Source organism: Bradyrhizobium sp. JYMT SZCCT0180 (assembly GCF_018130165.1).
Taxonomy (GTDB): domain Bacteria; phylum Pseudomonadota; class Alphaproteobacteria; order Rhizobiales; family Xanthobacteraceae; genus Bradyrhizobium.
In genome coordinates this window covers 1-54,278 of the sequence record NZ_JAFCLZ010000015.1, presented here as the reverse complement: position 1 = coordinate 54,278, position 54,278 = coordinate 1, and the positions used below count along the sequence as shown (strand labels likewise).

Sequence of the window (54,278 nt, the reverse complement as noted above, 5' to 3'; positions counted from 1 at the left end):
GCCCTCGACGGCGAGGAAGCGCATGAGACGGTCGGTGGCGGTTTTGGCGTCGACGGGCATGGTGGGTTTCCTGATGAGGCGCTGCGGACTCTCGCGAGCATCGTTCGAGATGGCCGGCTGCACAAGGCTGCCCGGATCAGGACTGGCATGCGGACGCCATCGTACTCGTGGCGGCGATCGCTAGATCGAAGTGTCCTGCCGGGCCACCGCGGGACGCGAGACGACGTAGGCGGCGCAAGCCAAAAAACCCGCTGCCACGGCCAGGGCGAGCGGCACCGACGGCGCAAAAGTGTAGCAGAAGACAGCGAAACCGAACGTCATCCCCGCGCAAGCCATGATCTTGGCCGGGCGCGGGATGGCTCCGGCGGCGCGCCAGTCACGCAGCGGTTTGCCCAATGTCGGATGCCCGAGGAGCCAGGCCTCGAAACGGGGCGAGGAGCGCGCGAAGCACCACGCCGCCACGATCAGGAAAACCGCCCCCGGCATCAGCGGCATCACAAGGCCGATCACGCCGAGCGCGACCATCACCCAGCCCAGGCAAAAGTAGATGATGCGCATCAGACCTGCCGCCTGTTGCCTTTCTTCGAAGCCGGCTTTGCCGCGTGCACCGGATTGCCAAGCGTCTGGTTGAGCGCGACGGCCTCCCGAGCCAGGCGACGCGCCATCGATGGCTTGATGGACATTCCCTCCCGCAGTTCCAGCGTGGCCATCTCGTATTTGCCGGCCTTCTTGAGGCGAGGCTCGATGTCACTCAGTCGCTGGCCTCTCCAGAAGCCGAACAGCACCCGCTCCTCCTCGGCGCGGATCAGCAGAGCCGGTCCATTGGCCAGATAGACGAGGTGGCCCCATTTCACGACTTCTTCCAGCGCCGAAACAGCGCGAACCGCCGCCCGCAGGGATTCAACACACTCGCGGCGCCAGCCGGAGAGCGCGACGACATACGCCTCGGGGCTGGCGGCAGGTGTCATCTTCTTCATGCCTGATCCACGTTCATCCACCCGACCGCGGGATTCGATCGGCGCCACTACCTATGTTTCGGGCTGGACAGAATTTGAATGGAGCGGGTGAAGGGAATCGAACCCTCGTATTCAGCTTGGAAGGCTGCTGCTCTACCATTGAGCTACACCCGCGTCTGCGCGATCACCTAACACGCCATGCGGGCGGCCTCAACCACCCCGGGAACCGTCGATCAACTGCCGGGAAACCGGCAGGAAACCGCCAAACGCGACCCGGTTGCCTCACGAATCGGCCCGGTTCCGGCCGGAATCCGCGCCGCCCAGCCCCTTAACAGCGACAGATTCGCTGCCTATACTCTTATCTCCACAAACCAACGAAAGGAGGTGATCCAGTGTCTCTTACCAAGCGCTGTCACCTCGCTGGGATCGCCCGCTAGGCTCTCGCGCTTAGAGGCTTGGCACGGGGCGCTCTCAGCCCTGGACCAGCGAGTTCAATAGTTGGGGCGCGGCGGGAGCCATCCTGCCGCGCCTTTTTGTTGGGGGTGCGGGATTGCGGCAACTCGCGATGGGAGCAATTCACCTACACACGAGAAATTTTCGAAACACCCACCCCATCGGCCGGGAAGCGGCGTTCGAAATGTAGGCCCACTGCTTTCCGTCTTCGGTTGTCTGGTCGGAAATCCGGATGCGCTCGCCGTTGGCGATCTTGCCGACGATTTTTCCGTTCGGTGACGTCCGGATGTTGAGCGGCGTTCCGGTCGGATCGGCGACGACGCATGAATTGCGGTCCTGGTCCGGTGCCGCCGACTGCAATTGCTGTCTGGTGCCGGAGAGCGCCTTTTCATCATTGCCGATGGTGCCGCCGGCATTGCCGGATTGTGCAAAGGCCGCCGCAACACAGCAGGCGCTCACAAGCGTGCCAAGCAAGACGGTCTTCAGCACGGCACGTCTGGCGCTACGGCGAACGCTGCTCCCATCTCTTCCTCCATCGCTGGCGGCATTGTTCCGCAAGCCCGGGGCGAGAGCAATAGGGCCAAGACGTTCGATTCAGAAGTTCAGAAGCTTTCGAGCCGACCGCTCACGCCATCCGGCGCTGCCGGATTCTTTCCCACACCGAAATCAGGGCGATCGCCATGCCGGTGATCCAGGGAAGCACGGCGCCGTATTCCTTGACGCTGAGCAGCAGCGCCAGAATGCTCGTCACCAGCGTGAGCATCTTCGCCATTCCGCCCTGCCCGACGAGCGACAACAGAAACGGCAGGAACAGGATGAGGAGCGTGCCCAGGGTGACGTCGGCCATTGGGATGGTCTCGGGACTGAAGGCCGGTCAGAAGCCGCAGAGATTGACCGATCGCGGACGTGCCCCGCGGCGGCTTTCGACAATGTTCTCGCCGCCATTGGTGGCCGAGCTGCCGTAATAGCGGTGGTGGCCGGAGACATCGTGCCAATCGCCGGGCTGCGTCGATGCCGGCGACGCCGCGTGGGATCGGGTGGCGTCGCTGATGATCGAGGCTGGCTTGCGTTGCATGACCGTCTCCGTGGATGATGCGCAGTTGCTGCGTTCTGTTCATCAGTCGTTAACTTGCCACCGCGCGTTCAAGCACCGAACCCCTATATCGTGTTTCCGGAATGTTTCGTGACGTGCCTCACCCGGCGACCGTTTGACACTTTGTTGAAACGGTCCTGTCGGGATAGGCCTTTGCGAAACGTCCTCGGAGGGGTCCAATCCCGCCCTATTTTTGTTTTGACGCGTTTTCTTCACGCGAACCGGGTCCACTTCGCTCGAAAACGCTTTGTGCCAAGGAGATACCGATGCTTTACGCCATTCTGGCCTATCACGTGGAAGCCGAGGTGCAGTCCTGGACGCCGGCGGAGGACGCCGCCCTGATGACCGAGTTGCTTGGAGTTCATGACCGGCTCAACGAACAGAAATTGCTGGGGCCGTCGGCGCGGCTGGGGGCGACGGGCAAGGCCCGCACCTTGCGAGGACCGGGCGCAGGGGTCGTGATCGACGGGCCGTTTGCCGAAACCAAGGAGCAGTTGCTGGGACTCTATGTCGTGAACTGCGCCGATGAGGACGCCGTGATCGCGGTGGCCCGCGACCTGCGCAAGGTCAATCCGACGGCGGTCTACGAGATCCGCCCGATCGCCCTCTATCTTCCCGGCGAGCCGTTCCCGACCACGGAGACGCCGGGCGTTACCAGCTAGGGCTACGATAGCTGGCAAGCTTTACCACGCCGGAAATCACCGCCCCGATCAGCTCCAGAATGGCGCTCACGAGCTCGAGCAGACCGAGTAAATCAAGGAGCCAGAGCAGCGGCGAGAAGGGCTCAAGAGTTCTCTAGAAAATCGCGTAAATAAAAGGTGCGACCGCAGAGCCTTTCGACAAGACGAGCAGCGACCCGAATAGCAGCATCATGATGAAGATCGGCAGCAGCCAAAACTTCTTCCGCACCCGCAGAAACATCCAGAATTCGGCCAGAAACGAGAGCATATCCAGCCCCATAATTGATGATCCGCCAGGCTACGGTCCGGCAGGCTTCGCTACGATATGGCTTGCCGCGGAGAGCTGGAAGCGCCCGCCTTCGCCCTGCGGGCTTCGGCGAGGCAGCCTTCGCTACGATAGGGCTTGCCTAGCCGTAGCTGGCGGAGCCAGCGAAGGCTGGTGGGGGAAGAAGGACTCGAACCTTCGAAGTCATAAGACGGCTGATTTACAGTCAGCTCCCTTTGCCACTCGGGACACTCCCCCGTTTAACTGCATCGCAAACCCAACCGCTAGATGGCGGCGGACAGGCCATGGATGACGTTAATACCTGGAGCCGATGGCGCGCTCCCGGTCGGGCGCGTTTATGGGCGAAGGGGCATGGCAAAGTCAACCAAGGGAAGCCTCGAAAAACGAGCCTCGAGGGGCCAAATTGCCATAATCCGGAACCCGTGACACAAGCTGGCCCATGAGCGATCGCGACCGAAAACCGCCGTTCCGCCGTGGCGGCGGCAAACCCTTCGAAAAAGGCCGGAAACCGGGCGGTCGCCCGGCCTGGCGCGACCGGGACAGCAGCCCGGACGGGCCGGTGATTCTTTACGGGTGGCATACGGTTACGGCGGCTTTGGCCAATCCGGAGCGCCAGATCCGCAAACTGTTTCTGACCGAGAACGCCGCCCGGCGCCTGGCCGACGAGAATATCGACACCCGCGTACCCCCGGAACTCGTCCGGCCGAGCGCGATCGACCAGCGGCTGGGCCCGGATGCCGTGCATCAGGGCCTGCTCGCGGAGGCCGATCCCCTGCCCTCGCCGGATATCGATTCGCTTGATCAGGAGGGCATCGTGCTGGTGCTCGACCAGATCACCGACCCGCACAATGTCGGCGCCATCCTGCGTTCGGCCGCGGCCTTTGCGGTCAAGGCGATCGTCACGACGGCGCGTCACAGCCCCGAGGCGACGGGCGTGCTGGCGAAGTCGGCGTCCGGCGCGCTGGAAATGGTGCCATTGGTGACCGTGCAGAATCTCGCCCGCGCGCTGAACGAGTTGAACGACCGTGGCTTCATGACCGTTGGCCTCGACAGCGAAGGCAGCGAAGACCTCGGCGCCGTCGCATTACAGCAGCCGCTGGCGTTGGTACTGGGCGCCGAAGGCAAGGGCTTGCGGCAATTGACGCGCGAGACGTGCAGCGTGGTGGCGCGCCTCGACATGCCCGGCGAGATCAAGAGCCTGAACGTCTCGAACGCCGCGGTGCTGGCGCTCTATATCGGCGCTTCCAGGCTGGGATTGATGAAATAAAAACAACGCCCGCTCGCTTGATGCGAACGGACGCCGTCGTTTTGATTCGAAGTTTGGATCAGTAACGGCCGAAGCGCGCGCCGCGATAGCCGTAACGAGCGCCGTAGCCATAACGTCCGGCATAACCGTAACGGGCGCCGTAGCCATAGCGGAAGCCCGAACGGTACCCGTAGCGGTAGCCGTACGCGCGCGGCGCTACGACGCCACTGCGGAAGCCGTAGCCGTAATACGGACGATAGCCGACGACGGTGTCTTCCTCGTACACGCGGGCCGGAGCCCAGGCGCCGGGACCGGAATAGGTCGGGCCCTGGTTGACGTAGTAGTATTGCTGCACGGGATCGGCGAGCCGGGCATAACCCCAGCCCACGCCGCCGCAGGGATTGCAGCCCGCCGAGGTGTAGGTCGCAACAACCGGCGCCGCATAGACGACGGGCGCGGCGTAACCGCAGCTTGTGTAACCGCACGCCATCGCGGGCGCGGTGGCCATCACGGCGACGGCCGCGACCAGTCCTGAAATCAGATGACGCATTACTCTCTCCTGTAGGTGTTTGCCTGTTGGTGTTCTTGTTGGCGTGGTTTTATGGGCGTGGAAGCAGTCCCGTGGGATGCCGACGACGCCGGTCTTCCTGCGGTGCGTAGATGATCTCGGGTGGATTGACCGGCACGTTGGACTGCGCCGGCAGCGGCGCCGACTGTGCAGACCAGGATTGGTGATAGCTTTCGGCCGGCTGCGGCAACCTTCGGTTCGCCGGCGGCTCGATTTCCAGGCGGCCGTAACCGGGCAGATGACCCGCGCTCGGATAATAATGGCCGACACGCGGCACCGGATCGACATAGCGGCCACCATAGACGGTCGGCTGCACATGCGTGCCCCTGAGGAGGCCCCAGTCGCCCTCGACCACCGAATAGGATGCATCGACGCCGTTGATGATGACGGGAACACCGGGGCGACCCGGAATCACGATTTCAAAGCCGCCGCCGGCCAAGGCCGTCGACGTCGTCGCCATCAGAAGTGCCAGTGTCACGCCAATGCGCATCGCTTAGGACCCCGTTTTCCTCTGGCCGCAATTTAGTCGAACCGGCATCCCCAAGGGTTAAGGGGCCGGACCAAACTGCCGGTAAGGCTAACGCGTCAGCATCCCGCGCCGTTCAATTGCGAGCGAACCTGCTCAGCAATTGTTAACGGGCATTCTCTCTCGTCATTCCGGGGCGCGCGAAGCGCGAGCCCGGAATCCATCCAGCCGCGCGCCCAGCCGCCCAATGGATTCCGGGCTCGATGCTGCGCATCGCCCCGGAATGACGAGAGAGAGAGAGAGAGAGAGAGCGAATATCTCAGGCGAACAAATTTTCGACGAGGGTCGTCGCGCCGATGGCGATCGTGACGATACCGACGGCGCCCTGCAGGCCGCGATTGGCCCAGGTGAGCCAGCGCGCGGACACCGCGAGCGGCACGGCGATGACGGTGGACAATGCGCCCATGCCGATCATCGAGCCGATTCCGAACAGCGCGACGTAACCGAGTCCGGCCGCCGGGCTAGACGCCTGCGACACCGTCAGCACCAGCAGTGCAGCCGATCCCGCCATGCCGTGCATCAACCCGACCAGCAGCGTGCGCCAGCGAAAACCATGCTCATGCGCGTGCGCGGTGCGCAGATGCGGCGTGGTTTCTCCGGCATGGCTGTGGGCGTGAAGATGCACGGTGCCGTCGCCATGGCCGTGCTTGTGAAAATGCACGCGGTCGCGCCACAGCCGCCACAGCACATGCGCACCTAAGCCGACCAGCATGATGCCGACGGCGGCCTCGAGTGGACGCGTCACGCTTTCCGGGATCGCACTGCCAAGCAAGATGGCGCAGCCGGCGAAGACGAACAGCGTCAGCGTATGACCGAGTCCCCAGGTCAGCCCGTGCTTGACGATGTCACCGACACGGCTGCGGCGCGCGGCAATGCTGGAGACAGCGGCGATATGATCGGCTTCGAGCGCATGCTGCATGCCCAGCAAAAACCCAAGCCCCAGAATTCCGAACATATGCCCCCTGCGCGCTACAAGCGCTTATCAAACACCAATCAACTGCTCTTGTCAGGTCAACACTTCATCGAACAGCCCCCGCATCGCCCCCCATGAGCGGCGATCGGCCTGCTCATTGTAGAGCGCGGTGCGCATCATCGAACCGTCAGCGGCGGGGTTGGTGAAACCATGCAGCGTGTTGCCGTAGCTGATGACCTGCCAGTCGCGCACGTGACCCTCGCGCATCTCGTTCTCGAACGCCGCGACCTGATCGGGCGGCGCCAGCGGATCCTCCGCGCCGGTCAAGACCAGCACGCTGGCCTTCACGCGGCCGGGTTGCGCGGGCTTTTTCGTTGCCAGTACGCCGTGGAAACTGACGACAGCCTTGAGATCGGCGCCCTCGCGCGCGAGCTCCAGCACCACCGAGCCGCCGAAGCAGAACCCGATTCCTGCGAGCCGGCTGGTATCGACATCAGGCAAGCCAGCCATCGTTGCGAGCGCGGCGCGGCCGCGGGCGCGGAGTTTTTCCGGTTCGGCGCGCAGGCCGCCGACCAGCGTCGCGACCTGCTGCAGATTGCTCGCCTGCCGCCGGTCCCCGAACATGTCGGCGGCGAGCGCGATATAGCCGAGGTCTGCAAGCCGCCGCGCGCGTTCCATCGCAAACGCGCCGAGCCCCAGTCCCTCGTGAAACACCAGCACGCCCGGCTGCGGACCTGCCGCATTGTCGTTCCAGGCGAGATAGCCCCGCAAATTGACATCGTCGCAGCGGTAATCGAGGTCACGCGTCGGCATGAAAATTCTCTGAGGGACTCTTGAAGGTGTTGGTTGGGTGTCAAAAATGCGGAGCCGGAACATCACACCGGTTTGAACGCAGCACAACCCAAAATCGGAACATCGAGCCCTGCGATCGGTTGGCCTCGCACAACCTTTGCGGAGAGCAACCAATGACAAAACTGAAACTTCTGGGCGCAGCAGCATTGCTTACAGCGGCAGTCGCGACACCTGCGATGGCGCAGCAGTGGACGAATGATGATTACAATTATCGCCCTAGATCGTCCGGCTTCTGGCCCGGCGAAGTCGCAGCCGGTGTCGTCGGCGGTGCGGTTGGCGCGGCGGGCGCGATTGCTACCGCCCCGTTCCGCAACAGGGATTCCTACGCCTATTATGGCGGGCCGGCCTATGACGATTCCTATGCCTATCCCGTCCAACGCCCGCAGAGCCTGCGTCCCGCCTGCGGCGTTCAACCCGACGCGACCTATATGGGCCCCGACGGACGCTGGCGTCCCTGCTGAGAGGTGAGCGGCACGTCCGGGCAAATCACGCCGAATTGAATCGCGGCGAGGGAAAATACGGAACGACCTTGCACCCCGGACCTGGCTTGGCGTGACGAAAACTGGTGTCGCGAGAAAACTCGCATCACGAAAGAAGGAGAGCCGTATGACGACAATCAAGATCCTCGGCGCCGCCGCGATCCTTGCATCCGCATTGGCGAGTCCGGCCATGGCGCAGCAGGTCACCAGCGGCAACTATCAGCGTCCGGCCTTTGCGGATCCGGTGAATCACCAGAGTGGCACCTGGCAGAACAGCTACAATCGCTGGGATGGCCGCACCGGCTTCGGGCCGGGCAACGCCGCGGCCGGCGCCGCCGCAGGCACTGCGTCCGCGATGGCAGTCGAACCGATCGGCGGCGAAGAATATGCCCGCCGCAACGGCTTCGTCTGCATCCCCGGCACCCTGTTCCGCGGCGAAGACGGCCGCCGGCACATCTGCCAATAGGACCAGCGGATCGAGACGCGGAAGAAGGCGGCCGAAAGGCCGCCTTTTTCGTGTGCAGGCGTGATGGAGCGGCTTTCGAGGTGCTGGCCCTTTCCGGGCAAGTCTGGTATTCGACCGCCGAAGATTGATGGAACCCCGCGCGTTATCTGGGCTGGCCCCCCATCGCTTCAATTCGCCGGTTTAGCTCAGCGGTAGAGCAGCGGTTTTGTAAACCGAAGGTCGGGAGTTCAATCCTCTCAACCGGCACCAGCGTCGCTTGAGTGGTGCGAGGAACTGTCACCGTCTAGCAACATGCGGGATGTTTCGTTTCTCGGAACACCAATTAAGACTCCCCTGCTCGAAAGTCTTGCGGCAGATTCGACGTTACCGGGGTTGGGAGTATTGTCATTGCACTGACAATCAATTTTCCCGGACGGGCCGCAGCGCGCAAAGCCTGCGGCCTTTTTCATTGGGCAGCAAAAGCCGGCGCAAGATACCGGATCGTGAATACCAATGGCCGCGCGCGGCGCGCTCCGCTGCAATTATGCAAACAGCCAATCGTAGGTCTTCGCAACGAGCTTGCTAAGGAGGTAGAACCAGCCTGCCATTGCAAGGACAACAGGGACAAAGAAGGCCACCCCAACGATCACTTGCTGTCGCCTTTTGCCGGGGACCACCTCGACGGCCGCTTTTTCGCTGGAACTCATACACTCACCGTCTGGGGAAAAGGCGGCAACCCGCCCCGTTTCAAAAACAGCAAAGCGCGCGGCCGTGGTGGCATCATCATTCTATCGTTCGCCTTGTAGGCCGCCTCAGTTGGCGGCCCCTTCCATTCGCGACGCCGCGGAGAAGCGGCCCCAACCTCGGGGCTGGGGGCTGAGTTGGGGCCGCCATTCCAACCGCGGGCAACGCGGAAAAAGGCGGCCTACGGTTAGCCAAGTTACCGCAACCCGACTGATCGTTCCGAACTAGTTTGGAGTACCTCGGTTGGCGGCCTCGTTGGTTGTGCCGACCACGATGCACGGAAGCCAACTTCGTCGAGGGATCGGCGCCAGCGCGCCTGGATGGCTTGGAAATACGCAATGCATGCCGCTGCCGACGCAATCAACCAGTGGACGGCACGCTGTGTGACGCCGCGATAAATATAGCAGCAACCGGCCGTGACGTTCAGGATGCACGTATAGATTCGCAGCACGCGTGAAGCCAAGCACCGACCGCCCCTATTCCGGTCCTGAGAAGGCCGCGCGCAAGCTGCTGGAAAGATCTCGCGATCGCGCGCGGCTGCGCGAGTCCGGGGCCTTCGCGAAGTACACACCGGCCCACGCGGATTTGTTTGCTTAACGGTCGCGGCCTCACCGTTAGTGGCTTCACTTGAATTATAACCCATTCGGGTGATGCGCGCGTTTTCCGCGCGCGAGCGGGAACAAAACTGCAATTTAGCTCTTATAGACTCACCTTTGGCGGGGGTGAGTAATGAACGACTTCAGCGGCGATAAACCCTCAGGACCGGAGAAGCGCGAGCATCGCAGGTGCAGGTGTGGCGCGGAGCTCAAAGTGGTTCACAAGATGATGGACCCAACTCGTGGCTTGACGGTACGAATGTTTGAATGTCAGTGCGGCGAACGCAGCTGGACCGAACATAAAGACTAAACTCTTCCGACAAACTCCTTACGGCTGCCGCTCGATCCGACCAGAAGCGATAGAGAAATGGGGCCGAAGAGGCGCGGCAGTCATAATGCCGTCCGAAATCACCGGCAGAACGCAGAGAGCTGCCTGCGCTGGCTGAAGCTGCAGAGAAACGAGCAGAATAAATGGAGCTGCTGTCGTCGATTGACTTGCCGTATTGGCTAATGATCGCGGGAGCAATTTTGATCGCAATGGGCTGCCTTGGTCTTGTGTTTAGCCGGAACAGGCAAGCCGGGTAATCCCGATCGTGATTCAGCACGAACTGCTTCGCGCTGCATGGCCAGCAAATGACCGTGCAAGAAGTCTGATGTCCTAATTCGGAACCGGGGGACGACCAATTTGCGCGACCTGCAGCCAAGCTAACTCATGGCGTATCGGCGCCAGTTCAGAGTGGTCCAGAGCTTCGGTCGAAAATGGAAATGGTTCGTCGCTCTGGCGTCAGGTCGACGGCAGGGCGAAGCGCTGACGGCACCGGCGACGCAACGAGGCTATTCTTTCTCGTCGAGGTCGGGAACATTCCACAACAAGAACGCCATAATGATGAGCGCCGGGGTCCAAGCCAGCATGGCCCCAAATGCAATGGCCTGCACTGTTGTCATGATCGCTCCGGTGTTGTCCCAACCTTGCGTCACTTAACCTAACGCGCTGGCGCTGGATAGCGGCCTTGTGAAACTGTTCACAAAAAATGACATTTTCCGACAGTGGGTCACGGTCGCCGTAAGGTATTGATATAATTGAATGCCGGACGGTTTTACCGGCGCCAGTCCGCGTTCAAAGTCGCAAATACGACAACGACGCTTGCACCGTTTACATCAGCATCCAGCGCCGTATCAGCCACGCGAGCCCGAGCGCAGCGATCATGACGCCGACGCCGAGCACATCCACCGCGTATTCGGAAATCGCAGGCGAGCCGTCCGGCAATCTTGAAAATGGATTCCAGCTCGGCCCTTCGGAGTAATCGACTTTCACCCGATTGGCGGTGAAAAGCGCGAGCGCGGCCCAACCGATAAAGAAGCAAACCACGTGGCAGACATAGGCCGCCGGCGAGCTGACACCATTATATTTCAACATGGCACCTCCCGAACAATGGCTTGATGAATACGGTTCTGAAGTGCGCGCTTCGAATTATCCGACCCCAAAGCAGCATTCTGCACTCAATCCTCGATATTCACAGCCACGGCGAGATTTCCCGTTATCCTCACTATTCACAGTGAACACTCTTGGCGCCGTGCTCTGCGAGCCGCTTTATGCCGACCGCAACATCAAAAAATCTCAAGCGACTCTTGACCGGGAATCGCAAATCAGAACCTGTACGGCCTTGCTTCAGAGGGCCACCGTGCAAGATCCATTTACTGATTTCATGACTGGTAAGATTTCGGAACGGCACGCCAAACAGGACCGGCGCCTATTCGCCCTGATGTATCTCTGCATTGCCGCTTTGATGGTGCTGGCCGTCGCCAAGCTGTTTATCTGACAGCGCAAAGAAAAAGCCCGGATTGCTCCGGGCCTCTTCGTTACCAATGATGGTAGTGTCGATGATAGTGGCGGCGGTAGTATCGCGGGCCATCATCGTAATAGGCGTACGGCCCACCGCCGTAATAGCCGTATCTCGGTCCGTAGTAGTAACCGTTGTTGTAGGCATTGGCTGCCGCGGCCGCGCCTAGCACGCCTGCGGCCACACCGAAGCCGATCGCCGCGTTACGCCCGCCGCGGGCCTCGGCCGGCGAATTGACGACAGCGGTTGTCGCAAGCGCTGCAACGGCTGCGAGAGTTAATCCTATCTTTCGCATGTGCGCTCCTTTCCGTTGCCGGGTTAACGCCTGCCGAGCGTGCGTGTTGCAGGAACTTGCGCAGGTTAATTTTTGCAGTTTTGGGAAACGGAATCCTGTTCCGATGATTCAACGGAGTTCCGGATGGCGGTTATGTGATCGCGCGTCGGCTTGCGAGCGCAGATCATGCGGCCTTCCTGCATGCGGCGTCGCTGCGCTATCGACTGCTGGTCCGCTCGACATCCGGCGCTCTCGGACTCTTGTCCGACCGGTTCGGATCATCGACCCGGGATTTGAGATCGGCGGCCTTCTCGACCAGGCCCGCTGCCACATTCGGGTCCGTGACTGTCCGTGCAAATTTGAGAAGCGTAGTTGCCTGACGCGTCAGATACTGCCTGCCCACCACCGCTGCTATCTCCCGCTTGCCTGCCCGCAGAAATTACGTTGCAACGCGGGAATCGTTCCGGACCCTGTGTTACGAAATGCACATTTAATCTTTGTTCCAGCGGTTAGCTGCGGCATTTTGGGTTCCCGTCGGCACGCGGAACCATCCCCTGCCGATCACGTTTTTTCTGCATGAGAATTCGAGAAGAGAACTGCAATCTGGTGTTGCTCACCGGCGTTACCTTGGTGAGTGCTGTGATCGCTGGCGCCGTCGGCTTTTGGGAACCCGCCCCCGCCGTGAGCAAAAACAGGCAGGTCTATGCCGCCGCCGCGACGTCTTCGTCGTCGGCCGCCGCGATGGCTTCATCGTCGGCCACCGTGGCGCCTGCGTCGTCGACCAAGGCCGCCGCGGCTTCGCCGGCGGCACGTCAACCAGCCCGGCTCATCGACCAAACGCCAGTCCGGGTGATCGGCGCACCTTTCGTGCCCAACACCAATCCGCGCGAGCGCTAAGCGGGATTGAGGGTCCGGCCGTGACGGCCGCCCCATTTTCTTATGCCTTACGCAAGCACCGTGCTGCGAGCCGCCGCCCGTTCTATCTTTGCATGGGGTTGTTTCGCGATTTTGTGTCTGGGCCCTGCGCTGTCCCCATAGCCCCTGGCGGCGGCGCTACGCAGGGTGTCCCGCACACGGGTGTCGCCCTTTTGTCACCTCGCCGGCAAATCGAATGCCTTCATTAGCCAAGTTCAACACTTGCTCTTGATTCCACAAAAGCCTTTTGCTCGAATGACTTGGGCTGAGGTGTGCGATGAAATGGATGAAAGAACGCGACCTCCTGATCGCGCAGACAATGGCATTCGTGCAATCGGTGACCGGAAAGAAGCCGGACGCCGCGCAATTCCTCGCGAATCCAGCCTCTTTCGTAAGCCCGGAAGCGCCCGCACCCTTTGACGTGCCCAAGGCCACAGCCGCGGTGTCGATGCCTGACATCGAGGCGGTGCTGGCCGAAACCATCTCCGTCGTGCCGCCAAAGCCGGTCCAGAGCGCACGTCCCGAGCCCAAGGTCGACTTCCAGTCCGAGATCCGCGCCCGTGTCGCCAATTTCCGCGCGCATCAGGAACGCTTCAACCGCGAGCGCGAGGCCTATTGCAGCGCCACGATGGCCAAGGTCCACGCCGCGCTGCGCGAAGACACTGCGCCGCCGCCGCTGAGCAAATAGCACCCAAAACGTTTCCGGTTCGGTGGCTTCATCCTTCGAGACGGCGCTTTCGCGCCTCCTCAGGATGAGGTCTGGAAGATGAGGACTCAGCAGAAAGTCTCGAACCTCATGGTGAGGAGCGCGGCAAAGCCGTGCGTCTCTGGACGACGCTACGCGTCGCCAGGCGAACCATGCGGCCATCGCTCAGCCCCCGCCGATCTTCTCCAGCACCGGCAGCAGGTGCGTCAGAAACAGCTCCGGATTTTCGCTCATCGGGAAGTGGCCGAGCCCCTTCATGATGGTGGCTTCGCAACCCCTGATGCTGTTGGCCACGGCCAGCGTCTCCTCCGGGGTGCAGGAGTAATCATACTCGCCGGATAGCAGAAACAGCGGACAGCGCCTGGTGTCGATCTCTGCGACGCGGCCGCGGATGTCGCCGTCGAGCTTGTAGAAATACAGATCGCCTTTGAACACGCCGGGCCCGCCCTGCATGTAGTGCCAGATCGTTTCCCAACGCTCACGTTCCGGCGCATCGGGGCCCACCAGTCCGGAGACGATGGCGCCGCAGACCTCGCCGCCATGCACATCCGGCCGGTGCAGGAAATTCAAATCGTAATAGGGATCGACATGCGCACCGGCCTGCAGACCGATGATGGCGCGAAAGCGCTCGGGGTGTTCGAGCGCCAGATGCAGCGCGATGCGGCCGCCGATCGAGCAGCCGATCAGAATCGGCGTGTCGAGCTCGAGTGCCGCCGAAATTTCCAGAACCATGGTCGTGTATTGCGCCGAGGTCAGCTGGTATTCCTCCTCGTGCCAGCCGGCCGGCGGCGAGGATTTGCCGTGCCAGGGCATGTCGAAGGCGATGACGCGATGTTTTGAGGTGACGCGCGCATCGTTCATCAGCGCGCGGTATTGCCGGCCATCGCTGCCCGCGGTGTGCAGGCACAGTAACGGCGTGCCCTCGCCCGCTTGCTCGACGTAGATGCGGTGCGGCCGGCCGAACAATTCCAGATGCATGTAGCGGCCGACGATCGGCTCGAACCTCGCGCTCATGCGCCAGCTCCCGTGGCGCGGAGCTTGGCGAGCGCCTCCTTGAAGTAACGCAGATGGGCCATGAAGATCTGCAGATTGCCTTCGGCCCTCAGCACCCGCCGCTTGATCAGCGCCAGCAAATCGTTGGAGCCCGGCGGCGGGCGCTCGCTCCAGAATTTCTTCCATTCCTCCTCGGAGGCGCGAAGCGCAAAGGCCGATGACGGCATCACCAACGGCCCTGGCGTCACCGACACGATTCGTCCCTCATGGATCGAAATCAGAAAGGCCGACTGGCCGACTTCCAGAAGAAAGCTGGTCGTGAGATAGCGGCCGCGCCGGACCAGTCCCGCGTCGCCATTGACCCGCGCTTGCAGCGTCTCGATCATTCCCGTCCTGCCTGTCATGTCATCGAGCCGCTTCGCGGCCCGAACTTGTCGTGTTGCATGATGGGTGGATTGGACGCGACGTCAATCGCCAGCCGTTAGAGCCACGCCCAGACCAGCGCGACGTTGGCCGCGCAGGCCACCAGCAGCGCGACCGTGAGCGTGAGTTGGACACGCTCGCAGGAGTGAGTCTGGAGGATCGTTCTCATGGCCGAAACATCCAGCGATTCTAGCCGAGGAGTCTCGGGGATTCTTTTTCGCGGGATTCATGACTCGTTTACGACTCAGGGACTCCGCCAAAATACCGCCGAAACGGACCATTTTTGCCTTCCCGAGCTCTGAAGGAATGGCATAGCAGCCAAGCCTGAAACCCAAATGGGGCTGCAACGTTGACCGTTTTTGCTGGAGCCCCCTGCATGCCCTACGCGCTGTTCTGCCAAGAGGCCAAGCTGAGCAAGGCCTATCCGACCGAGGCCGATGTCTGGAAGCTGGCCCGACAGTCGGGGCTGGTGGTCGATGCGGTTTCCGATGAGGAAAGGCAGGAGCCTCGACCGGTGCTGGACAATGACTACGAGATCAAGCCGTGCCAGCCGGACCCGGACGAAGATCCGGCGCGCAACAAGGCCGAGGCCGAGCGCGACGCCCGTTCGGTGCTGCAGTTGGGTTCGAAAGCCGCTTGAAGCAGCCGCTTGGCGAGTATTGCTGGCGGAGATAGGGGCCGCAGGGGACCGGCCCCGCCTTGCGGCCGGAGGAAAAAATCGAACGATCGCCTTCTTAAGGCGTCGCCGCTGCCAGTGAAGCCTGTTCCGAGGCGAGCACGACGCAAGCCTTGCGGCGGTTCAGTCCCCTGATCGCGCCGGTCACCTTGAGCACCTTCCCGACCGGACAATTGGCGTCCTGCACGAAGGCGATTTCATAGGGAGCAAGGATGAGCGGTTCTGATTTCAGGACAGTCTGGGCAAAGCATGGCAACGACGCTGCGGAAAGTACCAGCCCTAACGCAAAAGCACGCATGTTTGATTGTCCAACCAGCCGACTGGACCATAATAGCCGAAGATGACAAAAAGTTGCGTGCACCGCGAAAATTATTTTTTGGAGGGTGCCGACAGCTGCGTATAGCGCGTCGTGCCCTCCGGCAGCTGCCCCTGAAAACAAAAAGGCCGGCATCACGCCGGCCTTTTCTCGTCTGGTTACGCAGCAAGCCCGTCAGTATTTGGAGGCCGCGGGGCCACCCCAGCCAAACCGGTAGTTCACACCGACCTTGACGGTGTGTTCGTCGTTCCGAAAACTCTGGCCGGTGACGTCGGCGGGGCCAGCCGTGAAGGTGGTCTTGCCGAAATCATAATACTGGTACTCGGCCTTGGCCGACCAGTTGGGCGCGAACATGTATTCGAGACCGCCGCCGACGGTGTAGCCGTCCTTGCGGTTGCCGCTGGTGGTGAAGCCCGCCGGGACGCCACCCACGGTGACGCCGAGATTGTTGCCGTCGCGCCAGGCATAACCGCCCTTGGCGTAGAGCAACGCCGGACCCCAGGTGTAGCCGACCCGGCCGGTCACCGAACCGAGTTGGTCGGTATTGGTGCTCACCAGCGTACCGCCCGGAAACAGCGTGCCGTTATTGTTGCCGTTCAGCCAGCTGTACTGGGCTTCGGCACCCACCACCCAGTTGGGCGCGAATTGGTAGTCGAAGCCGCCCTGCACACCGCCGAGGAAGCGCGCGTCGCTGCTCTGCAGGGAGTCGGTACCCGCAAAGGCCCCGCCGACGTGGCCGCCGATATAGAAACCGGTCCAGTTATAGACCAGCGCCGGCGCCGTGTAGGCCGGCGCCTTGGTGTAAGGTCGAGGCTGGATGTCCGCCGCGAAAGCAGGAGCCGCCATTGCGGCCAGCGCGGCAGCGCCGAGCAAAATCTTCTTCATCTTCATTCCCCGTGACTAACGTTCCATCATCAAACCAAACAACGTGACCTCAATTAGGTTGCTTTGCGGCAATGCCGGAGCACCTGACGGTGCCCACCTGTGACGGCGCGGCAACAAAGCGCTTTGGTTCCCTCGCATATAAGGCTTTTTCCTGCGTTAACTTGCAGGTATCCCGCTTTGTTGATGTCGGAGATGACTAAGACAAGGTTCAAGGGTCGCCAAAAAGTGATTGAATTCCGCTCATCTTTTCGGAGCGGAGGACCCTCCGCTTAGCCGGAGGGACCCTTCGCTGAAGAGCGCCATTCGGGGTTTCCGGGATACCCGATCTCAGGCTCCCGGAAGCCCGTCCCGGCTCAATAGCCGGCAACGTCGATCACCGCCTCGGCAAACGCCTGGGGTGCCTCCTGGGGCAGATTGTGGCCGATGCCGCCGGTGATCAGGCGGTGCGCGTATCGGCCCGAGAACTTCTTGGCATAGGCGGCAGGATCGGGGTGCGGGGCGCCATTGGCATCGCCCTCGAGGGTGATGGATGGCACCTGGATCACCGGAAAGGCGGCGAGCCGCTTCTCCAGATCGTCGTATTTCGTCTCACCCTCGGCCAGGCTGAGCCGCCAGCGATAATTGTGGATCGAAATCGCGACATGATCGGGATTGTCGAGGGAGGCCGCGCTGCGCTCGAAGGTGGCGTCGTCGAAATTCCATTTCGGCGAAGCCGTTTGCCAGATCAGCCGGGCAAAATCGCGGGTATATTTCTCATAGCCGGCCCGGCCTCGCTCGGTGGTGAAATAATACTGGTACCACCAGGAAAGCTCTGCCTTCGGCGGCAGCGGCGCCTTGTTGGCCTGTTGGCTGCCGATCAGATAGCCGCTTACCGCGACCAGCGCCTTGACCCGCTGCGGCCAGATCGCCGCGACGATGTCGGCGGTCCGTGCGCCCCAGTCGAACCCGGCGACAACCGCCTTCTCGATCCTGAGCGCATCCATCAGATCAATGACATCGACCGCGAGTACGCCCTGCTGACCGTTGCGGAGCGTGTCGCCGGAGAGGAACCGCGTGGTGCCGTAGCCGCGCAGATGCGGCACGATCACGCGGAAGCCGGCCGAGGCCAGGATCGGCGCGACATCGACGAAGGCGTGAATGTCGTAGGGCCAGCCGTGCAGGAGAATGACCGGCGGACCGTCAGCGGGCCCAGCTTCGGCGTATCCGACATTGAGGAGGCCGGCATTGATCTGCTTGATGGCAGGAAACGACGTGTGCGCCCCCGGCTTGACCGCACTCACTGGTTTGGCGTTACCGGACTGTGCGCCGGCCGGGCCGGCCAAAGCCACCTGGGCGGTTGCCAGCGTCATGGCCGCGGCGCCAAGAAAACGGCGGCGACCAAGGTTGATGTTGTCGGACATTTGGATCTCCTTCGATACACATCGAGTGCGATTTATTCGGATGCGATCTAATTATCGGTACTATTCCTGATGTCAACCCTTCCGATTTAATCGTATCCGATATATATGCTCACCTGACGTCACGATCAGGTGTCCGGGAGCATCAGGATGAAACCGACCAAGCCTTCGAACCCAACGGCTTCGAACCCAGCGTCTTCGGATCCACGGCCGTCGGATCCCAAGCTCGCCGACTTCCTGTGCTTTGCGGTCTACTCGGCCAACCTCGCCTTTGGCCGGGCCTACAAACCGCTTCTCGATGAACTCGGCCTCACCTACACGCAGTACATTGCGATCGTGGCGTTGTGGGAAAACGACAACCAGACCGTCTCAAGTCTCGGCGAAAAGCTGTTCCTCGAATCCAACACCCTGACCCCGATCCTGAAGAAGCTCGAGACGATGGGCTATCTGCGCCGGCAGCGTGATGCCGCCGACGAGCGCCAGGTGCTGGTCAGCCTGACCGATGCCGGGCGGGGCCTGCGCGAAAAACTCGGAGGAAGGAATCTGGTGAAGGCTTCCGGGCTTTCGCCGGAGGAATTCCCCAAGCTGCAAAAGGCGGTGGTCACCGTGCGCAACAACCTGATCAAATCAATGCAGGATACGCCGACCGGCGCGCCGGCAAGCCCCGCGACGGCAAAGCAGCGCGCGTAATCCTGAGCACCGGCTGCTACCGCGTCATCTTTTCCAGGTCGGGTAATGGCGCATAGACCGCGCCGGCGCAGGGCTCGCTGGCGTTTTCAATGATGCGATCGAGCCGGCCATCGACGTAAAGTACCGCGCGTTCGCGCGGTTCGGCGTAATTGCCGTCGGAGTTGCGCGGACTGAAGCGCAGGCAACTGACGTAACGCAGCCGTCCCCCGACGACGCGCTGTATCGGCTCAGCCATCACGGCGTTACGCACGCCGACCGGATTGTTGAGATAGGTCCTCATGAACGAGAGTATCTCGTCCTTGTAATTGTTGGGAAACGGCTGATTGGAGACGCCGCGGTCGTCGGTATAGGTGATGCTCCTGACCTCGTCGCTGCTCGCGCAGGCCGCGAGCACGAGCGGCAGCAACACGGTCGCCGCAAATTTTGCTGATGTCCCCAAGCGTAAGTCTTCCAGCTGGACCCGAGGCTATCTCTTAGACCGGGCGGCGCCGAAATGGAATTCGCAAACACGGTTTTCGTGCCGGATTGGACCGCTGAAAACGGCGCCAACCCACGGCCATTGGGGAAGCAATGGCGCGTGGGTTGGCCTGATGCCCGCCGGCGCGTCGGGGCAATGGGGATCGAACCGCGCCCGCGGATCAGTTATCAGCCGCGCTTGCCGTGCGGAACGTGCTTGATCACGACTTTCGGCGTGGTGTGCGTCTTCAGCAAGCCGATGTGCTTGTGGTGGCGATGATGGTGGCGATAATGCTTGTGGTGATGGCGGCCCATCCGCGCATTGGCATTGAAGAACTTCGCGTTCGCCTGCTCCGCCCTGATCGGCGCGTGCATGGTCTTGCCGGGCGAACCGGCCAGCGCGGGTGCGGCGAGAACCGATACGGCGAGCAGCGCTGCGGAAATGGTCTTGAACATGGTTGTCTCCTCTTCCATGGATCGCAGGACACTCCGGCCACGTGACCGACCCCTCGCTGATCATGCAGACGACGCTAACGACCCCGCACTGAACCCGTCGTGAAGCGCGACACCGGACTTCATTCATCTGCATGACATCTTCGTCATGTTCCCGGCGCAAAACGGCCGCAGCGCAAAAAATCACGGGAATGGCATTAAAGGGTCGGGAATGTTCCCAACCGCCAGGTGTTCAAATCAGCGAGCTTCGGTATAGGATCGCCTGACGGCACCGTCCTTTTCTACTGATTTTCTCGAAGTCGGGTTTCTTGATCTGTTCAACTGGAGAGACGCATGACCAAATTTGCTATCAGGCTTCTGACGCTGGCGATGTTGACGCTGGCGCTAACGGCGGCTCCCGTCGTCAGCGTGGTCTACGCCGCACCCGACAGCAGTCCGCCGCCGCCGCCCGATAACAGCAAAAAGAAGAAGCGATCGAGCGAAGTGCGCCCGAGCACGCAGGAAACCGCATTTGCGACCGGTTATCGCGCCGCCTATGCCGCGATCTACGATCGCCACGACTACGCCTCGGCGATCGAACAGTTGAAAGCGCTCGGCCGCGACGACAGCGCCGCGGTCGCCAATCTGATCGGCTACTCCTATCGCCAGCTCGGCGACTACAAGGTGTCGCAGATCTGGTACGAGCGCGCGCTCAAGGCCGATCCGAACCACGTCAAGACCTGGCAGTATTACGGCCTGTGGCAGGTCGAACAGGGCAACCGCGAATCCGCGCAATACCATTTGAACAAGATCGCGGCGCTTGCCGGCACCTCGAGCGAGGAATACCGCTCGCTCGCCGCGGCGCTCGAAAAGCCGCCGGGAACCGGTCTGGTTTACTGAGCCGTCAGCGCCGTCGCCGCGTTGCGGGGACCGGCAAGAATGTGAAAATGGATGGGTGCCGACGCGATCCGCCGCCGGCACCTTTCCTTTTTCTGCCACGCACACCGGAAATTCCGTTGCAGCCTGGCCGCTCAGGCCGGTTGCGCGGCTATTTATTAGCGAATCCTTAAGGATGATCTCTTTCCGCCAGCCGGGACGGGATCGAAGAACCATTTCAACACCCATGCACGCCTAGGCTTTTCACCCAAATGACGCCGCCGCCCTCTCGGACCAAGGCTCCGATGGGTCCAGGCGGGCATCAGGGTTGGATGATGAGCACAGGCGATTACCCCGTGGCCGAAACGCCGGACGTTCTGCTGGCCGCGCTTGAGCGGGCGACCGACGCCGTGCTGATCCTGGATCGCGAGCTTCACGTCAGCTATTGCAACGCCGCGGCTGAGCTGATCTTCGGGCTGGACCGCGCAGCAGCGCTCGGCTGCCATGTCGGCGATCTCGGGCTCAAGGACCTGCAACATCATCATGTCGCGACGCCGGCCTCGGACCAGGTGAGCCGCAACGACGTTCCGAACGGACGCAACGCCGAGATCACGATCGCGCGCAAGGATGGCAGCCGGATTCGTGTGGCGCTGTGGCTTTCGAACATCGAGATCGACGGTCAACACCGCACCATCGCTTTCGTGCGCGACATCACCAAGGAGGTCGACCGGCGTGAAAGGCTGGCCCTGCTCTCGCTGGTCGCCGACCGGACCAGCCGCGCCGTTGTCGTCACCGATCGCAATCTGAGGGTCGTCTACACCAACGCCGCGTTTACGGGAATGTTCGGGTACTCGCTCGAAGAGGCAAAGGACCGGTTTGCAGGCGAACTGCTGGTGGGCCGCTGTACCGACCGCAGGACGCTGGCCAGGCTGCGACGCTGGGTCGGCGAGGAAGCTGGAGGCGAAGAGGAAGTCCTCGCCTACGACAAGAACGGCGACGAGATCTGGGTCTCGGCCAACGTCAAGACGTTCCGCGACGGGCGCGGACGGTCCAACTACATGTTCGCCCTGCTGACCGACATCACCGAGACCAAGCAGCTGCGTTCGCTGCAGCAGCTGATCATGAGCGCGCTGGCCGATGAAATCCCGATCGCGGACATCGCCGACCGGCTTTGCCGGCGCGTCGAAGAGATCGCGCCAGACGTCGTCTCCTCGTTGCTGCACATCGACGCCGGCGGACTGGTTCACCCGCTGGGCGGTCCCAGCCTTCCCGAGGACTATTCGCGGGCGCTGGACGGCGTCGCGATCGGTCCGAACATCGGCTCCTGCGGCACCGCGGCCTATTTCGGCAAGCCGGTGCTGGCGGAGGACATCGACACCGACCCGCGCTGGCAGCCGTTCAAGACCCGCCCGCTCGAGGTTGGCCTGCGCGCCTGCTGGTCCACGCCGATCAAGGGCAAGGACGGCCGCGTGATCGGGACCTTCGCGTTCTATTACCGGGAATGTCGCGCACCCAGCCGCTGGCATCAGCGGATCGTCGACGCCTGCGTCGATCTCGGCGGGCTCGCGATCGAGCGCAAGGAGGCCCGCGCCCAGATCGCACGGCTCGCCTATTACGACATGCTGACCGGCCTGCCGAACCGCGCGCGCCTGCGCGATCTGATCCTCGAGGCGACCAACGCCTGCGCCGGCGGAGGACACGTTGCGCTGGCGTTTCTCGACATCGATAATTTCAAGGACGTCAACGATACGCTCGGACACTCGGCCGGCGACGAATTGCTGGTCGGATTTGCCCAGCGCCTGCGCGCGCAGATCCAGCCGGGCGACATGCTGGCGCGGCTCGGCGGCGACGAATTCGTGATCGTGCTGCCGAACCGCAATGCGGCCGAAGCCTCGCTGATGGCGTCGCGGATGACGGAAGCCCTGGTCAATCCGATTCAGATCGGCGCCAAGCAGGTCGCGATGTCCGCCAGCATCGGCATCAGCATGTATCCGGACAACGCGACCGACATCGACACGCTGATCCAGCAGGCGGATGCTGCCATGTACAAGGCCAAGCAGGCCGGCCGCTCCACGTTTCGTTTCTTCAGCGCCGACATGGACCGGCTGGCCGAACAGCGGCTGGCCCACAGCGCGGCGCTGCGGCGCGCGCTCGCCAACGACGTCCTGCAATTGCAGTATCAGCCGCAGATCCGCACCAGCGACGGCGGCATTTACGGCGTCGAGGCGCTGGCGCGCTGGTATGATCCGGAGCTCGGCGAAGTCTCGCCTTCGAAGTTCATCCCGCTCGCCGAAGAGTGCGGACTGATCGAACAGATCTGCATGTGGTCGCTTCGCGAGGCCTGCCGGCAAATGGCGGAATGGCGTGCGGCCGGCGTGGATATCCCGTGCGTATCGGTTAATTTGTCGCCGATCAATTTCCAGAACCCGAACCTGGCCGCAACGGTCGCCGGGTTTCTCGCAGACCATGACCTGCCGCCGGAAGTGCTGATGCTCGAGATCACCGAAGGCGTGATCATGAACGAGCGCTCGGTTGCGATCGAGACGATGCATGCGCTTCGCGACCTCGGCGTCGGCCTGTCGCTGGATGATTTCGGCATCGGCTATTCGAGTCTGAGCCGGCTGGCGCATCTGCCGATCCGCGAATTGAAGATCGACCGCAGCTTCATGCACGACGTCGAGAGCGACCCCAGCGCGCTGGCGATCGTGACATCGGTGGTTCGCGTTGGTCAAAGTCTGCACCTCACCGTCGTCGCCGAAGGCGTCGAAAGCGACGGCCAGCTGAATCTGCTGACCGAACTTGGCTGCGACGTCGTGCAGGGATTTCTCTACGCCCGGGCGCTGTCGCCCGACGCGTTCGGCCGCTGGCTGCTCGACCACAGCGCCGCGCAGGCGAGCCGGATGCTGCGGCACGTCGGACGATCGCTGGCCGAGGCTTCACCGCGCGCCGCTTCCGGCACGAACTCGTAAGATGTCCGCAAACTTTCACCGGATCGGTGGGACGTGGCTATATCCGCGTCATTGCGAGCGCAGCGAAGCAATCCATCTATCCGCTCGCTGAGGCATGGATTGCTTCGCTGCGCTCGCAATGACGGCGATGATGCCGCACCACTGTCATCACCCGCGAAGGCGGGTGATCCAGTACGCCGCAGCTTCTCGGTTCTATCATCGGCGTCTCTGGAATACTGGATCGTCCGCATTCGCGGACGATGACACTGAATATGAATTTGCATTCTCGCGACGCATAGCGCCCGAGCTTTGCAAGAAACTTCCCGCCCTAAATACAGAGGGCGCAGGGAAGACCGGGTGCGCGCTGCACCCGCGGTCTCGTGTGCGGTTAGCACAAAACAAAATGCACACGAGCATACAGGGCAGCGGAGAACACCCGGCCTTCCCTGCGCAATGGCTTTACGGCTTATGCCGTGATCTCCCCGGAGACGAGTTCTTGGTTGACTCCGTCGCTGTCGTTTCCGCTCACGCTTCTCCGACAGCTTGACGCCGGCAACGGGCGCCAGGACCACACGGTTTTGCCGTACGCTAAATCCACGCCGTCGTCAGACGTGAACCAGCGTCCACCGCAACCCGCCCAACGTCCGTGACGACGGCCGACGCCCTCTGACCAGGGCGGGATGGCGATAGATGCGCACTGATTTGGGTCGGCCGACTACAGAAATATTTTTGATTTACGGAAATTTTCCGCTTGACACGATTTCCGTAAATCAGAACTGATTTGCCCGTCGGGTTGTTTTGTCGCACCCCCTCGCTGCATCCCAACATTGCGAGGCAGCCTGAGAATTGCGCAATGACGCTGACACCCACTAAACCGATGGTCGATTAAGTGCATCTATGCGCATAATGCGGTGATTGACGAGTGAAGGTCGGAGATCGTTGATGTTTGAAGCGTTCCGACGGAATTTTCCGCTCGACCACAGCCGAGTCTCCGAGGGTGAAGGGGCGACCGTTAAGTCAGACGTGCTCGCCTTCAATGAATTGATTGGCAGGTTCGGAGGCGCGCCGTTCAGACGCGGTTTGTATCGGGTGATCCGCGCAACTGACTTGGATGAATGGAAGGCACGTGTTTCTCTGGCCTTTCCCGAGTTTGCCGGGCGGATCATTTGCTTCGGCTATGACTGGTTGGGCCGCGCGTTTGCCGTTGACACACAGAGGCTTGAAACGGGGACAACCTGGTGTCGTCATGTTCGAGCCTGGCACTGGCGAAGCCCTGGAAATAGCTTCCAGCCTTCAGACCTTCCACGACGATGAGTTGATCGAATTCGGAGACGCAGCGCTCGCCATCGACTTCCATCAAAGATGGCTGGCCAGCGGAGGAACCGAGCCCGACTATGCCCAATGCGTGGGGTATAGAAAGCCGCTGTTCCTTGGCGGAGCGGATGAAATAGAAAATCTAGAACTATCCGATCTGGATGTTTACTGGCACCTCATGGGCCAACTGATCGTGAAAACCAAAAGCGTTCCTCAGGGCGCGCCGGTCCGCATCAACATAACCTGACGCCACTAGCGTTCACACACCGACCGCCTGAACTCGTAAGGTGGACCGGGGCCCGTTACCTCATCTACGAACTGATCTCATCGCAGGCCGGCCGTACACAAGCAAACGCGTGACGGCATATCCATACGCAAACGAAAAAGGGCCGCTTGAATGAACAAGCGGCCCAAGTCTAGGGAGGAAACGCCCAAAGAGGGCAACGACGGCGCGAGGCGCCGCCGCACAGTGTATGTAGGTACGAAAAAGCGCCGTTCAATACCTGAGGGACTGGCCCTCACTCCTCAGGACGGATTGGCCGAAGGCGTAATACGCCGCCCCCGGCTACATCGTAAACGTGGTCTGAGCTCCAAGCTTGATTGGAAATTACATGCTAGTTGAGCGCAAGACGCTGCTTCAGAAACTTGTCATCGGGGATATCTTTCACGCCAAGACGCCAAATGGCGCCAGCCTGATCTGCTTGGTGACCCATATTACCAAGACTCAAATCGAGGCGAGGAGAGTTACAACGCAGGAAGTGGTTCGGGTCGATCGACGCACTGGCGTTGGCAGACTGGGCGCCGGACGTGTGGCTTGCTCTGTAGATTCTGTGGCGCCGCTTCCGATAGCGGTTCACAACGAAATGCTGGGAATCGACCGGAAGTTTCGATTGGCACAAAATGAAGGAGCTCTCAAGCTGACAGGCTCCGAGAAGAAGGCCCTTCTATTCGTAGGTTCATTCTATTCGAAAAGGCCGTTCTAGAGGACTTCGCCGACCCGCTTCCCTCACTTCATCAGCGCCTGCACCTCGCCGCGAAACGCCTGCCGTGCCGCATCGCGGGAATAGAACATGTGGCCACCGGGATAAACGACGAGCTTCACGCGAGCGGGGCTGGCGAAGGCCGGCAACCCGTCGAGGATGATCTTCGAGGCAAAATATGGCGTGGCGAGATCGAATAGGCCGTGGCCGACCAGCAGTTTCATTTTCGGGTCGAGCGCCAGAATCTGCCGCAGCTGGGAAACCGACTCGGCGGGTCCGCGGCCGAAATCCCACGACCGTAAGACGCTGTCGTTGAGCAGATGGTACGAGCCGTCCGGCCGCCAGTTCAGCTTGCGCGTGGTGAGATCGACGGCGGCGCTGGTCAGGGGCGCCATCAGGGAATCCCCGGAGGGATCGCCGAAATGCGAGGAGTCCGAATCCGGATAGGGATCGAAGCCCGACACCGACGCGTCATAGCGTCCGGTCACCCGGCCGTTGCGGCGGTCGAACTCCCGGCGGAATTCGCCGACCTCGAAGCGTCCGGCAAGTCGCCGGCTCACGGCCTGATCGATGCCGGTCAACGACGCGACCCTGTCGGCGAGCCGGTTGGAGGCCTCGGTGTCCGCCTGCCCCTTGAGCAGGTCGCTCACGAACTCGCTCCGCGCGTAGCGTTCGACGTCGGCGAGATCGGACCATTTCACCGGGCCCTTCGTTTCACGCGCCGCCGCGGCCATGGTGGGTAACCTGTGGACGTATTGCAGCTGGCTGGAGCCGGAAAATTCGCGGTAATCGAGCAAGGGAGAGACGAGGATCAGCCCGCGCACGCCGACGCCCTGCTGGGTCTGCAGGTTGCGGACGATCTTGGGGCCACGGATGCCGCCATAGCTTTCGCCGGTGACATATTTCGGCGACAGCAGCCGGTCGTATTTTTCGAGCCAGCGCCGGATCACCAGCGCGATCGAACTGACGTCGCCATCCAGGCTAAAGAACCGCTTGCGCGCGTCCTCGCCCGTCGCGACGAAGCGGCTATAGCCGGTGTTCACGGGATCAATGAAGACCAGATCAGTGAAGTCGAGCCAGGTCTCGGCGTTGGGCACGAGGTCCGGCGAAGCGGAAGCAATCGCGCCATCTCCCGTAATCGACAGCCGCCACGGTCCGGCAGTGCCGAACTGCAGCCACGCCGAGGAAGCGCCCGGCCCGCCATTGAACAGGAAGGTGACCGGCCGCGTGCCGCGATCGGTGCCGTCGAGCTGGTAGGAGGTGTAGGCGATGTCGGCCTGCGGCTCGCCTTTTTCGTCGAACAGCCGGATCGAACCTGCGGTCGCGGTGAAGGCCAGCGTGCGCCCGGGCAGCGCCAGCGTCTGTCTGGTGGTGGAATCCGGCGGCAGCCGATGCTGATCGGAGACCGGCTGCGGCGTTGCGGCGTCGCCGCGCCGTCCCCCGCCTTTCTGTCCCTGCGGCGGTTGTGGCGGCTGAGTTTGACCCGGGGTCGGCGTCGCGGCGGGTTGCTGCTGCACGGCCGTCGGGCTTGCGTCCTGGGCGCGCGCGCCGGCCACGCAGGCCAGCATCACAAGCGTGATGGCCAGTTGCATATGACGCCGCACGGTGAAGCGAAAAGCCATGACGTCCTGCTCCCTAAAGTCGCTTGCTCCGTTACGCCGCGGATTTCAGCCTGGGATGGCGACAGCTGAGCTGTGCTACAACAGGACGAAATCCGCCGGCATCACAATCCCGACAGTATTACGTGAAAGCTATCCGCATGACGCGGAATCCGTGGCTTCGGCATGGTTGTCCTCGCCGACCGTTAGGTGATATCGGTCGGTTCCGCCGGCGGACCCGACCAATTATTTTTGATTCATCCATGAAACCATTTTGGCGCTGGCGAGACTAAAGAACCTGCGCTTTCCAATGGGGACCAAAATGAAACGTGCGATTGTTGTCTGCCTCGGCCTGCTGACGCTGGCTTCTCCCGCCGCGGCGGACTCACCGGTTGCGGTGGTCGAGGACATCAAGGGCAAGGTGACCGGCGCCGAGTTCATGGACTATGTGACGGCCCGGTCCGTCATCAAGATCGCCGACGGCGGCTCCGTCGTGCTCAGCTATTTGAAGTCCTGCCGGCGCGAGACCATCAGCGGCGCCGGCACCGTCGTCGTCGGCAACGAGGAGAGCATGGTCGATCAAGCCGTCCTCAAGGCGGAGAAGACGAACTGCGATTCCAACCAGGCCAACGCCACCACCAAGGACACCAGCGCCGTCGCCGCCACCCTGCTCCGCAGCGCCACGTCAGCTTCGCTGCCCGCGCCGCAGCTCACGCTTTACGGCGCCTCGCCGTTCGTGCAGGCCAAGGGCCGCGGCACGCTGGTAGTGCGCCGGCTCGACCTCGCCGGCGAGCGTCACCAGATCGCGCTCGGCGGCACCCAGCTCAAGGGCAAGTTCGTCGATTTCGCCGGCGAGAACGTTGCGCTAGTCCCCGGCGGTCTCTACGCCGCCTCGTTCAAATCGTCGGAAATCGTATTCCGGGTCGACACCCAGGCTCAACCTGGCGCGACGCCGATCGTCGGCCGGCTGCTGCGGCTGGACTAGGCGTGCCGGACATCCGCGCTTGAGAATCAGGCGCAGCACGCGCAACCAGATGGTGGTCGCCGCCATCGCGCTGGTCTGCGCCGCGGCCTCGGTTTCTCCCGTCGTCAGGCCGATCCGCGGGCTCTCGCTCGACATTCTCACGGCGCTGCGGTGGGAGGTGTTTGGCCGCAGGCAGGATCCGGCCGCGTCTCCGACGGTCGTCGTAGCGATCGACGAGGAAAGCCTGCGCACCGCCCCCTTCAGGGACTCGCCGATGCTGACCTGGACCAGGGAGATCGGTCGCGTGCTGACCGCGACCCTGGAAGGCGGCGCCAAGGTCGCCGGCTTCGACGTGGTGATCCCGACTTCGATCGAGCAGTCGGAGATCCCGTTCGGCGACAACATGCTGGGCACGAGGGTGCGCGGCTTCGACAAGGACTTCCTGATTGCGCTGGCCGGCGCGGCAGCCACCGGCAAGGTGGTGCTGGGGGAGACGCTCGGCGGCAACCAGCCGGTCAGGCCCTCGGCCGGACAGCGCATCGCGGTGCGGCAGCAGCAGAACATCCGGCCGCTTAACGTTCATACCGACCACGACGACGTGGTGCGGCGCATGCCGCTGACATTCCCTATCAACGGCGCCAAAGTGCCTTCGATGGCGGTCGAGCTGGCGGCGCGCGCGATCGGCGCGGCTCCCGAATTCGACCAGAATGGCCGGATGACACTCGGCGGTTACCGGATCCCGGGCCGGGTGCCGAATACGCTGACGCTGAATTTCGAGGGCGGCGCGGCCGACATTCCGACCTTCTCGTTCGCTGATCTGCGCAACTGCGCGGTCAAGGACGACAAGGACTATTTTCGGCGCTGGTTCGACGGCAAGGTCGTCATCTTCGGCACCGTTCTCGATATCGAGGACCGGCGCATGACGTCCAAGCGCTTTGCGACCGGCATCGAGGGCGCGCGCACGCCGCGCTGCGCGGCCGGGAGCACGCCGGTCTCCGCCGCCTTCAGGATCAGCACGGTCGCCGGCGTCTATATCCACGCCACCGCGGTCAACAACCTGATCTCGCGCAATGCGGTGGTCGAACCGGGGCCACTGTCGCGCTTCCTGATCGCGGCCGTGTTCGCGGCGCTGGCGGCCATCGCCGCGTGGCGGCTGAGACCGCTGGTCGCGGCGACGGCCTGGGCGGTCATGGTCGTGGCCGGCATCGCCGGCGCCACCCTCGCCTTCAACCACGCGCTGGCGCTCCCGGTCGCCGAGCCGTTCCTCGCCAGCCTGTTGGCGCTGGCCTCGACGATCGGTTTCCGCTTTGTCGTCGCCGACAAGGATCGCCGCCTGCTGCAGAAGAGCTTTGCGCTGTATCTCGCCCCGCACGTCATCAACCGGATGCTGTCGTCGAACAAGCTGCCGGAGCTCGGCGGCGAGACCCGCGAGGTGACGGTGTTCTTTTCCGACATCGAAGGGTTTTCGTTGATCGCCGAAAAGATGTCGCCGGACAGCCTGATGGAGCTGATGAACGAATACCTCTCGGCCATGACCGACGTCATCGAAAGCCATGGCGGCTATGTCGACAAATATATCGGCGACTCCGTCGTGGCGGTGTTTGGCGCGCCGGCCGACGATCCTGATCATGCCGCCAATGCGGCGCGCGCCGCGCTGGACTGCTGCACAAAGTTGGCCGAGCTCAACGCCTCTTCGGCGCTGTTCCACGAACACAAACTGGCGCAGCGGATCGGCATCAATTCCGGCGAGGCGCTGGTCGGCAATTTCGGATCGCGGCGACGCTTCAATTACTCTGTCATGAGCGATGCGGTGAACCTCGCCTCGCGGCTGGAGGGCGCCAACAAATTCTACGGCACGACCGTCATCGCTTCGGAAACGACGGTTGCACTTGCCGGCGACGCTTTCGCCTGGCGCGAGCTCGACGCTATCAGGGTGAAGGGACGCAACCAGGCGCTGAAAATCTACGAATTGCTGGCGCTCTCGACCGGGCTTGGCGCTTCCCGGCAGGCGCTGATCGCCCATTACGCCGACGGACTTGCGCATTGGCGCGCCCGGGAATTCGAGCTTGCCGCAAAATGCTTCGAGCGTTCGGCTGATATCGACCGGCCGGCAGCGCTGTTCAGGCAGCGCGCCCGGGAGTTGGCTGAAAATCCGCCTGATAAGGATTGGGACCCGATCCGAACCCTGCAGGAGAAATAGCCGCTCCGGCCCTTCGGCTTGAGTTACCGTCCCGGGCGAGGCGCCCTTCCATCTCGACAAGCGCCGTCAAGGTGTATAGACGAGCGCGGCGCAATCCGGCGCCCATGAGCCCGTAATCCGATGGCCAGCCCCAAGCGATATGACCGCATCGCCTTCGTTGCGAGCGCTTCCGCGGAGGCGCAGGCGGCGCTGGCGGAGTTCGCCAGGCTTTACGGCAATCACGCCCCGGATACGGCCGATATCCTGGTGGCGATCGGCGGCGACGGGTTGATGCTGGAAACGCTGCACCGGTACATGCGGACCGGCAAGCCGATCTACGGCATGCATCGCGGCACCGTCGGTTTTCTGATGAATGAATTCTCCACGCACGACCTGCATGGCCGGCTGGCCGCGGCGCGCGAGACGCTGATCAATCCGCTGTTGATGCGCGCGACCGATGTTCACGATCAGGTGCATCTGCATCACGCCATCAATGAAGTGTACCTGTTTCGTCAGACCTATCAGGCCGCGCATGTGCGCATCCTGATCGACGAGCACGAACGCATGGCTGAACTGATCGCCGACGGCATTCTGGTGGCGACGCCGGCCGGCTCCACCGCCTATAACCTCTCGGCGCAGGGGCCGATCCTCCCCATCAATGCGGCGCTGCTGGCGCTGACCCCGATCAGCGCGTTCCGGCCGCGGCGCTGGCGCGGCGCCCTGCTCCCCAACACCGCCTTCGTGGTCATCGAAGTGCTCGAGGGCGGCAAGCGTCCGGTCGCCGCCGTGGCCGACCATGACGAAGTGCGCGACGTCCGCCGTGTCGAGGTGCTGTCCGACAAGTCGATCTCGATGCGGATGCTGTTCGACCCCGGCCACAGCCTGGAAGAGCGCATCCTGCGCGAGCAGTTCGGGCATTAGATGTCGTCCCTGCTGCCCCGTCGTCCCGGCTGCGTCGTCCCGGCCTTGAGCCGGGACCCATACGCCGCGGCCCATCGGTGAGAGCGCAGGCGTTAGAGACCTTCTTTAGCAATGAGCGCCGCGGAGTATGGGTCCCGGCCTTCGCCGGGACGACATAACCGGCTGGCCACCGCCCCTGCCGGCCCCCTTTCGCAACCATTCGTTAACCGGCCCCGCGATATGGTTAACGCCGGGTGTACCGTGTTGCCCGGTATGCGCTTTAGGGCCGGACCATGTATCGCATCGATTTCAACAAGCTGCGGTTTCTGATTTGCGACGACAACCCGCATATGCGCCGCATCCTGCGGACGCTGCTGCACTCGTTCGGCGCGCGCGAGGCTTACGAGTCCGAGGACGGCGCCACCGCCCTCGAAATGTACACCCACTACGTTCCCGATATCGTCATCACCGACTGGGCGATGCCGATCTTCGACGGGCTCGAACTGGCGCAGATGATCCGGCAGCCGGAATCCAAGGGCAACCCCTACGCGCCGATCATCATGCTGACCGGCCATTCTGAGAAGCGCCGCGTCACGGTTGCGCGCGACGCCGGTGTCACCGAATTCCTGGCCAAGCCGATCTCGGCCAAGGGGCTCTATCAGCGCATCCTCAACGTCGTCGCCAATCCGCGGCCGTTCATCAAGACCAAGACCTATTTCGGCCCGGACCGCCGGCGCAACACCAACAATGCCTATATCGGCCCCGAGCGCCGCATCGGCGGCGAGATGGAAGTGATGCAGCAGCCATCGCTGCTCGACAAGGCGCGATCCAGCGTCTAACGCGCGAACCGCTGAGGAACCATCATGGCGAAGGAAAAACCCGGAAAGCTGGAGGTCAAGAGCTTCGCCGATCACCACGTGATCACGCAGCCCAATCCGCTGCGCAAGGTGCTGCTGCGCGTTCCCGAATCCGACCTCGACGATCCGGTCGGTCGCGCCGAAAAAGCGCTGGCCGGGCTGTCGGGTGAATTCAAGAACTGGATGGCGATCGAAGCCGACCGGCTCTCCGCGGCCCACGCCGCCATCCTGAAGGGTGGCTTCACCGACGACTCCCGCGAAGAACTGTTTCGTGCCGCCCACGACATCAAGGGCGATGCTGCGACGTTCGGCTTTCCCTCCGCGGGCGCCGCCGCCGAAAGCCTGTGCCGCATCATCGAACACGCGCCTGATCTCGAACTGGTGCCGTCGGATCTGATCAGGCATCACATCAACGCCATTCAGGCCATCGTGCGCGAGCGCACCAAGCTCGACACCGCGGCCACCGCCGGCGTGCTCAGCCGCTCGCTCCGCGGCATCGCCGACGAATTCCTCACCTACGCCAACCGCGACCGCCCCGAGCATCTCGAAGCGATTCTGGCGCCGAGCATTATTCCGGTGGAGTGAGGCGGCAAGCTTCAGCAGCTCGTCGTCCCTGCGAACGCAGGGACCCATACGCCGCGGCTTCTCCGTGGAGCGATGTGGCAGCTATCTTTTTCGACAATTGAGCACGGTGGTTATGGGTCCCTGCGTTCGCAGGGACGACACCGAATTTGATGTTGGAAAGTCGGGCTACGCCGCAATCAGATCGTCGTGCCCGATCGCGTCCTCCGCCACCAGTTCGTCGCAGAACTGGCGGGCTTCCTCGCGGGCCGATTCAGTTGCAAAACGGCGCAGCAGGATCAAGAGCGGCTCGGCGGCCTTGCGGTCGGTCTCGCAATGGGTCAGCACGCGCTCGACCATGCGGCGGCGCAATCTCGCCGCACCACCCGGCGTGTCGACGAAGCCGGTCTCATGGCAGACCTCGAGCGCGATGCGGAAGGCGGCGAAGGTGGATTCCGGCAGGCCGGCCCGGATCAACAGCGCCTGCAGGCTGGCGCCGCCGCGGTCGTGCAGCAGCGCGGTGACGCGGGCGTGCGGCAGGCCGGACAATTCGGCCAATGAGGAATCGAACAGTTCGAGATTGCCTGACAACAGCGCGCGCAGGATCAGGCCGGCGGTGAGCTGGCCGGTGGCGCGCAGATGCTGCACCAGGCCCTCCATGTCCTCGCCGCGTGAACGCGCCGCGATGTTCACGGTCGAGCGCTCGCGCGCTTCCGAGGCGAGCCGCCCTGCCCGGTCCGGGCTTAGCCAGTTTTTGGCGACGACGAATTGCGCCAGCGTGTCGGAAAGCTTGGCGACCAGCGCCAGGCGCGTGGCTGAAGGCAAGCCCTCCAGCACCAGCATCGATTCACGGATTGCGGCGAGGTGGCCGTGCCGGTCGACAATGCGGTCCCAGGAGAATGGCGCCAACTCCGCATAGGCGTTCTCGATCAGCTCGAGGGCGGCGGCCGCTGAGCCGACTTCGGCAATCGCGGCGGATACCGAAGGCGGCAGGTTGACCCGGCGGGCGACCGCGCATTGCGTCTCACTGTTGCCAGTCGCGACGATGTCGACGAGGTCGGCGTCGATCAGCAGTGGGGAATGTTCGAGCACCGGCAGCGCGATCGACGGCTGGTCAAGCGCGAGCGCCTGCACGATCGCGGCTGGAGCCTCGGCGCTGCGCGAAAACACCTGCGACATCGCCTGGCGGACCAGCGGGGATGGATCGTCGAGCAGCATCAACAGCGCGCCTTCGGCGGCGGCGCGGTCGTCCTCGGTGAGATCGGAAATCAACCAGGCCCGCGCCAAAGACCGCGTCGCCTCTGCCCGCTCGCCTGCCGGAGCGGTACGTATCCAACTGATGAACTGCCGAACGATCATGGTCTAGCCGGCCTACGCAACCCGAAACGACACCGTGACGCGGTGCCACTCAATAGAAAATAAACCATGACGCTTAACAAAGGGTTCACCATAAACGTTTGGGATTATTGACGTTTCGTTAAGGGAACGCGCTCGGGCCCCCGGACGGTAGATAATCGGCCTCGCTGCGCACCGCTGGCGCTAGCGCCAAAACCGCCTGGATTTGGCGCGTTCTCTTGACGCGAACCATCTCGACAAGAGGCGCCAATCCTTGCCTAACTACCCCCTGATATTTCCACTGGGCGAGGCGTAGGCATGCGCTCATTTTTTGCTTTGTCGATATTGCTGCTGGTCTTTTCGACCGTGAACTGCCGGGCGGAGAAGCGCATCGCGCTGGTGGTCGGAAATTCCAGCTACCAAAGCGTGAGCCCGCTCGCCAACCCCAGGAACGATGCGGCGTTGATCGCCGAGACGTTGCGCAAGGTCGGCTTCATCCTGGTCGGCGGGCGCGCGCAGATCGATCTCGACAAGCCGGCGTTCGATCGCGCGATCCAGACGTTTGGTAACGAGCTCACGGGCGCCGATGTCGCGCTGTTCTATTACGCCGGCCACGGCGTGCAGGTCCGCAACGTCAATTATCTGGTGCCGATTTCGGCCAATCCGGTGAAGGAAGCCGATGTCGATTTCCAGATGGTCGACGTCAACCTGGTGCTCCGGCAGATGGAGGGATCGGGGACGAAGCTGAATCTCGTGATCCTCGACGCCTGCCGCAACAATCCGTTTGGCGGAAGGGGGCTGCGCAGTACGGAGAGCGGGCTTGCACAACTCCGCGCACCCGAGGGAACGCTGCTGTCCTACGCCACCCAGCCCGGCAATGTCGCGCTCGACGGCACCGGCAGCAACAGTCCCTATACTTCGGCGCTGGCGCAGGCGATCCAGAAGCCGGGTCTCGACATCTTCCAGACCTTCAATCAGGTCGGCCTGCAGGTGAAACGCGCGACCGGCGGATCGCAGCAGCCCTGGGTTTCCTCCTCGCCGATCGACGGCTCGTTCTACTTTGCGAGTACGACGCCGAGCGCACCGATCACCGCGCCGCCGCCGAGCATGGTGGCGCCATCGGCGCCGCCAAGGCCGGTTGCGATCGATCCGGCGCTGGAGCAGCGCGCAACAGCCTTTGTCATCGAGGACATGAAGCAGTCACAAGGCAGCACCGCCGACTTCATGAATTACGCCCGCAGGTCGCTCGACGAGCGAATTGATTACTATGGAAAATCAACAGCTCGCGACGAAGTCCTCAAGGACAAGGAGAGATACGTCAAGAACTGGCCGAACCGATCGTACCGGCTGCAGATGGATACGATACGAACCTCGTGCGACCAGGCGAGATCAAGCTGCCAGATCAGTGGCGCGCTGGAATTCAGCCATTCCAATCCGGCGAACGGCAAGAAGTCCTCGGGCACCGCATCGTTCGAATACGGCATCAGGTTTGGCCCCGACGGCGGCAAGATTTTTTATGAGCAAGGCAAGACGCTGTCGGCGCAGAGGTAGCTCGTGTTGACGATGAGAGAGATCGCTTGTCGCCCATGCTTCGAGACGCTCGCTCCTCAGCATGAGGTTGTGGTGCTTCCGCAAGCTAGACCTCATCCTGAGGAGGCCGCAAAGCGGCCGTCTCGAAGGATGGGCAGCAGCACTGATCGTGCAAATGCTAGCTTGAGAACGTGCCGTTGCGATCGCTGAACAGATCGAGCCGGCCCGGTGCGCGGACTTCGGGCTTCTGTCCCGATACCGACGGCGTAGCCGAGGCGACAGTGGTGAGCGCGGATCCCCTGCCCCACAATTCCTGCACCGCCGGCGAAATCGGCTGGCTGCGCTCGCCGGCCTGGAACAGCGAGCGGAAGATCGGCTCGGGCTGCGCGGAGGCGGTCTGCGATGTCGCGGCGACCGGCGTCACGCTGCGGGTATCCGGGAAGCTCGACAGATAGGCCGCGTTATCAATCACGGGTGCAGCCTGTGTCGCGGACGTCGCTGGCGTGGCGCTCGCGACGGTCACGCGGCGCGGCAGGTCACCGCCGACCGCGGCCATCGCGGTGCGGGTGGCCGGCGAACTGGCGGCGCTGGCGTAGCGTGAGTTCAGCACCGAATAAACCTCGGAGACGCTGCGGCCGCGGCCCGAACGATCGTAGAAGATCGAGCGGTTGGCCTCGGCGGCGGCCGGAAACATCTGCACAGCGGAGGCCTGCGGATTGTCCTCGGCGTTCGAGATCAGTTTTCCCGCGCCGCCGACGCCCATGAAATGCGCCATATAGAGTTCGGCGTCGCTCGGGCGGCGGCCGATCTTGCCGGTGAGCTTGAAACTGTTCGATTGGGTCAGCACCCCCGCCATCGACGACGCGGCTTGCGGATCGTCGCGCAGCTTCATGATCTCCGCACGCGCGGTGGGGTCGCTGACCGAATAGCTGCCGGACGGATTTTTGGTGATGGCGTCGGCATATTTGCCGTAGCCGAGCTGGCTGCCGGCTTCCTTGACGGTGCCGAGCCAGGTCTGGTCGATGAACTGAAACAGCCCGCGTGCCGACGAGGTGGTCGCCGCCGCCTTCGGGTTGAAGTTGGATTCCATCTTGGCGGTGGTGAGCAGGTATTCGAAGCTCGCGCCTGTGGTCGAGGCGGCCTGCTTGATCGAGCCCGCGATCTTCGTGCGCGTGGGATCGACACCTGCCGTGGCGTTCAATGTGTCGACCGACATGTTTCCTGGTGCCCCGCTCCCCGCGAAACGACCGCGCGGCCTGTGCGAAATCGCAATCAGCGCCCAATACGGCGCCACACTGGGACAGTTATGGTTAATGGGGGGTTAACGGGTTGTATCCGCTAAATCACACCGCTCTGTCGAAGCGCCGCAATGGCGGCCGGGTCATAGCCGAGTTCGGCCAGGACCAGATCAGTATGCTCGCCAAGCATCGGCGGACGCGTCACGATTTCACCCGGCGTCTCCGACAGCCGGACGGCAGCCCGTACGGTCGGTGCGGGTACCGGCAGGCCCGGATAATCGACATCCTGCATGAAGCCGGCGGCGCGGATATGCGGATGATCCAGCGCCTGCTGCGGGCTGAGCACCGGTCCGGCCGGAATCATCGCTCCACCCAGCGTGTCGACGGCTTCCTGCGTGGTGCGCTCGGCGCACCAGCGCGCCATCCGTTCGCTGATGACAGCGCCGTTGTCGCCGCGCTTGATGTCGTCCGCAAAGCGCGGATCGTTTAGCCACTGGTCCTCTTCGCCCATCAGCCTTGCCCAGCGAATGAACAGCGGATGACCGGTGACCTGGCACAGCACCCAGCCGTCCCTGGTGCGGTAAATGTCGGCCGGCGCCGCGGTCTGGCCGAGATTGCCGGTCGGAACGCGATTGGCCTTGATCACCGCCTGCTCGATCAACGTTGCGTTGGTGAAAGACAACGCGGTTGCAAGCAATGCGCCCTCGACGATCTGCCCGCGTCCGGATTTGCCGCGCTCAATCAGCGCAGCAAGCGTCCCGAACGCACAGTGCAGCGCGGTTCCGAAATCAACCCAATTCACCGCGGCCCGGTAAGGCGGATCGCCGGCGCCGGTCATGTACACCGAACCCGACATGACCTGCCCGACACCGTCGAAGCCGACGCGGTCGGACCAGGGCCCCGGCCCGCCGAATGCAGTTGCCGTCGTCAGGATGATGTCTGACTTGATCGCCTTCAATGAATCGTAATCGAGCTTCATCGCGCGCAGAGTCTGCGGCGGCAGGTTGGCGACGACCACGTCCGCAGTTGCAACCAGCCGACGCATCACTTCCTGTCCCTCCGGCTTCATCGGGTTGAGCGTGATGCACTTCTTGTTTCGGTTGATTTGCAGGAACAGCGCGCCTTCACCGCCTTCGCCGACCGGCGCCACAAAGCGATCTTCGCTGCCGTCGCGTTTTTCCACGCGAATGACCTCGGCGCCAAACTCGGCCAGCAATGTCGCGCAATACGGCCCCGCGATATAGCGCCCGAAATCCAGGACGCGCACGCCCTCCAGAACTCCCCCCATCGATCTTTTCCCCTGTGTTTGCGCCAGATTACAGGGAATGATTTCCGCGGCAAGGCGGCGACCGCTGCTTCAGCTTTTGATTGTTGGCGGACACAATCCACCGTGCGGAATATCAGTCTGACCTCACCAGGCTTCGCCTGAGTTACATTGCCGCTATACTCTCCACCAAACCATGGGGAGTCCCGTGCTACTTCTCACCCACGCTTAGTCTTCGCATTCGAACGATAGACAAGAAAACAACAGGGCAGGAAAATGAAAAAGCTGACACGGCGAATGTTCGTGACTGGTTCGGCGGTGATGTTGTGCGCCCCGTCCGTGAAGACCGAGGCGCAATCCTCATGGCCCACGCGCCAGATTCGAATTCTCGTGCCGTATCCGGCGGGCGGCCAGACGGACGGCATCGCGCGCGCTTTCGGCGACTATTTGGCGCGGCAGCTGGGAAAGACGGTCATCGTCGAAAACAAGGCCGGCGCAGGCGGCGTCATCGGCGTGGCAGAAGCGAAACGCGCAGAACCTGACGGCACCACCATCCTGTGCACGATTTCTTCGTCACTGATCCAGAACCGTCTTACGGTGAAAGACCTTCCCTACGATCCCGAGAGAGACTTCATTTATCTGACGATGGTCAGCGGCGCCGGGGGTCCGGTGGTGGCGGCGAAGAAGACGGGAGCAAAAAATCTTCGAGAGTTCATTGAATATGGAAAGAAAGTCGGCAGCCTGAACTGGGGATCGTACGGAGTGGGTTCGACGCCGCACGTGCTGATCGCGACAATGGCGAAGCAATACGGCATTCAATTTCAGGTCATCCAGTATCGCGGCGAGGCGCCGATGTGGAATGACATCGCGGGACAGACGCTGGACGGCGCCGCAGGAAGCTATGCCGCAGCAGCACCCGTCATCCAGGCGGGGACCGGAAACCTGATCGGCGTGGTAGGCAGCCGCCTGCCTCCCTATCCGGACACGCCTACAATGACTGAACAGGGCGCCGTCGGCGACTTCTACGACCTGCGCGCATTCACCACCTTCGCTGTACCAACCGGAACGCCGCAGGATATCGTCCAGCGGATCTCGGAGCTGTTGATCCAGGCCGGATCCGACGCCAAGGTCCAGCAGATGCTGAACAACTTTCTGCTGAGCTCCCCAGCCAATCTCGAAACGACGGCTCGTATTTTCAAGCGCGACAGTGATGTGATGCTCGGTATCCTGCGCGATCTTGGCGTCAAGCCGTCGGAGTGATTACCGAGCGTCCGGCGAGAGCGCTTAGTCTTCAATCCCACCCGCTATCACCATGTTGTCCGGCCCTCTGGCATTGAGCCTTAATGGAAGGAGCGCCTGGTATGCCGATGACAACGGACGGCGAGCAGTCTAGCCAAATCAATCCGAGAAGTTACGATGCCTCGTTCGGTCCTCAGAGGTGATCCAATGCCAACAATCAACAACAGGGCAGTTGCAGAGGTCAAGGCCGTGCTGGACGGGTGGGAAGCTGCCTGGAACGCTTCGGACATGAACGCTATGTGGCAGCTCGCGACGGATGACATTCATTGGGTCAACGTCGTCGGGATGCATTGGCGTGGAAAAGCAGAAGTACAAAAAGCGCATCAGGTATTTTTCGATCTGCTGTTCAAGAATAGATCGTGCAAACTCGAAGAAATTGAAAGCATTGAAACATTGCCCGGCGGGGCTTTCGTTGCGGTCGTACGCTGGTCGATGGGCGGCTATCGACGGCCAAATGGGGAAATGAGACCGCCCGGCAAGGATCGCATGTCGCTAGTGCTGGTCCCCCGGGGCGAAGGTTTGGCCATCGCGCATGGCGCTAACGTGCCCATCGACGAGGCGGCGGAGGCGCACAATCCGATCAAGTGTTAGCCGCAGCACGCGGCCCAATGCGTGAACTTCATGCTCACGATCGTGATTATGGATTCCTGGCTCTCGCTGCTGAATAACGGGTCACTTACGATACACCGCGTTCGGATCGAACAACCTGTCCGCATCGACAAACGACAGCTGTGTGCCGCCATCGGCCGCCGTGACGGCGCGGTAGAAGCACGACTGGCGGCCGGTGTGACATGCCGCGCCGTGCTGCTCGACGCGAATCCAGATGGCGTCCTGATCGCAATCCATCCGCATCTCGACGACGCGCTGGGTGTGTCCGGAGCTCTCGCCCTTGCGCCACAGGGCATTTCGGGAACGGCTGAAGTACCAGGCCTCGCCGCTGGCGACGGTCTTGCGCAACGCCTCGTCGTTCATGTGCGCGACCATCAAGACGTCGCCGGTCGCAGCATCGGTCGCCACGCAGGTCAGGAGACCCGACGCGTCGAATTTGGGCTGGAACGCCAGTCCTTCTTCACGGTCGTTGATATCTGCGGGTGTGGACACGGCGGGCCTCGCGTAGATTCAGGCGAGGTTACCGGGCCGGTCCTCGCACCATGGACAGGAAACGCGCCTGCTCCGCCGGATTGTCGCGGAACATGCCGGTATAGCGGCTGGTGAAGGTCATCGCACCGTGCTTGGCGACGCCGCGCACCGACATGCAGGTATGCTCCGCCTCGATCACGACGGCAACACCGCGGGGCTTGAGCACCTCGTCGATCGCGGCTGCGATCTGCGCGGTGAGATGCTCCTGCGTCTGCAGGCGGCGCGCGAAGATGTCGGTCAGGCGTGCGAGCTTCGACAACCCCACGACCCGCTCGACCGGCGTATAGGCGATATGCGCCTTGCCGTAGAACGGCATCATGTGATGCTCGCATTGCGAGGTGAATTCGATGTCGCGGATCAGGACGAAATCGTCATAGCCCGCGGTTTCACCAAACGTGCGGTCGAGCACTTCGGCCGGGCACTGGTGATAGCCCTGGTAGAGTTCGTCGAAGGCCTCGACGACCCGGCGCGGGGTGTCGAGCAAGCCCTCGCGGCCGGGGTTCTCGCCAATATAGCTCAGCAGCGTATGGACGGCCGCCTCGGCCTCGACGCGCGACGGGCGCGGCTGATCAGCACGGACGGCGGCGGCCAGGAATTCGGCGGGATCGAGTTCGGCGGGGCGGGTGTCCGGCGCCACGTCAGGCGATTTGACCTCAGTCTTGCTGGGGCGAAGCGATTTGATCAATGCGTCCATGTCTTCTCCGTTCGACCGGTCCTTCAGACCGGAGTGTCACCGGGCAGACGGGGCGGCTTCGCCGCCGGACGCCTGAGTCCCCTTGAACCTAGCACCACCGGGGTAGAATTGGCTTCCAATCAGGCCGCCGTGGCAACATGGCCGGACTGTATTTCCGCCATGACCGTCCATATATAGGACGGTGAAACCCTGCCGCCAAGGGCGGTTCCGCCCACGGGCCCGAGACCTCGCTCCATGCTGAACGACATTTACAACAAGCGCATCATCGAGTTGGCCGGCAATATCCCCCGTCTGGGCCGCCTCCCCGACCCCGACGCCAGCGCCACCGCCCATTCCAAACTGTGCGGTTCCACCGTCAAGATCGACCTCAAGATGGACGGGCCGGTGGTTTCCGACTTCGCCCATGACGTGAAGGCCTGCGCCCTCGGACAGGCCTCCTCCTCGATCATGGCGAGCCACGTCATCGGCTCGACCGCCAGCGAGCTGCGCGAGTTGCGCGAGACCGTGCGCAAGATGCTGAAGGAAAACGGCCAGCCGCCGCAGGGCAAATGGGCCGACATCGCGCTGCTGGAGCCGGTGCGCGACTACAAGGCCCGCCACGCCTCGACCATGCTGACCTTCGATGCGGTGGTCGATGCCATCGGCCAGATCGAGGCCAGGGCGAAGCAGCCGGCGTGAGGCGCTCATTGTCATGCCCGCGAAGGCGGGCATCCAGTACGCCGGGAATTCTCGATCAACTACGGACGCCGCGGCGTACTGGATCATCCGCCGGAGCCTGTCATCGGGCGGCCATTCGGCCGACCCGTTGGCGGATGATGACACCGATCGTGCGGCTTACTTCGCGGGCTGCGGCTGAGCCGGCGCCGGTGCGGCGGTGCCACCGGTGGGAACTGCGGCCTCCGCCGTCTTGGTCGACTTCGCGGGATGCACGGGCGCCTGCTCTTCGACCGCGGAACTGACGAAGCGATCCTGCGTCGGCTTGGACTTCAGTTCGGCAACCGGCGTCGATGGGTCACGCGGCAGCACGTCGGCCACGGCGTCGGTCGTGATCAGGTTGGTCAGGCGCAGCTCGGCCGCGGACAATCTGTGCAGATCTTCCCACGGCGGCACGCTCAGCGCGAGCGACAACAGATCGCCGGTTCCGCCCATGTCGAAGGTGAACTTGGCGAGCCGGCCGATGTCGCGCTCCACGATCATCAGATCCTGCGCGGTGTAGCTTGCCGCCTTGGCGTCATCGGCGCGATCGCCCATCCAGATCTGATGCACGCGGACATGGGAGGCCGGCGACACATAACGCGTCTTGCCGGACAGCAGCAGGAACACGCACATCGACTCGCAATAGGCTTCCGGAACGACATGGGCGCGTTCGCCCTGCGCCGTCTGCGTGCGCACGGTGGTTCCGACCGTCGTGAGCGCGCCGAGGGCACGGAACCTGCGGCCAAGCGCAATGGAATCGTTGACCGACCCGCCGCTGGAATCGAGCACGATGGTGGCGCCGCCAAGCTGGCGATCGCGCGCGAACTCTTCGAATGCTTTGGGACTGTCCGCGGTGACGATGCCGACGGCGGAGACCCAGCCCGTGCAGTCCGGCTGGCATGCGACCCACTTGAAGTGCATCGGCAGTTTGCGTTCTTCGAGGGAAACGCCGGCGTGCGCAGAATTGCCCAGCGTCGTGATCGCGCCAGGCAATGCGATACAAAGGGCGGTGGCGCCGAGTAGCGCCAGGCCGCGAATTCTAGCCGACGTCACAAACCTCAATTTGGTTCCTTCCCCCAAGCCCTAACGGCGAGCAACGGCAATGGCCCCACTTCAAAGCCACATGATTCTGTCATGCTGGCGTTATGAAAAAGGTAACCGTGCGCCTTGCGAGCGTCCATAGTACCTTTGCTGCATCGCCCATAAACCATCGGATAATTTCCAACTGTGGCGTAAATATCTGCGTATGTTCAGTTCCTTACCTTGGAACCCCGCAAGAGTACGGAGATCATTCGGGCAAGCCATATGGAACAGTCACTCATGCCGTCATCACCGTGCACAAAATCACATTGCACAAAATCACATTGCATAGATTGTGCCACGACGGTCCGGCGCCTGCCCCGAAACGCGGGGCGCGGGCTGATCTGGATTTACCGGCACACGCTGTCGCCGTTGGTTGGCTACAACTGCCGGCATCTGCCGACCTGCTCGGTCTATGGCGACGAGGCCATCGAACGCTTCGGTCTTTGGGGCGGCGGATGGATGACGCTGGCGCGGATGTTACGCTGTCAGCCCTGGGGCACGTCCGGCATCGACAACGTCCCGATCGCAAAACCGCCGGGCGCGCGATGGTATCTGCCGTGGCGCTACGGCCGATGGCGCGGCGTCAACGCGCCGTCGTCGTTGCGCGCTGGCGAACTAGCGCCAGAAGAAGAAGCCGCCTCTCGGCTGCGGTTCGATAGGCGCCGGCGGACGCGGCTTTCTGGGACGCGGTGGCGGCGGTGGTGGCGGCTCGGCCGATGACGTCGTCTCCTGGCTTCCGGAGCCGTCGTCGGGCAACCTGACCGACAGCAGCAGGTTCGATTCACGCGTGCGCCAGCGATAGCCGATACCGAAATCCATCGGCTGCGCGCGCCTGAACAGCTCGGCATAGGATGGCTGATATCGCCCCGGGAACTCGTCGATCGGGCCGGCATAACGGCCGAACGGAAAGAAGCGCCATTTCTTCGGGCTGTAGTAGTGAAGCGGAACGCCGGAATCGTCCTGGATGATGGTGGCGCTGTTGGCGAGGATGTAATCGCGCACCGTGGTGAAATTGCCGGAGTGCATCAAATAGGACGCGCTCTTGATCAGGCTGTTGCCGGGCGCCAGCGTCGAACAGAATTTCAGGAAGCCCGTGACCTTGACGCCGGAATTGGAAAGATCGGTCGAGAAATAATACAGCGTCTTTTCCGCGCCGTCGCTGCCGGCGAAGACGATGCGCGTGCCGCGCACCGCGTTCGGCCCGGGGTTCTCGTTGCCGAAATACGCCGTGCCCTTGTCGTCCAGCGCCACCGGCGTGACGCTGCGGATGGTCTTGCCCGAGCGCGCCAGGAACACATAGAGGACCGGCAAGGTGCCGTTGATCTGGCCGGCGCTCAGATCGGTCTTCATCTGCTTGGTGATGAAGAAGCTGAAGCTCAGAATCGAACTTAGCGAACGCTCCACGCTGTAGAGCGCGGCGCCAACGCCGCCGCGCGGCAATCTCGTCAGATCCGGCACCGAGCCCGGCGGCTCGAGTGCGCTCAGCACATAGGTCGTCGCCTTCGAGTAGAAGGCGTTGGCGTAGAGGAAGTCCGGCCCCGAGAACATGTAGAACATGGTCGGGCGCGGGGCAGCCAGATTGCTGTCCGCCCAGGCACGGATTTTCGACAATTGCCGTTGCTCGAGCTGCGCGAACGCATTGTCGAAGAATTTGGCGTGGCGCTGCCAGGCCGGCTCCCTGGTCAGCGGCATCAGCGGCGAGTCGGCCGAAGGCATCATGCCGGCGAGAAACCTGGCGGTATCATCGGCGGTCGCCGGGTCGGCGGCGCGGGCGGGCAGCACCACCACGAACAACATCGCGGCTACCAGCGCTATGGTTCTCAACGAGGCAATTCGCACCGCGGCAATTTTCAACGAGGCAACTTTCAACAAGGCCTGCATCTTCATTCGCTACCCGCGGACGCGGCCACCGGGCCTTGATCGGCCCGCTTGCGGAACACGGCGTAAATCAGAAGTCCTGACAGCATGATCAAAACACCGAGGAACACCCGCAGCGGTTGTTCCGTCAAAAGATAGTACATCATGAAGCCGGTCACGAGCAGGAAAACCAGCGGGGTCACCGGGTATCCCCAGGCGCGATAGGGTCGCGGCAGGTCGGGGTGCGTGATGCGCAGCTTGATGACGCCGAGCACGGTGAAGAACGAACAGAACAACAATGCGAACTGGATGAATTCGAGCACCGCTTCAAAACTGCGCGTGAACAGCATCAGGCTCGCCACCGTCAGCTGGAACAGAATGGCCCAGGCCGGCGCGCCGCCGGTCGACCGGCGCGCGAACGGGCGCAGCACCGGAATGTCCTCGCCCATGGTCATCATCACGCGCGGTCCGATCCACATCATCGCGCTGATCGAGGAGATCAGACCGAAGCAGATCATCGCGCCGACGATGCGGCCGCCGAACTCGCCGAAGATGTAACTGCCGGAGACGCGGGCAACGTCGAGCTGGCCCGCCAGCTTGTCGATCGGCGCGGAGTGCAGGAACACCGCGTTCAGCGCCACATACAGCACCAGCACGATCAGCGTCCCCGCCAGCATCGCGCGCGGCACGTTGCGCTCCGGATCGTGCACCTCGCCGATGATGTAGGTCGCCGCATTCCAGCCCGAGAACGAATACATCACGAACACCAGGCTGATCGCGAACGGTGCGCTGACGATGTGGGAGAAGTCGGACGCCGACGGCGCGAACGACAACGGCTGCGGCGTCGCCATCAGAAATCCGGCGACCAGGAAGGCCACGATCAGCAGCACCTTGAGGATGGTCGCGATCAACTGGAAGGTGCTGGAGTGCCTGACGCCGGTGAGCTGCACCAACGACACCAGCCAGACCACGCCGATGGCGAGCGCCAGCGGTGGCGCATCCGGAAAGACCGATTTGCCGTATTCGCCGAACGCCATCGCGGCGAGTGCGACCGGTGCCGCAAAACCAACGGTCGCCGACACCCAGCCCGCCACGAAACCGAAGGCCGGGTGAAAGGCGCGGCCGAGAAAGTTGTACTCGCCGCTCGAGCGCGGAAACATCGCCCCGAGCTCGCTATAGGCAAACACCCCGCACAACGCGACGATACCGCCGACGGTCCACAGCAACAGGATCGAGAAGCCGGAAGGGATATCCTTGACCTGAAAGCCCAGGCTGGTGAAGACGCCAACGCCGACCATGTCGGCAACGACGATGGAGATCGCTACCACGACCGAAATGGTCGAGCCGCCGCCGGGACGCGGGCCGGACCATGCCGCGCTGCCCGTTTCTGATGCCGCCATTTCGACCGTACCTTCAGCGCCGCGCCTGAACCCTCATGGTGCAGGCTGGAGCCGCCCAATTCAAGCAGCGTTAACAATACCCAGAGAAGCCTCGCTGGCCTTTGCAGTGCACCGCGACATTGCGAGGACAAGATGGCGGGGCTCACAATCAGGACACGATTGGATGGTCTCCTTGGGATGTCCGGATGTGGGGAGTTTTCTCCGGAAGCTTAACGTCGCCTAAACACGATCGAGGTACGCCGGTTAAGGGTGGATCTTGGGTGGTTCTCAGGTGGTCCTTGGGGCACGGGGTGGATGGTCGGAGCGGATCCGAAATTCCAGATACATCATCGCGCGGACCGGGTGATTTCCCCGGCGACGCAGCGCCATGCCCAGCCCCGGCATGCCCATCCTCGTCGCTGGCGCTGGGTCGCGGTCGCTTCGCTTTTTGTACCCCTGTCCTTTGTCCTGGTTCAATGCGGCAAGGCGCCCAGCGCGGACATGCTGGCCGCGAACGCCCACGCCACGTCAGGCGACAGTTTTGAAGACCGTTTCCCGCAGCCGCAATTCGCCGACCGTTTCCCGACCCCAAGCGAGAGCCTGGTGCAGCAAGTTGCGCTGGCCCCAACCCCGCCTCAACGCAAGGTGCGGACCGAGCCGGTCAGGGTCGCCTCGCTCAATCCCACACTGACCCTGCCGCGCCAGACCGAGCGCGAAGAACTGACCACGCTGGTCAGCATGAAATCCTCCGCCTTCCCCTATTTCGGCAACAATCCGCGCACCGATGCGCCGTTCCTCAACATCTCGAATGGTGAGCGCAAGGGACGCCGCAGCTATGGCGGCCGGGTCTATTGGCAGGATCAGACCTACAACGACAGCCGCGTGCTGGTGCACGTCCCCGAGACCTTCGACGTCCGCAAGCCCGGCGTGATCGTGGTGTTCTTTCACGGCAATGGCGCGACGCTGGAACGCGATGTCCGCGACCGTCAATTGGTGCCGCAGCAGATTTCGGATTCAGGTGTGAACGCCGTGCTGCTGGCGCCGCAGCTGGCGGTGAACGCCGCCGATTCCAGCGCCGGCAAGTTCTGGCAGCCCGGCGGCTTCAAGCGCTTCATGGACGAGTCGGCGAGCCATCTCGCCCGCCTCACCGGCGACCCGAAATCGGCGCAGGCTTTTGCCAACATGCCGATCATCATCATCGGCTATAGCGGCGGTTTCGTTCCCACCGCCTGGAGCCTCGAGGTCGGCGGTGTCCCGGGCCGCGTCCGCGGCGTGTTCCTGCTCGATGCGGTCTATGGCGAACTCGACAAGTTTGCGTCCTGGATCGAGAAGAACCGCACCGGCTTCTTCGTCAGCTCCTACACCCGCTACACCAAGCGACGCGATCAGGAACTGATGTCGATGCTGCGCGAAAAAGGCATCACCGTCACCGAGAACATGGACGGGCCGCTGCGGCCCGGCAGCGTGGTGTTCGTGCAGACGCGCGACGGTATCACCCATCGCAGCTACGTCACGCAGGCCTGGACCGAGCATCCGGTCAAGGACGTGCTGGTCAAGATGGCGGCTTCGCCACAGCTGACCCGGATCGCCAGCGCGCCGTCACCCGCGAACCGGTAATCGGTCGCTTCAGCGAGGCTTCTTCGCTGATCCTTCCCATCATACCGCTGAATTCCACTGATCGAATTGTGATGTTGATGGCCCAACGATTTAGGGCGCGCAGCATTGTCCGACGCAGCCCCGGACCATAGGGTGCAGTCATTAGGGGATACAACTTTTGGGGATCGTTTTGCAGGACGGCTTATACAAGGTTGAATTTCATACGGTTCATGGAACCGGCACCGGCGTGATTTACGCCTGCGGCGGCAAGCTTCGGGGCGGCAATTCGGCTTTCGCATTCATCGGCAATTACACCGACAAGGGCGACTGCATTCAGGCCAGGGTCACCACAGAGCGTCACAACCCCGATCCGGCCTTCAAGCCGCTGTTCGGGATCGACATGATCACGCTGACGCTGAAGGGGGCCGACAACGGCAGCATGATCGACTTTGAAGGCACCGCGCTGCAATTGCCCGGCGTCACCTTCAAGGCCGTGTTGACGCGGATGGCGGATTAGGATCCCTGTCGCGGGTCACCTGTTCACGAAGAAAAAGTCTTCGCGTCCGGGCAGCGAACCATAGGTGTACGGCTCCTGCCGTCCCGCGGTCGCTTCCATCACGTCGTCGCGGACGAGGCGGAACAGCTTGTTGATCTCGACGCCCGGCGTCGCGATCCGCTGCACGACCGCGACGGCAAACGGCGAATAATCCCCCTCGCCGTCCAGCGCGGTCTCGCCATGCTTGGCCGCGTAGACGACCAGCGATGCGCCCTGCACCTTGACCTCGCCGAGCCCGCGGCCGACCGAGCGCGTCTTCGCGCCGCGCGTGTCGCCTTCGTTCGAAGCCGGCGCCGGCGCAGCGGCAACCGGCGGCGAAGTTGCCGTTGATGCATTCGCAAACGGATTGTCCCGGCAGGCATCGAGCATCACGAGCTTGAGCTTCCTTGCGCCGTCGATGGCCGCCATCACCTGATCCAGCGGCATGGCCTCGAACAGGGCGTCGCGGCCGGATGCCAGTTTGGCATCGACCGGTATCAGGTAATTGACGCCATTCACCTCGATGCCGTGGCCGGCATAATAGACCATCGCCCAGTCGGACTTGTCGGCGGCCGCCGCAAACGTGCGCAGCGCCTTGGTCATTTTCTCGCGCGTCACGTCGATGGCGACCGTTACGCTGTCGAAGCCGATCGCGCGCAATGTGCCCGCGATTTTTTCGGCGTCACGGCCCGGGTTCTCGAGCGCCCGTACCGACTTGTAGGCGGAGTTACCGATGATCAGTGCGGCCCGGCGGCCTTGCTTTGCAGCCGTAGTCTTGGCCGCTGCGGGTGCCACGACGGGTATCGCAACGGCCGGGGTCGGCACCGAATTCGTCGAGGCCGCCCTGACGGGGACCGGAAGGATGGTCGGCTGCGGCACACCGGAGGAAAGCGCCGCAAGACGCGCCTCGGCGGTTTCACGCGCGGATTTCGACAGGTCGCCCCGGCCGGAATTCTCGCTGATCGACAACGCGTTCCGGAACTCGGATTTCGCGCGCTCGAGATCGCCGGTGCGCTCGAACGTCAGTCCGCGGCCGGTGAGCGCCGGCGCGAAGTCCGGTTCGATCCGGACGGCCTGGTTGAAGTCGGAAAGCGCCCGGTCGTATTCGCCCATGTAACGCAGCGTCTCGCCGCGCAGCGTCAGGCCAAGGGCGATGCCGGGACCGCCGGCGTAAAGCTCGATGGCACGGTCCTGGTCCTGCAACGCACGCTCGAGGTTTCCGGTGCGGCGCCAGGCGTCGCCGCGGTTGGCATAATATTTGGCGTTCTTGGGCGCGAGCTTGATCGCAACGCCGAAATCGGCTGCCGCCTTTTCATACTCCCCCATCGTCTTCAAGATCAGCGCGCGGTTGTTGTAGGCCGAGGCGCGATAGGGATCGTTGTTGATCAGGGCGATCGATCTGTTGATGTCGGCAAGCGCCGCCGCGTGATCGCCCTTGTCGCTGAGCATGTTGGCCCGCTGGTTATAGACCGCGGGATCGCGGGGCAGGATCGCAGCGGCTTCATTCAACACCTCGAGGCCGCGATCGAAATCGCCCTTGCAGTGCTGCCAGTAGTACGAGATCCACAAATGCAGATCGTAATAGTCGGAGCTCTTTTTGGAGGGCGAGACGTCCTTGGCGCGCATCAGGTCGGCAAACCCGGCTTCGCATTTCTTCTGGTTGAGGAGGCTTTGCGCACGGTACGACAGTGCCAGCGCCAGCTGCTTTGGCGAGCGGCTGGTATCGATCAGGATCGTGCAGGCCGCGACGCGGTCGTCCAGTTCGCTGGTGCTTTTCAGCGGACCGACCTTGCAGCCGCTTGGCTGCTCGCGGGCGATCGCCTTGTCCGGTGACGCCAGCCCCACGGCCGCGAATTGAAGCGCCACTAAAGCGGCATAGGCCGCGGTATTGCCTGCCCTCACGATGCCCTCTCAATCCCCGCGCCAAGAAGAGCACGCGAACCTGGTCTTGTCACGAAGGCGGCCCCCAACCGCGGGGACGGGCCGCCGATTTTCTTGATATTGCCCGATTGCAGGAGCCGAATCCCCTGCTATACCGCCTGTTCCCGCTTACCTGCGCTCGTTCGCAGGAGTGAGCTTTAGGAGACGCCAATGCCTGACAGCAATGCACCCGCACCGGGATTCCAATTTGGCCTTGCAAACTTGAAACCGGCCGAACCCGTGCAAAAAATCACCCTCACCTTCCCCGATGGCGCCAAGCGCGAATTTCCCCAGGACATTACCGGACTCGAGATCGCCAAGGGCATCTCGCCGTCGCTGGCCAAGCGCACCGTCGCGATGGCGCTCGATGGTGTGGTCGCCGACCTCAACGATCCGATCTCGGGCGATGCCAGGATCGAGTTCGTCAACCGCGACGACGCCCGCGCACTGGAACTGATCCGGCATGACGCGGCCCACGTGCTCGCCGAAGCGGTGCAGTCGCTGTGGCCGGGCACGCAGGTCACCATCGGCCCGGTGATCGAGAACGGCTTCTATTACGACTTCTTCCGCAACGAGCCGTTCACGCCGGAAGATTTCGCCGCGATCGAAAAAAAGATGCGCGAGATCGTCGCGCGCGACCAACCCTTCACCAAGGAAGTCTGGTCGCGCGAGAAGACAAAGCAAGTGTTTCGCGACAAGGGCGAAGCCTTCAAGGTCGAACTGGTCGACGCCATTCCCGGCGACGAGCCGATCAAGATCTATTTCCAGGGCGACTGGTTCGATTTGTGCCGTGGCCCGCACATGACCTCGACCGGCAAGGTCGGCAATGCGTTCAAGCTGATGAAGGTCGCGGGCGCCTATTGGCGCGGCGACAGCAACAACCCGATGCTGACGCGCATCTACGGCACGGCGTTTGCGAAGCAGGAAGACCTCGACCTCTATCTGAAGCAGATCGAGGAGGCCGAGAAGCGCGACCACCGCAAGCTCGGCCGCGAGCTCGACCTGTTCCACTTCCAGGAGGAAGGCCCCGGCGTGGTGTTCTGGCACCCGAAGGGCTGGACGGTGTTCCAGGCGCTGATCGCCTATATGCGCCGCCGCCTGACCGGCGACTACAGCGAGGTCAACGCGCCGCAGATCCTCGACAAGGTGCTGTGGGAGACGTCCGGCCATTGGGACTGGTACCGCGAGAACATGTTCGCGGCGCAATCGGCCGGCGACGAGGCCGAGGACAAGCGCTGGTTTGCGCTCAAACCGATGAACTGTCCCGGCCATGTGCAGATCTTCAAGCATGGGCTGAAGAGCTACCGCGACCTGCCGCTGCGGCTCGCCGAATTCGGCGTGGTGCACCGCTATGAGCCGTCGGGCGCGATGCACGGCCTGATGCGCGTGCGCGGCTTCACCCAGGACGACGCCCATGTGTTCTGCACCGAGGCGCAGCTCGCAGAAGAGTGCCTCAAGATCAACGACCTGATCCTGTCGACCTATGCGGATTTCGGCTTCGAGGGCGAGCTGACGATCAAACTCTCGACCAAGCCGGAGAAGCGCGTCGGCACCGACGAGATGTGGGATCACGCCGAGCGCGTGATGGCCACCGTGCTGTCGGAGATCCAGGCCAGCGGCAGCAACCGCATCAAGACCGCGATCAATCCCGGCGAAGGCGCGTTCTACGGGCCGAAGTTCGAATATGTGCTGCGTGACGCCATCGGCCGCGACTGGCAGTGCGGCACCACGCAGGTCGACTTCAACCTGCCGGAACGGTTCGGCGCGTTCTACATCGACGCCGACGGCTCCAAGAAGGTGCCGGTCATGGTGCACCGCGCGATCTGCGGCTCGATGGAGCGCTTCATCGGCATCCTGATCGAGCATTTCGCCGGCAACTTCCCGCTCTGGCTGGCGCCGGTGCAAGCCGTCGTCACCACGATCACTTCCGAAGGCGACGAGTACGCCAAGGTGGTCGCCGCCGCGGCGCGGCGCGCCGGCCTGCGCGTCGAGATCGACCTGCGCAACGAGAAGATCAACTACAAGGTCCGCGAGCACTCGCTGGCGAAGATCCCCGCGCTTCTCGTCGTCGGCAAGAAGGAAGCCGAGACCCATTCGGTCTCGGTCCGCCGGCTCGGCAGCGAAGGCCAGAAGGTGATGCCGACCGACGAGGCTCTGGCGGCGCTGGTGGAGGAAGCCACCCCGCCGGACGTCAAGCGCGCCAGGCTCGAGACCTGATGACCGACGAGCAGGAGCTTCCAGCTTACCCGATCCGGGCTTACCAGCTAATCCCGGATCCCAACCGGCCGACGGTGGTCGCGCTGGCGATCGAAACCGAGCAGGGACACAGCCTGTTCCTGGCCACGCGGGAGATCCTGGAAGACCTCGGCAAGGATCTTCTGGAGCGGGCGGCGAAGATGCCGCCCCGCAAGCCTTAAGGCTCGTCACAATCGATCTAAACTGGCTTTCGGTGGCCTCCTTGCCTTCCTATCTGCGTGTTAGGCAATTGCCCAATCCTGTCCGACGAAAGAGACCCTCGTGCCCGACGCCCTTGAACTGCTAAAACTCCGCCGCTCCATCAAACCGCGCGAGATGAGCGGCCCTGGCCCCTCGGCCGACGAACTCGACACCATCCTCACCATCGGCTCGCGCGTGCCGGATCATGGCAAGCTGACGCCGTGGCGCTTCATCGTGTTCGAAGGCGATGCCCGCGCCCGCGCCGGCGACGTCATCGCAGCAGTGTTCGCGCGGAAGAATCCGGGCACACCGGCGGCCGATGTCGAAATCGAAAAGCGCCGGATGATGGACGCGCCGCTGGTCATCGCCGTGGTGAGTTTTGTCAAGCCACACCCCAAGGTGCCGGCGTGGGAGCAGGAATTGTCGGCCGGTGCCAGCGCCATGAACATCGTCACCGCGGCAACCGCCCTCGGCTACGGCGCCAACTGGCTGACCGGCTGGTTCGCGTTCGACCGCGACGTGCTCGAAGGGCTCGGCGTGAAGCCGGACGAAAAACTCGCCGGCTTCATCCATATCGGCACCCCGTCAAAACCCGCCGAGGACCGCCCTCGCCCGGCGCTGTCGGATATCGTGACGCGGTTTTAGGAGTCATCGGCCGGAGCCATTTCCGGTTCAGTTGAAACGCCAATTTTCGGATTCAAATTTCAAACAACCAGGCTCGTCATTGCGAGGAGCACTTGCGACGAAGCAATCCATACTATCTTCGCGTGGTGAGATGGATTGCTTCGCTTCGCTCGCAATGACGGGGTGATAGTGCGGCCCCACACAATTCTGTCGTCCTCCGCGAAAGCGGGGGACCCAGTACGCCGCGGCTTTTCGGTTCTATCATCGGCGTCTTTTGGAATACTGGATCACCCGCATCCGCGGGTGATGACAACTGAATATGTGTTCGCATTCCCGCGACGCACTGCGCCCGAGGTTTGCTGATAACTTTCGGCCCCCCAATTCAGAGGGCGCAGGGAATGCCGGATGCGCGCTGCACCCGCGGTCTCGCGTGCGATTGTGCATAAGAATGCTGCACACGAGCATACAGGGCAGCGGAGAACATCCGACATTCCCTGCGCAATGGCTTTACGGCTTATGACGCGCTCTCCCCGGTGAGACGGCCTCTATTGCCACCGTCGCCCCTCGGAAGCGTTAGCTCCCGAAAGACTTGACGCCGTTACGGGCGCCAGGACCACACGCTTTCGGCGTACGC

General features: G+C 62.7%; 59 protein-coding genes, 3 tRNA genes and 1 pseudogene (1 of these 63 running past the window's edge). 30 read left to right on the top strand and 33 right to left on the bottom strand.

Annotated features, from left to right (window positions below):
- The 7 genes from JQ641_RS22160 to JQ641_RS22130 all read right to left on the bottom strand — a co-directional run.
- Positions 1-60: the 5' end (the start) of a M20/M25/M40 family metallo-hydrolase gene (locus JQ641_RS22160; protein ID WP_211998059.1), read on the bottom strand. It extends 1,134 nt beyond the left edge of the window; 60 of the gene's 1,194 nt are visible here — the first part of the coding sequence; the start codon lies at positions 58-60; the stop codon falls past the left edge of the window.
- Positions 61-180: 120 nt separating this feature from the next.
- Positions 181-558, bottom strand: coding sequence for a YbaN family protein (locus JQ641_RS22155; protein ID WP_211998058.1), 378 nt, complete (start codon positions 556-558; stop codon positions 181-183).
- On the bottom strand, positions 558-977 hold the full coding sequence (locus tag JQ641_RS22150) for a DUF1801 domain-containing protein (RefSeq protein ID WP_211998057.1): 420 nt from the start codon (positions 975-977) through the stop codon (positions 558-560). The genes JQ641_RS22155 and JQ641_RS22150 overlap by 1 nt, the downstream gene beginning before the upstream one ends.
- Before the next feature lie 79 nt (positions 978-1,056).
- Positions 1,057-1,130 (bottom strand) — tRNA-Gly (locus tag JQ641_RS22145).
- Between the two features lie 402 nt (positions 1,131-1,532).
- Positions 1,533-1,898: an SH3 domain-containing protein gene (locus JQ641_RS22140; protein WP_211998056.1), complete on the bottom strand. Its 366-nt coding sequence runs from the start codon at positions 1,896-1,898 to the stop codon at positions 1,533-1,535.
- Positions 1,899-2,034: 136 nt separating this feature from the next.
- The gene (locus JQ641_RS22135) at positions 2,035-2,256 is read right to left on the bottom strand and encodes a hypothetical protein (protein ID WP_211998055.1); all 222 of its coding nucleotides are present in this window, start codon (positions 2,254-2,256) and stop codon (positions 2,035-2,037) included.
- A gap of 27 nt (positions 2,257-2,283) precedes the next feature.
- Positions 2,284-2,484: a hypothetical protein gene (locus JQ641_RS22130; RefSeq protein ID WP_210337079.1), complete on the bottom strand. Its 201-nt coding sequence runs from the start codon at positions 2,482-2,484 to the stop codon at positions 2,284-2,286.
- Positions 2,485-2,768: 284 nt separating this feature from the next.
- Between JQ641_RS22130 and JQ641_RS22125 the strand changes: the two genes are divergently transcribed.
- Positions 2,769-3,164, top strand: a complete 396-nt coding sequence (locus JQ641_RS22125) for a YciI family protein (RefSeq protein WP_211998054.1) — start codon at positions 2,769-2,771, stop codon at positions 3,162-3,164.
- Positions 3,165-3,297: 133 nt separating this feature from the next.
- On the opposite strand, the gene JQ641_RS22120 is transcribed toward JQ641_RS22125, so the two are convergent.
- Entirely contained in the window at positions 3,298-3,450 is a 153-nt protein-coding gene (locus tag JQ641_RS22120; RefSeq protein WP_212038526.1) for a DUF5989 family protein, read from the bottom strand.
- A gap of 169 nt (positions 3,451-3,619) precedes the next feature.
- Positions 3,620-3,705: transfer RNA gene (locus JQ641_RS22115), tRNA-Tyr, on the bottom strand.
- A gap of 202 nt (positions 3,706-3,907) precedes the next feature.
- Here JQ641_RS22115 and rlmB point away from each other — a divergent pair.
- Positions 3,908-4,735, top strand: a complete 828-nt coding sequence (gene rlmB / locus JQ641_RS22110; RefSeq protein WP_211998053.1) for a 23S rRNA (guanosine(2251)-2'-O)-methyltransferase RlmB — start codon at positions 3,908-3,910, stop codon at positions 4,733-4,735.
- A gap of 58 nt (positions 4,736-4,793) precedes the next feature.
- On the opposite strand, the gene JQ641_RS22105 is transcribed toward rlmB, so the two are convergent.
- The 4 genes from JQ641_RS22105 to JQ641_RS22090 form a co-directional block, all read right to left on the bottom strand.
- Positions 4,794-5,264 (bottom strand): hypothetical protein, encoded by a 471-nt coding sequence (locus tag JQ641_RS22105; RefSeq protein WP_211998052.1) that lies wholly within the window; start codon positions 5,262-5,264, stop codon positions 4,794-4,796.
- A gap of 49 nt (positions 5,265-5,313) precedes the next feature.
- Entirely contained in the window at positions 5,314-5,772 is a 459-nt protein-coding gene (locus JQ641_RS22100) for a hypothetical protein (RefSeq protein ID WP_211998051.1), read from the bottom strand.
- 295 nt (positions 5,773-6,067) lie between these two features.
- Positions 6,068-6,763, bottom strand: coding sequence for a HoxN/HupN/NixA family nickel/cobalt transporter (locus tag JQ641_RS22095; protein WP_211998050.1), 696 nt, complete (start codon positions 6,761-6,763; stop codon positions 6,068-6,070).
- A 51-nt stretch (positions 6,764-6,814) separates the two neighbouring features.
- Positions 6,815-7,534 (bottom strand): dienelactone hydrolase family protein, encoded by a 720-nt coding sequence (locus tag JQ641_RS22090; protein WP_211998049.1) that lies wholly within the window; start codon positions 7,532-7,534, stop codon positions 6,815-6,817.
- Between the two features lie 152 nt (positions 7,535-7,686).
- Here JQ641_RS22090 and JQ641_RS22085 point away from each other — a divergent pair, with 152 nt between their 5' ends.
- From JQ641_RS22085 to JQ641_RS22070, 4 genes are all read left to right on the top strand, one after another.
- Positions 7,687-8,034, top strand: a complete 348-nt coding sequence (locus JQ641_RS22085; protein ID WP_211998048.1) for a hypothetical protein — start codon at positions 7,687-7,689, stop codon at positions 8,032-8,034.
- 145 nt (positions 8,035-8,179) lie between these two features.
- A complete protein-coding gene (locus tag JQ641_RS22080; RefSeq protein ID WP_211998047.1) occupies positions 8,180-8,518 on the top strand; it encodes a hypothetical protein in 339 nt (112 codons plus the stop codon).
- Positions 8,519-8,692: 174 nt separating this feature from the next.
- Positions 8,693-8,767, top strand: a tRNA-Thr gene (locus JQ641_RS22075).
- A 233-nt stretch (positions 8,768-9,000) separates the two neighbouring features.
- Entirely contained in the window at positions 9,001-9,303 is a 303-nt protein-coding gene (locus JQ641_RS22070) for a hypothetical protein (RefSeq protein WP_211998046.1), read from the top strand.
- A 1,687-nt stretch (positions 9,304-10,990) separates the two neighbouring features.
- Here the strand turns inward: JQ641_RS22070 and JQ641_RS22065 are convergent.
- Positions 10,991-11,254 (bottom strand): hypothetical protein, encoded by a 264-nt coding sequence (locus JQ641_RS22065; RefSeq protein WP_211998045.1) that lies wholly within the window; start codon positions 11,252-11,254, stop codon positions 10,991-10,993.
- Here JQ641_RS22065 and JQ641_RS22060 point away from each other — a divergent pair.
- Complete coding sequence (locus JQ641_RS22060) at positions 11,253-11,657, top strand: hypothetical protein (RefSeq protein ID WP_211998044.1); 405 nt, start codon at positions 11,253-11,255, stop codon at positions 11,655-11,657. The genes JQ641_RS22065 and JQ641_RS22060 overlap by 2 nt on opposite strands.
- 40 nt (positions 11,658-11,697) lie before the next feature.
- Here the strand turns inward: JQ641_RS22060 and JQ641_RS22055 are convergent, their stop codons facing one another.
- A complete protein-coding gene (locus JQ641_RS22055; protein ID WP_192733970.1) occupies positions 11,698-11,973 on the bottom strand; it encodes a hypothetical protein in 276 nt (91 codons plus the stop codon).
- A gap of 555 nt (positions 11,974-12,528) precedes the next feature.
- Between JQ641_RS22055 and JQ641_RS22050 the strand changes: the two genes are divergently transcribed.
- Entirely contained in the window at positions 12,529-12,849 is a 321-nt protein-coding gene (locus JQ641_RS22050; protein WP_211998043.1) for a hypothetical protein, read from the top strand.
- A gap of 295 nt (positions 12,850-13,144) precedes the next feature.
- On the top strand, positions 13,145-13,555 hold the full coding sequence (locus JQ641_RS22045; protein WP_211998042.1) for a hypothetical protein: 411 nt from the start codon (positions 13,145-13,147) through the stop codon (positions 13,553-13,555).
- Between the two features lie 183 nt (positions 13,556-13,738).
- Here the strand turns inward: JQ641_RS22045 and JQ641_RS22040 are convergent, their stop codons facing one another.
- The 3 genes from JQ641_RS22040 to JQ641_RS22030 form a co-directional block, all read right to left on the bottom strand.
- Positions 13,739-14,587: an alpha/beta fold hydrolase gene (locus tag JQ641_RS22040; RefSeq protein WP_211998041.1), complete on the bottom strand. Its 849-nt coding sequence runs from the start codon at positions 14,585-14,587 to the stop codon at positions 13,739-13,741.
- Positions 14,584-14,970 carry a hypothetical protein gene (locus tag JQ641_RS22035; protein WP_249150603.1) on the bottom strand — a complete coding sequence of 129 codons (387 nt, stop codon included), beginning with the start codon at positions 14,968-14,970 and terminating at the stop codon, positions 14,584-14,586. The genes JQ641_RS22040 and JQ641_RS22035 overlap by 4 nt, the downstream gene beginning before the upstream one ends.
- Before the next feature lie 77 nt (positions 14,971-15,047).
- Positions 15,048-15,158 (bottom strand): glucose transporter, encoded by a 111-nt coding sequence (locus tag JQ641_RS22030; protein ID WP_192733975.1) that lies wholly within the window; start codon positions 15,156-15,158, stop codon positions 15,048-15,050.
- A 207-nt stretch (positions 15,159-15,365) separates the two neighbouring features.
- Between JQ641_RS22030 and JQ641_RS22025 the strand changes: the two genes are divergently transcribed.
- Positions 15,366-15,629, top strand: coding sequence for a hypothetical protein (locus JQ641_RS22025; protein WP_192733976.1), 264 nt, complete (start codon positions 15,366-15,368; stop codon positions 15,627-15,629).
- 94 nt (positions 15,630-15,723) lie between these two features.
- On the opposite strand, the gene JQ641_RS22020 is transcribed toward JQ641_RS22025, so the two are convergent.
- From JQ641_RS22020 to JQ641_RS22010, 3 genes are all read right to left on the bottom strand, one after another.
- Positions 15,724-15,963 carry a hypothetical protein gene (locus tag JQ641_RS22020; RefSeq protein WP_192733977.1) on the bottom strand — a complete coding sequence of 80 codons (240 nt, stop codon included), beginning with the start codon at positions 15,961-15,963 and terminating at the stop codon, positions 15,724-15,726.
- A 192-nt stretch (positions 15,964-16,155) separates the two neighbouring features.
- Positions 16,156-16,866 carry an outer membrane protein gene (locus tag JQ641_RS22015; protein WP_211998040.1) on the bottom strand — a complete coding sequence of 237 codons (711 nt, stop codon included), beginning with the start codon at positions 16,864-16,866 and terminating at the stop codon, positions 16,156-16,158.
- Positions 16,867-17,219: 353 nt separating this feature from the next.
- Complete coding sequence (locus JQ641_RS22010; RefSeq protein WP_211998039.1) at positions 17,220-18,266, bottom strand: alpha/beta fold hydrolase; 1,047 nt, start codon at positions 18,264-18,266, stop codon at positions 17,220-17,222.
- A gap of 147 nt (positions 18,267-18,413) precedes the next feature.
- Between JQ641_RS22010 and JQ641_RS22005 the strand changes: the two genes are divergently transcribed.
- The gene (locus JQ641_RS22005) at positions 18,414-18,953 is read left to right on the top strand and encodes a MarR family winged helix-turn-helix transcriptional regulator (protein ID WP_211998038.1); all 540 of its coding nucleotides are present in this window, start codon (positions 18,414-18,416) and stop codon (positions 18,951-18,953) included.
- Between the two features lie 16 nt (positions 18,954-18,969).
- Here the strand turns inward: JQ641_RS22005 and JQ641_RS22000 are convergent, their stop codons facing one another.
- Both JQ641_RS22000 and JQ641_RS21995 read right to left on the bottom strand, forming a co-directional pair.
- Positions 18,970-19,392 (bottom strand): hypothetical protein, encoded by a 423-nt coding sequence (locus JQ641_RS22000; protein ID WP_211998037.1) that lies wholly within the window; start codon positions 19,390-19,392, stop codon positions 18,970-18,972.
- A gap of 206 nt (positions 19,393-19,598) precedes the next feature.
- Positions 19,599-19,865, bottom strand: coding sequence for a His-rich protein BRANT (locus tag JQ641_RS21995; protein ID WP_211998036.1), 267 nt, complete (start codon positions 19,863-19,865; stop codon positions 19,599-19,601).
- A 330-nt stretch (positions 19,866-20,195) separates the two neighbouring features.
- Here JQ641_RS21995 and JQ641_RS21990 point away from each other — a divergent pair, with 330 nt between their 5' ends.
- The 4 genes from JQ641_RS21990 to JQ641_RS21975 all read left to right on the top strand — a co-directional run bounded on the left by JQ641_RS21990 (position 20,196) and on the right by JQ641_RS21975 (position 25,962).
- On the top strand, positions 20,196-20,741 hold the full coding sequence (locus JQ641_RS21990; RefSeq protein ID WP_211998035.1) for a tetratricopeptide repeat protein: 546 nt from the start codon (positions 20,196-20,198) through the stop codon (positions 20,739-20,741).
- Positions 20,742-21,052: 311 nt separating this feature from the next.
- Positions 21,053-23,686, top strand: a complete 2,634-nt coding sequence (locus JQ641_RS21985) for an EAL domain-containing protein (protein ID WP_211998034.1) — start codon at positions 21,053-21,055, stop codon at positions 23,684-23,686.
- 1,225 nt (positions 23,687-24,911) lie between these two features.
- Positions 24,912-25,226, top strand: coding sequence for a T6SS immunity protein Tdi1 domain-containing protein (locus JQ641_RS38030; protein WP_249150602.1), 315 nt, complete (start codon positions 24,912-24,914; stop codon positions 25,224-25,226).
- Between the two features lie 364 nt (positions 25,227-25,590).
- Positions 25,591-25,962 carry a hypothetical protein gene (locus JQ641_RS21975; RefSeq protein WP_211998033.1) on the top strand — a complete coding sequence of 124 codons (372 nt, stop codon included), beginning with the start codon at positions 25,591-25,593 and terminating at the stop codon, positions 25,960-25,962.
- A gap of 23 nt (positions 25,963-25,985) precedes the next feature.
- Here JQ641_RS21975 and JQ641_RS21970 read toward each other — a convergent pair whose 3' ends face one another.
- Positions 25,986-27,581 carry a S10 family peptidase gene (locus JQ641_RS21970; protein ID WP_502754979.1) on the bottom strand — a complete coding sequence of 532 codons (1,596 nt, stop codon included), beginning with the start codon at positions 27,579-27,581 and terminating at the stop codon, positions 25,986-25,988.
- A gap of 298 nt (positions 27,582-27,879) precedes the next feature.
- Between JQ641_RS21970 and JQ641_RS21965 the strand changes: the two genes are divergently transcribed.
- The 5 genes from JQ641_RS21965 (at position 27,880) to JQ641_RS21945 (ending at position 33,042) form a co-directional block, all read left to right on the top strand.
- On the top strand, positions 27,880-28,542 hold the full coding sequence (locus JQ641_RS21965) for a hypothetical protein (protein ID WP_211998032.1): 663 nt from the start codon (positions 27,880-27,882) through the stop codon (positions 28,540-28,542).
- Positions 28,543-28,567: 25 nt separating this feature from the next.
- On the top strand, positions 28,568-30,721 hold the full coding sequence (locus JQ641_RS21960; RefSeq protein WP_502754981.1) for an adenylate/guanylate cyclase domain-containing protein: 2,154 nt from the start codon (positions 28,568-28,570) through the stop codon (positions 30,719-30,721).
- Between the two features lie 120 nt (positions 30,722-30,841).
- The gene (locus tag JQ641_RS21955; RefSeq protein WP_211998031.1) at positions 30,842-31,621 is read left to right on the top strand and encodes an NAD kinase; all 780 of its coding nucleotides are present in this window, start codon (positions 30,842-30,844) and stop codon (positions 31,619-31,621) included.
- A gap of 272 nt (positions 31,622-31,893) precedes the next feature.
- Entirely contained in the window at positions 31,894-32,439 is a 546-nt protein-coding gene (locus tag JQ641_RS21950) for a response regulator (RefSeq protein WP_192733989.1), read from the top strand.
- Between the two features lie 24 nt (positions 32,440-32,463).
- Entirely contained in the window at positions 32,464-33,042 is a 579-nt protein-coding gene (locus JQ641_RS21945) for an Hpt domain-containing protein (protein WP_211998030.1), read from the top strand.
- 165 nt (positions 33,043-33,207) lie between these two features.
- Here JQ641_RS21945 and JQ641_RS21940 read toward each other — a convergent pair whose 3' ends face one another.
- The gene (locus tag JQ641_RS21940; protein ID WP_211998029.1) at positions 33,208-34,377 is read right to left on the bottom strand and encodes a DUF2336 domain-containing protein; all 1,170 of its coding nucleotides are present in this window, start codon (positions 34,375-34,377) and stop codon (positions 33,208-33,210) included.
- Between the two features lie 294 nt (positions 34,378-34,671).
- Between JQ641_RS21940 and JQ641_RS21935 the strand changes: the two genes are divergently transcribed.
- Entirely contained in the window at positions 34,672-35,904 is a 1,233-nt protein-coding gene (locus tag JQ641_RS21935; RefSeq protein ID WP_211998028.1) for a caspase family protein, read from the top strand.
- A gap of 157 nt (positions 35,905-36,061) precedes the next feature.
- Here JQ641_RS21935 and JQ641_RS21930 read toward each other — a convergent pair whose 3' ends face one another.
- Positions 36,062-37,099, bottom strand: a complete 1,038-nt coding sequence (locus tag JQ641_RS21930) for a transglycosylase SLT domain-containing protein (RefSeq protein ID WP_211998027.1) — start codon at positions 37,097-37,099, stop codon at positions 36,062-36,064.
- A 122-nt stretch (positions 37,100-37,221) separates the two neighbouring features.
- Positions 37,222-38,409 carry a CaiB/BaiF CoA transferase family protein gene (locus JQ641_RS21925; protein ID WP_211998026.1) on the bottom strand — a complete coding sequence of 396 codons (1,188 nt, stop codon included), beginning with the start codon at positions 38,407-38,409 and terminating at the stop codon, positions 37,222-37,224.
- 252 nt (positions 38,410-38,661) lie between these two features.
- Here JQ641_RS21925 and JQ641_RS21920 point away from each other — a divergent pair, with 252 nt between their 5' ends.
- Together JQ641_RS21920 and JQ641_RS21915 are read left to right on the top strand one after the other, a co-directional pair.
- Positions 38,662-39,645 (top strand): Bug family tripartite tricarboxylate transporter substrate binding protein, encoded by a 984-nt coding sequence (locus tag JQ641_RS21920; RefSeq protein WP_211998025.1) that lies wholly within the window; start codon positions 38,662-38,664, stop codon positions 39,643-39,645.
- Positions 39,646-39,831: 186 nt separating this feature from the next.
- Positions 39,832-40,275: an SgcJ/EcaC family oxidoreductase gene (locus JQ641_RS21915; protein ID WP_211998024.1), complete on the top strand. Its 444-nt coding sequence runs from the start codon at positions 39,832-39,834 to the stop codon at positions 40,273-40,275.
- An 81-nt stretch (positions 40,276-40,356) separates the two neighbouring features.
- Here the strand turns inward: JQ641_RS21915 and hisI are convergent, their stop codons facing one another.
- Complete coding sequence (gene hisI, locus JQ641_RS21910) at positions 40,357-40,785, bottom strand: phosphoribosyl-AMP cyclohydrolase (RefSeq protein WP_349628601.1); 429 nt, start codon at positions 40,783-40,785, stop codon at positions 40,357-40,359.
- A 28-nt stretch (positions 40,786-40,813) separates the two neighbouring features.
- Positions 40,814-41,518 (bottom strand): GTP cyclohydrolase I FolE, encoded by a 705-nt coding sequence (folE, locus tag JQ641_RS21905; protein WP_211998023.1) that lies wholly within the window; start codon positions 41,516-41,518, stop codon positions 40,814-40,816.
- 234 nt (positions 41,519-41,752) lie between these two features.
- Between folE and JQ641_RS21900 the strand changes: the two genes are divergently transcribed.
- A complete protein-coding gene (locus JQ641_RS21900; RefSeq protein WP_192734002.1) occupies positions 41,753-42,196 on the top strand; it encodes an iron-sulfur cluster assembly scaffold protein in 444 nt (147 codons plus the stop codon).
- Between the two features lie 156 nt (positions 42,197-42,352).
- Here JQ641_RS21900 and JQ641_RS21895 read toward each other — a convergent pair whose 3' ends face one another.
- Entirely contained in the window at positions 42,353-43,276 is a 924-nt protein-coding gene (locus JQ641_RS21895; RefSeq protein ID WP_211998022.1) for a COG3904 family protein, read from the bottom strand.
- Between the two features lie 258 nt (positions 43,277-43,534).
- On the opposite strand from JQ641_RS21895, the pseudogene yidD reads away from it, so the two are divergent.
- Positions 43,535-43,888 (top strand): annotated as a pseudogene (yidD, locus tag JQ641_RS21890) (membrane protein insertion efficiency factor YidD); the annotation flags it as partial.
- Between the two features lie 24 nt (positions 43,889-43,912).
- Here the strand turns inward: yidD and JQ641_RS21885 are convergent.
- Positions 43,913-45,094 (bottom strand): hypothetical protein, encoded by a 1,182-nt coding sequence (locus JQ641_RS21885; protein WP_211998181.1) that lies wholly within the window; start codon positions 45,092-45,094, stop codon positions 43,913-43,915.
- A gap of 86 nt (positions 45,095-45,180) precedes the next feature.
- The gene (locus JQ641_RS21880) at positions 45,181-46,554 is read right to left on the bottom strand and encodes an APC family permease (protein ID WP_192734003.1); all 1,374 of its coding nucleotides are present in this window, start codon (positions 46,552-46,554) and stop codon (positions 45,181-45,183) included.
- A gap of 294 nt (positions 46,555-46,848) precedes the next feature.
- Between JQ641_RS21880 and JQ641_RS21875 the strand changes: the two genes are divergently transcribed.
- On the top strand, positions 46,849-48,150 hold the full coding sequence (locus JQ641_RS21875) for an alpha/beta hydrolase (protein ID WP_211998021.1): 1,302 nt from the start codon (positions 46,849-46,851) through the stop codon (positions 48,148-48,150).
- Between the two features lie 157 nt (positions 48,151-48,307).
- Positions 48,308-48,646: a GrlR family regulatory protein gene (locus tag JQ641_RS21870; protein WP_249150601.1), complete on the top strand. Its 339-nt coding sequence runs from the start codon at positions 48,308-48,310 to the stop codon at positions 48,644-48,646.
- A gap of 15 nt (positions 48,647-48,661) precedes the next feature.
- Here the strand turns inward: JQ641_RS21870 and JQ641_RS21865 are convergent, their stop codons facing one another.
- Complete coding sequence (locus JQ641_RS21865; RefSeq protein ID WP_211998020.1) at positions 48,662-50,566, bottom strand: caspase family protein; 1,905 nt, start codon at positions 50,564-50,566, stop codon at positions 48,662-48,664.
- A 189-nt stretch (positions 50,567-50,755) separates the two neighbouring features.
- Here JQ641_RS21865 and thrS point away from each other — a divergent pair, with 189 nt between their 5' ends.
- The 3 genes from thrS to JQ641_RS21850 all read left to right on the top strand — a co-directional run bounded on the left by thrS (position 50,756) and on the right by JQ641_RS21850 (position 53,665).
- Positions 50,756-52,801 (top strand): threonine--tRNA ligase, encoded by a 2,046-nt coding sequence (gene thrS, locus JQ641_RS21860; protein WP_211998019.1) that lies wholly within the window; start codon positions 50,756-50,758, stop codon positions 52,799-52,801.
- Positions 52,801-53,001 (top strand): hypothetical protein, encoded by a 201-nt coding sequence (locus JQ641_RS21855; protein WP_211998018.1) that lies wholly within the window; start codon positions 52,801-52,803, stop codon positions 52,999-53,001. Before thrS ends, JQ641_RS21855 begins: the two co-directional genes overlap by 1 nt.
- Before the next feature lie 100 nt (positions 53,002-53,101).
- Positions 53,102-53,665: a nitroreductase family protein gene (locus JQ641_RS21850; RefSeq protein ID WP_211998017.1), complete on the top strand. Its 564-nt coding sequence runs from the start codon at positions 53,102-53,104 to the stop codon at positions 53,663-53,665.
- Positions 53,666-54,278: the final 613 nt, after the last annotated feature.

What these genes read in the sequence shown, in the direction of transcription:
- JQ641_RS21945 (WP_211998030.1), top strand. Translation starts at nt 32,464, where the DNA reads ATGGCGAAGGAAAAACCCGGAAAGCTGGAGGTCAAGAGCTTCGCCGAT.
- JQ641_RS22120 (WP_212038526.1), bottom strand. Translation starts at nt 3,450, where the DNA reads ATGCTCTCGTTTCTGGCCGAATTCTGGATGTTTCTGCGGGTGCGGAAG.
- JQ641_RS22035 (WP_249150603.1), bottom strand. Translation starts at nt 14,970, where the DNA reads ATGACAGGCAGGACGGGAATGATCGAGACGCTGCAAGCGCGGGTCAAT.
- JQ641_RS38030 (WP_249150602.1), top strand. Translation starts at nt 24,912, where the DNA reads ATGTTCGAGCCTGGCACTGGCGAAGCCCTGGAAATAGCTTCCAGCCTT.
- JQ641_RS21935 (WP_211998028.1), top strand. Translation starts at nt 34,672, where the DNA reads ATGCGCTCATTTTTTGCTTTGTCGATATTGCTGCTGGTCTTTTCGACC.
- JQ641_RS21995 (WP_211998036.1), bottom strand. Translation starts at nt 19,865, where the DNA reads ATGTTCAAGACCATTTCCGCAGCGCTGCTCGCCGTATCGGTTCTCGCC.
- JQ641_RS22095 (WP_211998050.1), bottom strand. Translation starts at nt 6,763, where the DNA reads ATGTTCGGAATTCTGGGGCTTGGGTTTTTGCTGGGCATGCAGCATGCG.
- JQ641_RS22125 (WP_211998054.1), top strand. Translation starts at nt 2,769, where the DNA reads ATGCTTTACGCCATTCTGGCCTATCACGTGGAAGCCGAGGTGCAGTCC.
- JQ641_RS22090 (WP_211998049.1), bottom strand. Translation starts at nt 7,534, where the DNA reads ATGCCGACGCGTGACCTCGATTACCGCTGCGACGATGTCAATTTGCGG.
- thrS (WP_211998019.1), top strand. Translation starts at nt 50,756, where the DNA reads ATGCCTGACAGCAATGCACCCGCACCGGGATTCCAATTTGGCCTTGCA.
- JQ641_RS21950 (WP_192733989.1), top strand. Translation starts at nt 31,894, where the DNA reads ATGTATCGCATCGATTTCAACAAGCTGCGGTTTCTGATTTGCGACGAC.
- JQ641_RS21955 (WP_211998031.1), top strand. Translation starts at nt 30,842, where the DNA reads ATGGCCAGCCCCAAGCGATATGACCGCATCGCCTTCGTTGCGAGCGCT.
- JQ641_RS22050 (WP_211998043.1), top strand. Translation starts at nt 12,529, where the DNA reads ATGAGAATTCGAGAAGAGAACTGCAATCTGGTGTTGCTCACCGGCGTT.
- JQ641_RS21880 (WP_192734003.1), bottom strand. Translation starts at nt 46,554, where the DNA reads ATGGCGGCATCAGAAACGGGCAGCGCGGCATGGTCCGGCCCGCGTCCC.
- JQ641_RS22010 (WP_211998039.1), bottom strand. Translation starts at nt 18,266, where the DNA reads ATGTCCGACAACATCAACCTTGGTCGCCGCCGTTTTCTTGGCGCCGCG.
- rlmB (WP_211998053.1), top strand. Translation starts at nt 3,908, where the DNA reads ATGAGCGATCGCGACCGAAAACCGCCGTTCCGCCGTGGCGGCGGCAAA.
- JQ641_RS22065 (WP_211998045.1), bottom strand. Translation starts at nt 11,254, where the DNA reads ATGTTGAAATATAATGGTGTCAGCTCGCCGGCGGCCTATGTCTGCCAC.
- JQ641_RS22105 (WP_211998052.1), bottom strand. Translation starts at nt 5,264, where the DNA reads ATGCGTCATCTGATTTCAGGACTGGTCGCGGCCGTCGCCGTGATGGCC.
- JQ641_RS22015 (WP_211998040.1), bottom strand. Translation starts at nt 16,866, where the DNA reads ATGAAGAAGATTTTGCTCGGCGCTGCCGCGCTGGCCGCAATGGCGGCT.
- JQ641_RS22130 (WP_210337079.1), bottom strand. Translation starts at nt 2,484, where the DNA reads ATGCAACGCAAGCCAGCCTCGATCATCAGCGACGCCACCCGATCCCAC.
- JQ641_RS21875 (WP_211998021.1), top strand. Translation starts at nt 46,849, where the DNA reads ATGGTCGGAGCGGATCCGAAATTCCAGATACATCATCGCGCGGACCGG.
- JQ641_RS21965 (WP_211998032.1), top strand. Translation starts at nt 27,880, where the DNA reads ATGAAACGTGCGATTGTTGTCTGCCTCGGCCTGCTGACGCTGGCTTCT.
- JQ641_RS21925 (WP_211998026.1), bottom strand. Translation starts at nt 38,409, where the DNA reads ATGGGGGGAGTTCTGGAGGGCGTGCGCGTCCTGGATTTCGGGCGCTAT.
- JQ641_RS21940 (WP_211998029.1), bottom strand. Translation starts at nt 34,377, where the DNA reads ATGATCGTTCGGCAGTTCATCAGTTGGATACGTACCGCTCCGGCAGGC.
- folE (WP_211998023.1), bottom strand. Translation starts at nt 41,518, where the DNA reads ATGGACGCATTGATCAAATCGCTTCGCCCCAGCAAGACTGAGGTCAAA.
- JQ641_RS21885 (WP_211998181.1), bottom strand. Translation starts at nt 45,094, where the DNA reads ATGTTGTTCGTGGTGGTGCTGCCCGCCCGCGCCGCCGACCCGGCGACC.
- JQ641_RS21985 (WP_211998034.1), top strand. Translation starts at nt 21,053, where the DNA reads ATGAGCACAGGCGATTACCCCGTGGCCGAAACGCCGGACGTTCTGCTG.
- JQ641_RS22030 (WP_192733975.1), bottom strand. Translation starts at nt 15,158, where the DNA reads ATGAGAACGATCCTCCAGACTCACTCCTGCGAGCGTGTCCAACTCACG.
- JQ641_RS22025 (WP_192733976.1), top strand. Translation starts at nt 15,366, where the DNA reads ATGCCCTACGCGCTGTTCTGCCAAGAGGCCAAGCTGAGCAAGGCCTAT.
- JQ641_RS22100 (WP_211998051.1), bottom strand. Translation starts at nt 5,772, where the DNA reads ATGCGCATTGGCGTGACACTGGCACTTCTGATGGCGACGACGTCGACG.
- JQ641_RS22150 (WP_211998057.1), bottom strand. Translation starts at nt 977, where the DNA reads ATGAAGAAGATGACACCTGCCGCCAGCCCCGAGGCGTATGTCGTCGCG.
- JQ641_RS21855 (WP_211998018.1), top strand. Translation starts at nt 52,801, where the DNA reads ATGACCGACGAGCAGGAGCTTCCAGCTTACCCGATCCGGGCTTACCAG.
- JQ641_RS21900 (WP_192734002.1), top strand. Translation starts at nt 41,753, where the DNA reads ATGCTGAACGACATTTACAACAAGCGCATCATCGAGTTGGCCGGCAAT.
- JQ641_RS21920 (WP_211998025.1), top strand. Translation starts at nt 38,662, where the DNA reads ATGAAAAAGCTGACACGGCGAATGTTCGTGACTGGTTCGGCGGTGATG.
- JQ641_RS22085 (WP_211998048.1), top strand. Translation starts at nt 7,687, where the DNA reads ATGACAAAACTGAAACTTCTGGGCGCAGCAGCATTGCTTACAGCGGCA.
- JQ641_RS22040 (WP_211998041.1), bottom strand. Translation starts at nt 14,587, where the DNA reads ATGAGCGCGAGGTTCGAGCCGATCGTCGGCCGCTACATGCATCTGGAA.
- JQ641_RS22020 (WP_192733977.1), bottom strand. Translation starts at nt 15,963, where the DNA reads ATGCGTGCTTTTGCGTTAGGGCTGGTACTTTCCGCAGCGTCGTTGCCA.
- JQ641_RS22005 (WP_211998038.1), top strand. Translation starts at nt 18,414, where the DNA reads ATGAAACCGACCAAGCCTTCGAACCCAACGGCTTCGAACCCAGCGTCT.
- JQ641_RS22155 (WP_211998058.1), bottom strand. Translation starts at nt 558, where the DNA reads ATGCGCATCATCTACTTTTGCCTGGGCTGGGTGATGGTCGCGCTCGGC.
- JQ641_RS22060 (WP_211998044.1), top strand. Translation starts at nt 11,253, where the DNA reads ATGGCACCTCCCGAACAATGGCTTGATGAATACGGTTCTGAAGTGCGC.
- JQ641_RS21915 (WP_211998024.1), top strand. Translation starts at nt 39,832, where the DNA reads ATGCCAACAATCAACAACAGGGCAGTTGCAGAGGTCAAGGCCGTGCTG.
- JQ641_RS21975 (WP_211998033.1), top strand. Translation starts at nt 25,591, where the DNA reads ATGCTAGTTGAGCGCAAGACGCTGCTTCAGAAACTTGTCATCGGGGAT.
- JQ641_RS22055 (WP_192733970.1), bottom strand. Translation starts at nt 11,973, where the DNA reads ATGCGAAAGATAGGATTAACTCTCGCAGCCGTTGCAGCGCTTGCGACA.
- JQ641_RS21990 (WP_211998035.1), top strand. Translation starts at nt 20,196, where the DNA reads ATGACCAAATTTGCTATCAGGCTTCTGACGCTGGCGATGTTGACGCTG.
- JQ641_RS22080 (WP_211998047.1), top strand. Translation starts at nt 8,180, where the DNA reads ATGACGACAATCAAGATCCTCGGCGCCGCCGCGATCCTTGCATCCGCA.
- JQ641_RS21930 (WP_211998027.1), bottom strand. Translation starts at nt 37,099, where the DNA reads ATGTCGGTCGACACATTGAACGCCACGGCAGGTGTCGATCCCACGCGC.
- JQ641_RS22045 (WP_211998042.1), top strand. Translation starts at nt 13,145, where the DNA reads ATGAAATGGATGAAAGAACGCGACCTCCTGATCGCGCAGACAATGGCA.
- JQ641_RS21970 (WP_502754979.1), bottom strand. Translation starts at nt 27,581, where the DNA reads ATGGCTTTTCGCTTCACCGTGCGGCGTCATATGCAACTGGCCATCACG.
- JQ641_RS22135 (WP_211998055.1), bottom strand. Translation starts at nt 2,256, where the DNA reads ATGGCCGACGTCACCCTGGGCACGCTCCTCATCCTGTTCCTGCCGTTT.